Here is a 51,634-nt window from a genome sequence, read left to right on the forward strand (position 1 = left end):
GATCGCCGCCACGGCGTGGCCGCAGCGGCGATGGCCGGCCGTCGACGCTGGCGATCAGCGCCTCGTCCCACCCGGCCAGCGCGCCGGCCCGGCGGACGAGCGACCGGGCGAACCGCAGAGCGCAGGCGGAGGGGTCGGGCGCGGCTCGCACGTCGTCCCAGTCGAGGACGAACTCACCCAGGTCGGGCTCCCAGCGGGCCTGCGGAGGCGACAGGTCGGCCTGCCTCAGGCCCTCGACCGGTGGATGGGCGTAGCCGTAGAAGGCCGCCCTCGGGTAGCGGGGGTCGCCGGGCCACCACCCGACGGCCACCATCTGCGCGTCCGCCGAGTTCCGCGTGATGAAGTCGTCGGCCGGCGGATCGACGGCCCTGCCGGAGAAGAGGCCGACCGCGAGGTCGAACGACCCCCACCACGCCGCGACCGGGGTGGAGCGCCCCCGGAACGGCGCCCGGAACTCGGTCAGCACCTGCGCCGCGCGACCCGCCGCGGCGAAGTAGCCGTGGACCGCCTCCGGCTCGTACCGCGCGTGCTCACGGTCCTCGTCGAGGGGCACCTGCCACGGGACCTCCTGCGGCTCGGGGTTGATCGCCACGGGGCCGCAGATCCGGGCCACCGACGCCAGGACCTCCCGCGTCACGTCCCGCACCGCCCGGTGCGGCGTGAGCGGGACGTGCTCGCTCCACCCGCTGCTGTGCTCCACCGCGACCTCGTGCCGCCGCATGTCCAGGACCAGGGCCAGTGCCCCGGAACCGTCGGGCGCCGGGAGGGGGGCCGTCTCCCAGCCGCGCACGGTGAGCCGCATCGCGGCGTGCTGCAGCTGCGGCTCGGGCGGGGCCAGCGCGGTGGCGATCTTGCCGAGGACCTGGGCGTGCGCGTGGAGCGTGTCGCAGGTGGCCGCCCACCGCTCGTACGGGACGGCCGGCCAGCGCGCGGCGGTGGTCGCGGTCACGTCGGTCCGCCCGCCGCGGGCGGGTCCACCCGCTCGAGCGCCTGCACGTGCTCGTCGCGGATCCTCAGGATCGCGTCGTTCCCGCGGAAGAGAACGGTCCAGCCGTCCTCGCGCTCCACGACGACGTCGTCGAAGGTCTCGCGGACCACCTGCTCGTCGTCGCCGTAGACCATCCGGTAGCGCGCCATCCCGCCTCCTCGTCCCGCCGTGGCCGACCGCCGTCGCGGCCCTCCGGGAACGATCGGGCTCCGCGGCGCACCGTCGCGCCAGGGAGACCCCCCGGCCCGGGGGGCCGGTCGGTCACCCCGGGGACGGCATGGCCCCCTCGGCGAGCTTGATCCGGGTCCAGACGTTCATGTTGACGACGACCGCCGCGATCTCCCGCATCCGCGTCTCGTCGAAGTGGGCGGCCAGCGCGTCGTGGTACTGCTGGAACGCCTGGGCGACCGTGGTGTCGGCGGCCCGGGTGAGGGCCTCGGCGTACCGCAGCGCGGCCCGCTCGGCGTCGCTGAACAGCCGGGTCTCCCACCAGGCGGCGAGGCAGTCGACCTCGACCTGCGGGATCCCGATCTCGCGGGCGACGCGGTGGTGGAGGTGGAGGCAGTACGTGCAGTTGTTGACCTGGGCGACCCGCAGTCGCAGCAGCTCCGCCAGCCGGCGGTCCAGCGCCAGCTCGGCGGTGTGGCCGAAGGCGTCCGCGCCGGCCCGGGCCAGGGCCATCAGCCGATCATCCGCCGCGAGGTCCAGCCGCGTGGTGCGGATCTCCACGTCCCCCATCCGCCCTGCCCCCTCCGCTCAGGCCGGTCCGGTCTCCGGCCACTGCAGCCGCACCTCGAGCGCGGCGGCGAGGGCGATGGACTCGCCGTCGCGGGCCCCCTTGCCCACCTGCAGCGGTGGCGGGGTCGGTGCGATGTCGGCGGTCCGCCAGCGGCCGAACCGCACCGGAGGCACGAGCAGCACGTAGTAGCCGCCGTCGACGCCCACGCCCACCGAGCGGTCCCGCAGCAGGTACCAGCCCCGGACACCGGTGCGGTAGCGACCGCGGCCGGTCCACGGACGGGCGGTCAGCTCCTCCGTCGCCAGACCCGCCGCCGTCGCCTGCGCGACGAACCGGTCGACGAGCACCTGCGCCTTCGCCGACTCCTCCTCGTCCCGGCGCCGCTGCGCCTCGACGTGGTAGTTGGCGCGCTCGGTCAGCTCGTCCCGGCGCCGCGCCGGATCTTCGGCCATGGCCCCTCCCCCTCGTCAGGACGCTCCTACCCGCCCCGCGCCCCGGTTCAGCCGTCCGTGCGGTGCAGCCGGGCGAGCACCTGGCGGGAGATCTCCCCCAGCGCCGTCACCTGCTCGGGCGTCAGGGCGTCCAGGACGACGTCGCGCACGTGGCGGACGTGGCCCGGCGCGCTGGCGACCAGGTGCCGGTACCCGTCGGCGGTCATGATCGCCAGCGTGTAGCGGCCGTCCGCGGGATCGGGCTCGCGCCGCAGGAACCCGCGGGCCTCCAGCCGCTTGACCAGGTGCGACAGCCGGGACAGCGACGCGTTCGTCAGCTGGGCCAGCTCGCTCATCCGCAGCGTGTGGTCCGGTCGCTCGGACAGCATGGCGAGCGCGTGGTACTCGACCACGCTCAGCCGCGCGTCCCGCTGGAGCTGGCACTCCAGCGACCAGGGCAGCTGGGCCATCAGCGCCATGAGCGAGCGCCAGCTGGCGTCCTCCGCCGCCGTCAGCCAGCGGACGTCCTCCTCCGCCGCCTCGGCGGCCGCACCGCGGTCGGTCACGTTACGAGGATAGCGCTCACTTGACGGTTCAAGTCATCGCTCGTACGGTGGATGCGTTCAGTTGACCGTTCAAGTCATCCTCCGCGACGGTCCGCCGTCGACGAGCAGCAGGAGGTCCCCCGTGACCCGGATCGGCATCATCCTCGGCAGCACCCGCCCCAACCGGAACGGCGAGCAGGTGGCCCGGTGGGTCCTCGACGTCGCCTCCCGGCGCGCCGACGCGGAGTTCGAGCTGGTCGACCTCCGCGACTACCCGCTCCCCCACCTCGACGAGCCGATCCCGCCGTCGCAGGGCCGGTACCAGGGCGAGCACACCCGGCAGTGGGCGGAGACCATCGCCTCCTTCGACGGGTTCGTGATCGTCACCCCGGAGTACAACCACAGCACCTCCGGGGTCCTCAAGAACGCCATCGACTACCTGTACGCCGAGTGGAACAACAAGGCGGTCGGCTTCGTCAGCTACGGCGCCGTCGGCGGCGCCCGCGCCGTCGAGCACCTGCGCCTGGTCGCCGGCGAGCTGCAGATGGCCGACGTCCGCCAGCAGGTGGCCCTCTCGCTCGCCACCGAGTTCGAGAACTACTCGACGTTCACCCCGGGCGACTACAACCTGCCCGCGCTGGACACCCTGCTCGACCAGGTCGTCACCTGGAGCGCCGCGCTCGCCCCGCTCCGGTCGGCCCCCCGCGCCGCGGCGGCCTGACCCCCCCGCGGGCCGGGTCGCCCCCCGGCCCGCCTTCCCACCAGAGCCCACCGGAGAGACGGTCCCCCCATGGCCACCCCCGCCCCCGACCGCCCGCTGCAGTTCGGGCTCGACACGTTCGGCGACGTCCCCGAGGACGACGCCGGCGAGCTGCTCTCCCACGGCGCGGCGATCCGCCAGGTCGTCGAGGAGGCGGTGCTGGCCGACCGCCTCGGCGTCGACGTCGTCGCGCTGGGCGAGCACCACCGGCCGGAGTACGCCATCTCCAGCCCCGAGACGGTGCTCGCCGGCATCGCCACCCGCACCGAGCGGATCACGCTCGCGTCCGGCGTCACGGTGCTGTCCTCGGACGACCCGGTCCGCGTGTTCCAGCGCTTCGCCACGCTGGACGCGCTCTCCGGTGGCCGCGCCCAGGTCATCCTGGGCCGGGGGTCGTTCACCGAGTCGTTCCCGCTCTTCGGCTACGACCTGAGCGACTACGACGTCCTCTTCGAGGAGAAGATCGAGCTGTTCGCCCGGTTGCTGGAGGAGAAGCCGGTGACGTGGGAGGGCACCACCCGCGCCCCCCTGCAGCACGCCGACGTCTTCCCGAAGACCGAGTCCGGGCACCTCGACACGTGGGTCGGGGTCGGCGGCTCACCCCAGTCGGTGATCCGCACCGCCCGCTACGGGCTGCCGCTGATGCTCGCGATCATCGGCGGGTCGCCCGCCCGGTTCGCGCCCTACGTCGACCTCTACCGCCGCGCCGCCGCCCAGTTCGGCACGACCGCGCACCCGGTCGGCATGCACTCCCCCGGGTTCGTGGCCGACACCGACGCCGAGGCCGTCGAGACGGTGTGGCCGCGGTACAGGGTCATGCGCGACCGGATCGGCGCCCTGCGCGGCTGGCCGCCGGTGCGGCGCGAGGAGTTCGAGGCCGAGATCGCGCACGGGTCGCTCTACATCGGCTCGCCGGGGACGGTGGCGCGCCGGATCGCCGACGCGGTCCGGGCGCTCGACGTGGGGCGCTTCGACATGATCTACACCGCCGGCAGCGTCCCGGCGCGCGCCCGGCTGCGCTCGGTCGAGCTGTTCGGCGCCGAGGTGGTGCCGCAGGTGCGGCAGCTCCTCGCCGGGGCGGCGTGACGCGGCGGGTCGCCGTCCTCGGGGCCGGCAAGGTCGGCACGGTGCTGGCCCGGCTCGCGGTGGCGGCCGGGTTCGACGTCCGCGTCGCCGGGTCGGGCTCGCCCGACCGGATCGACCTGGTCGTGCAGGTCCTGGCCCCGGGGGCGGTCGCCACCACCGCGGCCGACGCCGTCCGCGACGCCGACGTCGTCGTCCTGGCCCTCCCCCTGGGCCGGCACCGCGGCCTGCCGGTCGACGCGCTGGCCGGGAAGCTGGTGGTCGACGCGATGAACTACTGGTGGGAGGTCGACGGCGTCCGCGACGACCTCACCGACCCCCGCACCTCCACCAGCGAGATCGTGCAGCGGTTCCTGCCGGGCTCGCGCGTCGTCAAGGCCTTCAACCACATGGGCTACCACGACCTGGAGGACGGGGCCCGGCCCGCCGGCGCGCCGGGGCGCCGGGCGATCGCCGTCGCCGGGGACGACCCGGCCGACGTCGGCACCGTCGCGGACCTCGTCGACGCGCTCGGCTTCGACCCCGTCCGCGCGGGGACGCTTGCCGACGGAGTGCGGCTCGAGCCCGGCACCGAGCCCTTCGGCGCGAACGTGGCCGCGGCCGAGCTGCGCGCCGCTGTCGAGCGCTTCCCCGCCTCCGAGCGGGGCCGGGAGGTCGCCGCGGCCCGCCGGGGCGGTGCAGCAGGAACGGGCCACGGGGTCGCTACGTTGGACCGCGGGAGCGCCGTGCCCGCTCCACCCCTGCGTCGAAGAGAGACATGAGTCCCTGTCACAGTCCCCAGGCCACGCCCCCCGCTGCCGGAAGGGGGGTGCGTGGCCGGTGACGGAAGTGCTCTCCCTCCTGCTCGGCGTGGTGGTCGTGCTGGCGATCACGGTGGTCACCGGCTACTTCGTGGCCCAGGAGTTCGCCTACATGGCGGTCGACCGCGCCGGCCTGGCCGCCCGGGCCGAGGCCGGGGACGCCGCTGCCCGGCGCGCGCTCGGCGTGACCCGGCGCACGTCGTTCATGCTGTCCGGCGCCCAGCTGGGCATCACCGTGACCGGGCTGCTGGTCGGCTACGTCGCCGAGCCGCTGATCGGTGAGTCGCTCGGCGCGCTGCTCGGCGGTGTCGGCGTCCCCACCGCGGTGGGGATCGGCCTCGGCGCCGTCCTGGCCCTGCTGTTCTCCACCCTGGTCCAGATGCTCTTCGGGGAGCTGTTCCCGAAGAACGTGGCGATCGCCCGGCCCGAGCCGGTCGCCCGCCGGCTGGCCGCCTCGACCACCGCCTACCTGACGGTGTTCGGCTGGTTGATCAAGGTCTTCGACCAGGCGTCCAACCTGCTGCTGCGCGCGCTGCGGATCGAGCCGGTGCACGACGTCGAGCACGCCGCCACGGCCCGCGACCTCGAGCACATCGTCGAGGAGTCCCGGGAGAGCGGTGACCTGCCGGCGGAGCTGTCGATGCTGGTCGACCGGATCCTCGACTTCCCCGAGCGGGACGTCGAGCACGCGATGATCCCCCGGCCGCGCGTCGGCACGGTGCGGACCACCGACACCCTCGGGCACCTGCGCGCCCTCATGGCGTCGGGGCACTCGCGCTACCCCGTGCTGGACGCCGGCAGCGGCGACGTCGTCGGCGTCGTGCACCTGGCGGACCTGCTGACGACCGCGGAGCCCGACACGGCACGGGTGACCGCGATCGCCCGCGAGTGCCTCGTGGTCTCCACCTTCACCCGGCTGCCCGACGCGCTGCGCGAGCTCGCCGACACCCGCAACCAGCTGGCGTGCGTCATCGACGAGTACGGCGGGTTCGCCGGCGTGGTCACGCTCGAGGACCTCGCCGAGGAGCTGGTCGGGGAGATCACCGACGAGCACGACGCCGACGTCGCCCCCGAGTACGTGCCGGTCGAGGGGGACGGGGTGTGGGAGATGGCCGGGGACGTGCACGTCGACGAGGTCGAGCGCGCGCTCGCCGTCGACCTCCCCCGCGGGCACTACGAGACGATCGCCGGCCTCGTCATCGCCGCCGCCGGCACGCTGCCCAAGCCCGGCGACACGCTCGCCGTCGAGCTGCCGCCCGACCCCGGCGACCTGGTGATCGCCGACGAGCCGGTCACCCGCCACCTGCGCGTGGAGGTGCTCACCGTCGACCGGCACGTGCCCTCGCGGGTCCGGCTGGAGCTGCCCGCCGCCGCGGAGGACGGCCGATGACCGACAACCCCTGGGTGGTCGCCGCGGCCACCGTGCTCATCGTGGCGCTCAGCGCCTTCTTCGTGGCCGTCGAGTTCGCCGCACTGGCGGCCAAGCGGCACCGGCTGGAGGAGGCCGCCCCCGGCAGCCGGTCGGCGCGGGCCGCGCTGCGCAACTCCTCGGAGCTGACGCTGCTGCTGGCCGGGTCGCAGCTGGGCATCACCGCGGCGACCCTCGCCCTGGGCGCCATCAGCAAGCCGGCGGTGCACCACTGGCTCACCCCGCTGTTCGAGAGCTGGGGCCTGCCGCTGGTCGCCGCCGACGTCGTCGGCTTCGTCCTGGCGCTGCTGGTGGTGACGTTCCTCCACCTGGTGGTCGGTGAGATGGCGCCGAAGTCGTGGGCGATCGCCCACCCGGAGCGCTCGGCCACCCTGCTCGCCGGGCCGATGCGGGCGTTCCTGGCCGTGTTCCGGCCGGTGCTGCGGGTGCTCAACGCCGCGGCCAACGCGCTGGTCCGCCGGGTCGGGGTCGAGCCGGCCGACGAGGTCGCGATCGGGCACAGCCCCGACGCGCTGCGACACCTCGTCGAGCACTCGGCGAACGTGGGCGCGCTCGACGCCGGGTTCTCCGCGCAGATCTCCGGCGCGCTGGAGCTCGAGCGCCTGACCGTGCGCGACCTGGTCACCCCGGATGCCCCGCTGGTCGCGGTGGACGCCGCCGCCGACGTCGGCGCGGTGCGCGCCGCCACCCGGCGCACGGGGCACCTGCGCATCCTCCTCGGCGACCGGGCGCGGCTGACCGGCGTGGTGCACGTCCGCGACACCCTCACGGCGGCGGCGGACGAGGCCGCGGCGTCGTTCGCCCGGCCGGTGTTCGCGCTCGCGGCGGCCACCACGGTGCCCGCCGCGCTCAGGGAGATGCGGCAGACCCGCAACCACCTCGCCGTCGTCACCGACGCCGGGACGGTCCTCGGCGTCGTCACGCTCTCCGACGTGCTGCGCCGGCTGTTCCCCCAGCCGGAGTCGCCCGCGTCCTGACGGTCCGCCGGGGATGACGCAGGATGGTCCCGTGCTGTCGATCGCGCTGGCCCGCGCCCTGCGCGACGCCGGGCTGTCCTGGACCCCTGCCCGCGGCGACAGCTTCGTCATGCCCGACCGGGAGATGGACGCCGACGTCTTCGTGCTCTCGGACATGACGATCGAGGTCCACGAGTTCCCCGGCGGCCCGGTGATCGGCTTCAACGGCACGACCGAGTGGGCCCTGGACTCGATCGAGCAGTCCGAGGCGCTGTGGGTGCCGGCCGAGCACCAGTTGCGCGAGCTGCTCGGCGACGCGTTCTTGGGGCTCGCGCCGACCGGCGACGGCTACCGCGTCACGCTCCGGGTCGACGGCACGACGAGCGGGCACGAGGGGGCCGACCCGTCCGAGGCCTACGCCCGGGCGCTGCTCCACCTGCTGGGGTCGCGACACGCCTGACCGGCCGACCTGCTCGACCTGGTGCCGCCTCGTGCCCGCCCGCTGGTGGGCGCCTCGACCCCACCGCCGCCACGGCCGTGACCGGAAGCGCTCTGCCGCTGTCGTTCCGCGGATCGCCCCGACCCCGATCGACGACGCGACGGGGTGCGCGCGGCTCGGACGCACCATGCGCGTGGCCGAGCGGCTGACCCGGGTCCGGGTGCCGCACCGGCTGCTCGCCGCCGCGCAGCGGGCCGCGTGGGCGCGGCAGCGGCGCGGCTGCAGCTTGCGCTCCGACTGCGCGACCGCCCACGAGAAGATCGGCGACATCGACATCCCCGGCTCGCTCCGTGCGGGGCGGGGCATCACGGAGCTCTCGGCCGGCCTGCGCCTGGCCGACCTGCCCCGGCCACCGGCCGTCGTGGTCACCGCCGACCGCGGGCTGACCCGTGGCCGCCCGGCACCCGACAGCGGGCCCTACCCGGAGCAGCCGCGCCGCCGTCGCCTCTCGTCGGGCAGCGTCGCCCCCCACACGCCGAAGCGCTCGTCCGCGGCGATGGCGTACTCGGCGCAGGGACCCCGGAGCGGGCAACGCCGGCAGGCGGCGACGGCGTCACGGGTCGCGGGCGAGTCGAGGTCCCGCTTGTCCGGCCACCACGCCGTGTGGTCCTGCTGCTGGCACTCGACGGTGCCGACCTCCTCGAGCCCGGCGCGGAGCTCTCGCCACGCGCCGAGAGCCGCGGGCGGGATCGCCCCCGGCACGTGGTCGTGAGCCTCGGCGCGGCCCATCGCCTGATTGCGTCACACCCGTCCCCCCGCACCGGGGAGGCGCGCCGACGGTCACCCAGGGAGTGCCGGGCTCCGGGCGCGTCGCCCGTTCAGCCACCTGGTGTACACCTGACCGATGCCTGTTCCCGATCGGCGAGAAGAGCTGAGGTTCGAGGCCGACGACGCCTTCGTGCTGCCTCCCCTCATCGGATCGGTCGCCGGGGGCGACGGTGCCGCGCCCAGCAGCGGCCCGCTCGCCGAGGGCGACGTGGCGCAGCAGCGGCTGGACGCCGTCTACTTCGACACGGCCGATCTGCGGTTGCTCGCCTCGGGGGTGACCCTGCTCCGGCGGACCGGCGGGAGCGGGTCCGGCTGGCACCTCACGCCACCGGCCGGGACGGCGGGCGGGTCGGAGGTGCGGCTGCCCGCCGGGCGGGTCCCGCCGGGGCGGACTCCTCGCACGGTCCCGGGCGGGCTGCAGGCCATGGTGCGGGCGCGGACCCTCGGTGCGCCGCTCGAGCCGGTCGCCCGCATCACGACCGAGCGGGTCGTGCGGCACGTGACCGACGCCAGCGGGCAGGTCCTGGTCGAGGTGACCGACGACCGGGTCACCGGACGCCGGCTGCACCCGCACGACGGCCCGGGTGAGGCCGCCGGCGCCCTCACCAGCTGGCGGGAGGTCGGCCTGTCCCTGGCCGGCGGCGCCGCGGGCCGGAAGAAGGCGCTCTCCGAGGAGCTGCGCGGGCACGGCCTGCGCAAGGCGGGGGCAGGGACGGGGCTGGCGCACGTCCTGACCGTCGACGGCGGGCCGGCCGCCGACCCCGAGCGCCCCACCCGGAAGTCCAGGGCGGGCGACGTGCTGCTGGCGCACGTCCGCCAGCAGGTCGCGCAGGTGCGGGCACAGGACCTGCCCGTGCGCCTGGACGTCCCCGACAGCGTGCACAAGATGCGGGTGGCCACCCGGCGGCTGCGCAGCGCGCTGAGCACCTTCAAGCCGCTGTTCGATCCCGCGGTGGTCGGCCCGCTGCGCGACGAGCTGAAGTGGCTCGCCGGCGAGCTGGGCGCCGCCCGGGACGCCGAGGTCATGCGCGACCGGGTGCGCGAGGCGGTGGACGACCGGGGTGCCGGGACCGGCGCCGCCCTGGCCGAGTTGGACGCCGCCTACCGCGCGGCGCACGACCGGGTGCTCGCGGCGCTCGACAGCGACCGCTACCACCGGATCCTGGTGACGCTGCAGGAGCTGGTGGACCGGCCACCGCTGCGCAAGCCCGCGAGGGCGCGCGCCACTGCGACGCTGCCGGAACTCGTGGCGCACAGCTACGCCCGGGTTCGCAGGTACGTGGACAAGGCGCAGACCGTGCCCGCCGGGCCGGAGCAGGAGGAGCTGTGGCACGACGCCCGCAAGGCGGCCAAGCAGTCCCGCTACGCCGCCGAGTCGGTCGCCCCCGTCTTCGGCTCGGACGCCACCGCCTTCGCCGCCGCGATGGAGGCCGTGCAGGAGGCACTGGGTGAGCACCAGGACTCCGTCCTCACCCGGGACCGCCTGCACGACCTGGCCGTGAACGCCTCGTCGACCGAGGTGGCGTTCCTCTACGGGCGCCTGCACGCCCAGGAGGAGGCCCGCGGCGTGCAGTCGCACGAGCACTTCGCGGCCGCGTGGGGGGCCGCGGGTCGCAAGTCCCTCCACCGCTGGCTGCGGTAGACCAGGGCCAGGGCACACTCCCGGGAGAAGCGCGCAGAGGAGGTCGCCGTGGCCGAGCACGACGGAGCGCCCGATCCGGACAGCCCGGAGGGCCGCGGGGAGCGGGCCATGGTGGTGCCCGCGGCGGGCGGATCGATGCGCGGCAGCCTCGACCGGCGGCGGGTCCTCGGGTCCGCCGTGCAGTTCATCGACGAGCACGGCATCGATGCTCTGACCATGCGCCGCCTCGGCGCGTACCTCGGTGTCGAGGGCATGGCGCTGTACCGCTACGTGACCAGCCGCGAGCAGCTGCTCGACGGCGTGGTGGAGACCGTCGTCGACGAGCTGTACGGCGACCCGGACGTGCACATGGAGGCCGCCCACGGCTGGCAGGACTACCTGCAGCGGCTGGCGCACGGCGTCCGCCGGATCGCGCTGGCCCACCCCGCCGTCTTCCCGCTCGTGGCGACGCGGCCGCCGGCCGCGCCGTGGGTCCGCCCGCCGCTGCGCAGTCTCCGCTGGGTCGAGTCCTTCCTCCAGGCGATGACGAGCCACGGCTTCTCCGACGACCTGGCCGTGGCGGCCTACCGGGCGTACACGAGCTTCCTGCTGGGCCACCTGCTCCTCGAGATCTCGCAGAAGGGTGTGCCGATCAGCTCGCGCGACGAGCCGAACCCGGCGTCGGAAGCGGAGACCGACCTCAGCGCGTATCCCTCGGTCGTGCGTCTCCAGGCGCTGCTCAGCGAGGACGAGTCGGCGGCGGAGTTCGAGGAGTCGCTGGAGAACCTGCTGGACCGCCTGGACCGGCTGCTGCGCTCCTCCCGACGCGGCCGCGGTTCCTGACGTCCATGCCGGCTCTCCCCTGATCGGGGTAGGTTTACCGCGTAAAGCCGCGCACCAGCGCGTCTCCCGGACCGCGAGGACCCGCTCGATGATCGGTAGCGCACCGCCGCACCCGCCCGGCTCCATCAGCATCGGCACCGAGGACGGTGAGGTCGTCCTCTACCTGCGCGGCGACATCGACACGGCGACGGTGAACGCGTTCGACGACGGCGCGGCGACGGCGGCCGGCGACGGCCCGGGCCGCGTGTCCCTGGTCGACGCCTCCGCGGTGACGTTCATCAGCTCGATCGGCGCGAGCTTCCTGCTGCGGCAGACCGAGGCGGCGCGCGCCCTCGGCGTGCGACCCAAGCTGCGCCACCCGTCCCGTTCCACCCAGCAACTGCTGCGGATCACGGGCTTGGCAGACCTGTTCGACCCGGTCGGCTGAGGCCGTACCGGCCCACGGCCTCGGTTTACGCCGTAAACCTCCGGGTAGTCGAGAGGCGGTGCCAGTCGGCACCACCCTCCCCCGCCTCGTGCTCGCGGGGTCTCGCCTACCCATCAGGAGGACCGGATGATCGGCACCGGCGACATCGACCGCGTGATCGGCCAGACCGTCTACGACCAGGCCGGCGGCAAGATCGGCTCCGCCGCCGAGGTGTACCTCGACGACGAGAGCGGCCACCCGGAGTGGGTGACCGTGCGCACCGGCCTGTTCGGCACCAAGGAGTCGTTCGTCCCGCTGCGGGACGCCGACCTGACCGGTGACGGGGTCCGCGTCCCGGTCGCCGAGGAGCAGGTGAAGGCCGCGCCGCGCATCGGCACCGACGGCCACCTGTCCCCGCAGGAGGAGCAGGAGCTCTACCGCTACTACGGGCTCGGGCTCGGCTCCGGCGTCCCCGCGGGCGGACCGACCACCCCCGGCACGGGGACGACAGGTCCGGCCCGCACCGACCGCGACGGCGACGGCGTCTACGACGACGTCCAGGGACGCACCGTCGGCCGCGACACGTCCGGCCCGACGACCGACGACGCGATGACCCGCTCGGAGGAGCGGCTGACCGTGGGCACCCGGTCCGAGGAGGTCGGTCGCGCGCGGCTGCGCAAGTACGTCGTGACCGAGAACCAGACCGTGAACGTGCCCGTCTCCCGCGAGGAGGTCCGCGTCGAGCGCGAGCCCATCACCGACGCCGACCTCGGCAACGCGCTGGACGGGCCGGCCATCAGCGAGGAGGAGCACGAGGTCACGCTGCGCGCCGAGCGCCCGGTGGTGGACAAGGAGGCCGTCCCGGTCGAGCGCGTCCGCCTCGACAAGGAGGTCGTCACCGACCGGGAGACCGTCTCCGGCACCGTCCGCAAGGAGCAGATCGAGCTCGAGGGCGTCCAGGACACCCGCCTCGACCGTCGCTGACGGCTCCCCGCTCGACGGCTCCCCCAGACCTCCCCCCTCGCCGGGCACCTGCCCTCTCGCCCCCGAGCGGACACCTCCCCGAAGGAACGTGCTGACCGAGCACTCCTCCATCCGCGACGACGTGCGCCTGTCCGGATCACCCGGCGCCCACGCCACGCGCGGTGCCGCCCGCGACGCGCTCGACGCCCAGCACGAGCGCTTCGGCGGTATCACGTGGGGGGCGGCCTTCTTCGGCTGGCTGTCCGCCAACGGCCTCGCCGTCGTCCTCGCCGCCCTGCTGTCCGCAGGGGGCGTGGCACTCGGCCTCTCCCAGGGCGTCGACGACGGCGACGCCGCGGCGCGCGAGGTGAGCACGATCGGCATCGCCGGCGGCATCGGCCTGCTGGTGGTGCTCTTCCTCGCCCATCTCGCCGGCGGCTACGTCGCCGGGCGCATGGCCCGGTTCGACGGCGCGCGCCAGGGCGTGGCCGTCTGGCTGATCGGGCTGCTGGTCGTCCTGCTGCTGGCCGGCGCGGGTGTCGTCCTCGGCGCGCAGTACGACGTCCTCCAGCAGCTCAACCTGCCCCACATCCCCATCGGGGAGGGCACGGCGACCACCGCCGGCATCATCGCGCTGGTCGCCGTCCTGCTGGCCACCCTCCTGGGCGCCGTCCTCGGCGGCAGGCTGGGCACCCGCCACCACCGCAAGATCGACCGCGTGGGCATCGAGGCGGCCTGAGCACCATCGGCCCACGCCGCTGGGCTGGTCGCGGGAGCACCGCGGCAGGGGCCGTTCCGGATGCATCCGGAACGGCCCCGTCGCGTCAGCGCCAGAACTCGGCGAGCCGGTCGGCGAGGGCCCTGCCCTGGTCGTGACCGGCTCGAGCGGCGTACGGGCGCAGCGACGGGTCCATCGCGTCGGCACCGAACAGCTGCCGGGAGTCGCCGTCCGGGACGACCGTCTCGACCCTGCTGCCCCGGGCACGCAGTTCGCCGACCTGCGCGGCCAGGTGGGTTCCCCACTCCCGCGGGTGGTGCGATCTGCCGCCGAGCGGTGAGAGCACCAGCACCCGCGCGTATCCCGCCGCCAGGTCGGCGTTCTCGACGGAGCGGTAGCCGCCGTCGATGTACCAGCGGTCACCGATGGCGTAGGCGGGGCCGCCGGCCGTGCTGGCGGCGACGGCGTCCACCAGGTCGACCCCGCTGTGGCGGTCGAGGGCGACCGGTTCACCGGTGTGGGCGTCGACCACCGTGACGAGCACGGCTCGGTCCGGCCAGCGCTGGGCGGGCAGCCGGGCTGCGACGGTGGCGCGCCACCGCTCGGTCCCGGAGCCGCCGGACGCCGCGGCCCTCTCGAGGGCGACGGCACCCATCCTGCGGCGCATGTCGGCCGCGTCGCCGGCGGCGGCGATGACCCGGCCCATCCGCTCGAGGTGGTCGGCCACCGACCCGACGGGACCGCGCCCGCCGCCGGACCCGGTCGGACCGGTCGGTGGCGGGGGCGCGGCGGCGAGGGCGGCGGCGAGCAGGTCGGGCGGGGGCGCGCCGGTGATCTGGGCCGCGGCCGTCGCTCCGGCCGACGTCCCGATGACCAGGTCGGCCCGGGTCACGTCGACACCGGCCTCGAACAGGCCGGCGATGACGCCGATCAGCCACGCGTTGCCGGTCGATCCGCCTCCACCGAGGACCAGCGCGCGCTCACCGCGGCGGGCACCCGCCGGGCCGGAGGTCGTCGACGTGACGGGCCGGGGTGCAGGAGGTGTGGTGTTCACGGGAGTCGCCTCTCGGGGATCGCCTGGGGCGCTCCCGGTGGCGACTACCTCTGCCGCGCGATCGTGGACTGCAGGGGAGCACCCGCTGCGGACACTGCGTGCACGGGTCTCACCTCCTGCCGGACGGTCACGATCGCCGGGACGGTCGCACGCCGGCGACGCGGTGCGCAATCGACTTCTCGTCGGTTGCCGGGCCGCAGTCGAACGCACCGTCAGGCCCGACGCCCGCACCGGCGGTGCCTGAGGTCCGCCGAGCCGCCCGGGGCACGGTGACGAGATCGCGGCTCCTCTCCCCGAACGGCGAGGGGCCGTCCCGGATCGTCTCCGGAACGGCCCCTGAGCCTTCGTGTCGGGCTGACAGGATTTGAACCTGCGACCCCTTGACCCCCAGTCAAGTGCGCTACCAAGCTGCGCTACAGCCCGCGCGCCGTCCGCCTCCCCGGGAGTCCCGGGCCGGTCGACGACCGCCCGAGAAGGTTACCGCACCGCCGAGCGCCCCCTCCGCCCGGTGGGCGCCGCGCCAACAGCCGGCGAACGGCGCGCAAAGGGCGTGACACCCCTTCTCCGGCCTCGCTAGCGTGCGTGCCGCACGGGGGACCGCCGTCGTCGATCAAGGGCTTCGCCATGGGCAGGTCGTTCGCGTCCCGCGTCAGCCACCGCCGGTTCAAGTGGGTCATCCTCGTGTTCTGGCTCGTGCTGGCGGCCCTCGCGGCGCCGCTGGCCGGGAAGCTCACCGCCGAGCAGGACAACGACATCTCGGCGTGGCTGCCCGGGAGCGCCGAGTCCTACCTCGCGCTGCAGCGCCAGGCCGAGCTCGGGTCGGACCCCGACACCTTCCCGGCCGTCGTCGTCTACGAGCGGACCTCAGGCCTCACGGAGGAGGACGCCGAGGCCGTCGCCGAGGACGCGGCCGCCTTCGCGGAGCTCGACATCATCGCGGGCGACGTCGTCGGCCCGATCCCCTCGGAGGACGGCCAGGCGGTGCAGCTCGTCGTCCCGCTGAACGCCGGCCCGGGCGGGTGGGACGCGCTCGCCCCGGCGGTGGACGAGATGCGCGCCGCGACCGCCGACGGCCCCGACGGGCTCTCGGCCTGGGTCGGCGGCCCCGCCGGGAACGCCGCCGACTCCTCGGAGGCCTTCGCCGGCATCGACGGCACCCTGCTGTTCGCCGCGCTCGGGGTCGTCATCCTGATCCTGCTGCTCACCTACCGCAGCCCGGTCCTGTGGATCCTGCCCATCTTCTGCGCGGTCATCGCGCTGTTCTGCGCGCAGGCCATCGTCTACCTGCTCGCCCGCTACGCCGACCTCACCGTGAACGCCCAGAGCGCGAGCATCCTCACCGTCCTGGTCGTGGGCGCCGGCACCGACTACGCCCTGCTGCTCGTCGCCCGCTACCGCGAGGAGCTGCGGCTGCACGGCGACCGGCACGAGGCCATGACCGAGGCGGTGCACCGGGCCGGCCCGGCGGTGCTGGCCAGCGCCGGCACGGTCATCCTCGGCATGCTCTGCCTGCTCGCCGCGGAGATGAACTCGACCGCGAGCCTCGGACCGGTCGCCGCGATCGGCGTCGCCGTCTCCCTCGCGGTGCTGATGACGCTGCTCCCCGCCCTGCTGGTCATCTGCGGCCGCTGGGTGTTCTGGCCGGTCAAGCCCACCCTGGGCAGCGCCGAACCCAGCGCGACCGGCTTCTGGGCGCGGGTCGGCGGGCTGATCAAGCCGCGTCCGCGCGCGGTGTGGCTGGTCACGAGCCTGCTGCTCGCGGCCGCCGCTCTCGGCCTGTTCCGGCTCGACCCCTCCGGCCTGACCCAGGCCGAGGCCTTCCGCGGCACCCCCGAGTCGGTCGTGGGCGAGGAGGTGGCGGCGGAGCACTTCCCGGCCGCCCAGGGCAACCCGGTCTTCGTCGTCTCCACCGCCGACACCGCCGACGAGGTGGCCCGGGCGGTCGCCGGCACCGACGGCGTCAGCGAGGTCGCCGAGCCCGTGGTGGTCGGCGACGAGGCGCTCGTGACGGCGACCCTGACCGACGCCGCCGACAGCCCGGCCGCCTACGCCACCGTCGAGGAGCTGCGCACCACGCTGGACGACGTCGGCGACGGCGAGGCGCTGGTCGGTGGCAACACAGCGCTCAACCTCGACGTGCAGAACGCCGCCCAGCGCGACAACCGGGTGATCATCCCGCTGGTCATGCTCGTGGTGCTGGTCGTGCTGGCCCTGCTGCTGCGCGCGGTGGTCGCCCCGCTGATCCTGGTCGCGACGGTGGTGCTCTCCTTCGCGGCCGCGCTGGGCCTGAGCGCGCTGATCTTCGACTGGGTGCTGGGCGTCACCTCGACCGACAGCTCGTTCCCGCTGTTCGTCTTCGTGTTCCTGGTCGCCCTCGGGATCGACTACAACATCTTCCTGATGACCCGGGTGCGGGAGGAGGCCGCCGACCACGGCACCCGGCGGGCGGCGCTGATCGGGCTCTCCGCCACCGGCGGGGTGATCACCTCCGCCGGGCTGGTGCTCGCCGCGACCTTCGCCGTCCTGGCGACGCTCCCGCTGACCTTCACCACCCAGCTGGGCATCGCGGTCGCGCTCGGCGTGCTGCTCGACACGATGATCGTCCGGTCGGTGCTCGTCACCGCGCTCAACCTCGACGTGGGCCGGCGCATGTGGTGGCCGAGCCGGCTGGCGCAGCGGCGCGACGACCCGGAGGAGCCCGTCGAGGGCGGGACGCCGCCGATCCCGGCGCCCCGCGGGGAGGCCGACGTCGCGCCGCACGTCCGCCCCGGGTCGTGACGACGCCGGGGGTTCAGCTCCGGCCGCGCTCGCGGTCCTTGCCCTCCCGGACCTTGACCGAGATCTCGACCGGCGTGCCGCCGAAGCCCCACTGCTCCCGCAGCTTGCGCTCCAGGAAGCGGCGGTAGCCGGCCTCGAGGAACCCGGTGGAGAAGACGACGAACCGCGGCGGGCGGACGTCGGCCTGCGTCACGTACTTGATCTTGGGCGCCCGGCCGCCGCGGGCCGGCGGCGGCGTCTCCTGCACGATCGCCCGCACGTAGGTGTTCAGCTCCGCGGTCGGGATGCGGGTCTCCCAGGAGACGAGCGCCGCCCGCAGGTGCTGGGCGAGCTTCTCCACCCCGCGGCCGGTCTTGGCCGAGATGTTGACCCGCGACGCCCACCGCACCCGGGCCAGCTCGCGCTCGACCTCCTTCTCCAGCTGGACGTGCCGGTCCTCGTCGAGGGTGTCCCACTTGTTGACGGCCAGCACCAGCGCCCGGCCGGCGTCGACCACCTGGCTGATCACCCGCTGGTCCTGCTCGCTGATCACCTCGTCGGCGGCGAGCAGCACGACCGCGACCTCGGCGGCCTGGATCGCCGCCTCGGTGCGCAGGCTGGCGTAGTACTCCATGCCGCTGGCGGTGTTGACCTTGCGCCGCAGCCCGGCGGTGTCGACGAACCGCCACTCCTCGCCGCCGAGCACGACGATCGAGTCGACCGGGTCCACCGTGGTGCCGGCGACCGAGTCGACGACCGACCGCTCGTCGCGGGCCAGGCGGTTGAGCAGGCTCGACTTGCCCACGTTGGGCCGGCCGACCAGCGCCACGCGGCGCGGCCCGCCCTCCTCGGGCTGCTCGCGGGGTGCCTCGGGCAGGGCGTCCAGGACGAGGTCGAGCAGGTCGCCGCTCGCCCGCCCGTGCAGCGCGCTGACCGGCTGGGGCTCGCCCAGGCCGAGCGACCACAGCTCGGCGGCGTTGGCCTCGCTGCGCTCGTCGTCGACCTTGTTGGCCACGAGGATCACCGGGCGGTCCGACCGGCGCAGGATGCGCGCCGCGGCCAGGTCGGTGTCGGTGGCGCCGACCGAGCTGTCGACGACGAAGACGATGACGTCCGCCGTCTTCATCGCGTACTCGGCCTGCCGGGTGATCGAGGCACCGAGGCCGGCCGCCTTCGGGTCCCAGCCGCCGGTGTCGACGACGGTGAACCGCTTGCCGTTCCACAGCGCCTCGTAGGCGATCCGGTCGCGGGTCACGCCCGGGGTGTCCTGGACGACCGCCGCGCGGCGGCCGAGGAACCGGTTGACCAGCGTGGACTTGCCGACGTTGGGCCGGCCCACGATCGCCACCACGGGCAGCGGGCCGGTGCTCTCCTCGGTCATGTGCGCTCCCCCGCCGCGACGGCCGAGCGGGCCAGCTCGACGATGCGCGCGACGGTCTGCTCCTGCACCAGGTCGGTGCTGTCGACGACCACGGCGTCCGTGGCCGGGCGCAGCGGGCTGTCCTCCCGGCTGCTGTCGTACTCGTCGCGCCGGCGCAGGTCGGCGGCGAGCGCGGTGATCTCCTCCGGCGTCGTCAGCCCGAGCTGCAGCGCGCGCCGCTCGGCCCGGGCCTCGGGCGCGGCGGTCAGGAAGACCTTGAGCGTCGCGTCGGGCAGGACGACGGTGCCGATGTCGCGGCCCTCGACGACGACGGCGTCGGCGCCGGCCACCAGCGCGCGCTGCTGGTCGACCAGCTGCCGGCGCACCGCCGGCACCGCGGACACGGCGGACACCGCGCGGGTCACCTCGGCGCCGCGGATCCGGGTGGCGACGTCGACGCCGTCCACCCGGACCAGCTCGGTGTCGGCCGCCGTCCCCACCTCGATCGTCGTGCGGGCCACGACGCCGGCGACGGCGTCGGCGTCCTCCGGGTCGACCCCGGCGTCGAGGACGGCGACCGTCGCCGCCCGGTACATGGCGCCGGTGTCGAGGTACGCCGCGCCCAGGTGGGCGGCGACCGCGCGGCCGACGCTCGACTTGCCCGTGCCCGACGGCCCGTCCAACGTCACGCAACCGACGAAGTCGCTCACCGGGCCCTGCACGTGCCGCCGCTCCGCGGCCCCGTTCGCTCCGCTCCTCGCTCGTTCCTCGCTGCGATGCTCGCTCACTGGGCGATGTCCCGTCGCAGGGCCACCGCGCCGCGCAGGTACACGTGCTGGATCTCCGATCGGGGCTTGTCGACGTCGACGTGCGCCATCAGGCGCAGCACCCGCGGCAGCGCGTGCGGGACGTCGATCTCGCTGGCGCACATCAGGGGCACGTCGCCGAACCCGAGCTCGCGGGCGGCCAGCGCCGGGAACTCCGACACCAGGTCGGGGGTGGCGGTGAACAGGATGCTGATGACGTCGTCGTGGTGCAGGCCGTTGCGGTCCATCACCGCGGTGACCAGCTCGCGGGTCGCCTCGAGCACCTGCTCCCGGTCGTCGGCGTCCACCTGCGTGGCGCCCCGGATGGCTCGGACGGCCATGCACTCTCCTCGTTCGCTGCCCGGCACCCCGCACTCCGGGAGCCCTGTTGAGCTTAGTGAGCCGCCGCTACAGGCCGACGATGTCCTTGAGGGCGCCCAGCTCCTGGCGGGTCAGCTTGCGGATCGAGCCGCTGCGCATGCGCTGCAGCTGCACCGGGCCGATCGCCGTCCGGGTGAGCCGGTTGACCGGCAGGCCGACGTGGGCCAGCAGCCGCCGGACGACGTGCTTGCGGCCCTCGTGCAGCACCACCTCGACGACCGACTGGCCGGCGTGGGTGTCGACGACGCGGAACGAGTCCACCGTCACCGGGCCGTCCTCCAGCTCGACGCCCTCGCGCAGCCGGCGGCCCAGGTCGCGCTTCACCGACCCGGTGACCTGCGCCAGGTACGTCTTCGGCACCTCGTAGGAGGGGTGCGCCAGGCGGTGGGCCAGCTCGCCGTCGTTGGTGACCAGCAGCAGGCCCTCGGTGTCCTGGTCGAGGCGGCCGACGTGCACGAGCCCGGGCGCGAGGTCGCCGACCATGTCGCCGATGGTGGGGCGGGCCCGGTCGTCGGTCATCGCGGTGATGACGCCGGCGGGCTTGTTGATCGCGTAGGTGACCCGGTCGTCGCGCAGCTCGATGCGGGCCCCGTCGACGGCGATCTTGTCGACGTGCGGGTCGACCCGCATGCCCTGCACCGCGACCGTGCGGCCGTTCACGCTGATCCGGCCCTGGTCGATCATGTCCTCGACCACCCGGCGCGAGCCGACGCCGGCGCGAGCCAGCACCTTCTGCAGCCGCTCGCCCTGCCGCTGCCCGGCGGGCTCGTCGTCGCGGTCGCCGGGGTGCAGCGGCGCGAGCTCCATGTCCTCCGACCAGCCCTCGCCGCCCTCGGTCGTGGGGTCCTCGTCAGGCAGAGCGGTGTTCATCCGGTCCAGTCTCCCACCGCCGGTGCCACCCCTACCCGGCGACCACGGTGCGGCGCTAGCGTCCCTCCATGGGGCCCCGCACGGAGGGCACGCTGCGGCTGTCCACCGGCCTGCGCACGGGGTACACGGAGGACGGCGACCCGGATGGACGTCCCGCGCTGCTCCTCGTGCACGCCTGGGCCGGTTCGCGGCGGGAGTTCTCGCTGCTGCAGCCGCTGCTCCCGGCCTGGGTGCGCTCGGTGGCGATCGACCTGCGGGGACACGGGGACGCCGACAAGCCGCCGTCCGGCTACGACGTCCCCACCGTAGCCCGGGACGTCGTCGCTGCCATGGATGCGCTCGACCTCCCCGACGTCGTCCTGGTCGGCGCCTCCAGCGGCGGCTACGTGGCCCAGCAGGTCGCCGTCGACGCGCCCGCACGGGTGACGGGGTTGGTGCTGGCCGGCTGCCCCCGTGACCTGCAGGGCCGTCGGGCGCCGTTCGCCGACGACGTGGACGCCCTGACGGACCCGGTCGACCCGGCGTGGGTGCGGCGGTTCCTCGCCGGCTTCACCGACGTCTCCCGGCTGCCCGGGTGGTACGTCGACCTGGGCGTCGAGGACGCGCTGCGGATCCCGGCCGATGTCTGGCGGGCCAGCCTCCACGGACTCGGCCAGGCGCCGCCCCCGACGGCGACCGGCACCATCTCGGCACCCACGCTGGTGGTCAGCGGCGACCGCGACGAGCTGCTCGCCGGGCAGGCCGCTGAACTGGCCGCGGCGATCCCGCGGGCGCGCTGGGTGCGGTATCCGGACGCCGGCCACGTCGTCCTCTGGGACCAGCCCGCCCGGCTCGCCGCGGACATCGCCGCCTTCCTGCTCGAGGTGGCGCCGTCCGGCCCGTGAGCGCTGCGGGTAGGAAGGTGGTCGTGGACCGACCGGACCGCGGCGACGACCCCGCGGCAGGGGCCGGCCTGCGACGAGCGGGGGTCGCGGTCTGCCTCGCCGCGGCGCTCCTGCTGCTCGCCGCGGTCACCGCCTTCCTGGCCGGCGGCCGGCCGTACGGGGTGAACATCGGCGGCGGGGCGCTGTACCTGCTCGGGGTCCTCGTCGGCCTGGTGGGCACGGTGCTGCTGTGGACCGCCGCCATCGACCGGCCGGCGGGAGCCCGCCGCGGCTTCGGCCTCACCGTCGTCGCCCTGGTGCTGGTGTGCGCCTGCCCCGTGCTGTCGCTGGGCGACGTGCTCGCCGGTCAGCTCCAGCTGGTGCTGATCACGCTCACCGCCGTCGTCCTCGCCGCCGCCGCGCTGGTCGCCCGCCGCAGCTGAGCCCGTTCCCGCTCAGGCGTCGGGGTGCTCCTCCAGGACGGCGGCGGTCTCCGGCAGCAGCGGTGCCAGCTCGGGCAGCTCGCCCAGGCTGGACAGGCCCAGCCGCTCGAGGAACAGCGGCGTCGTCCGGTACAGCCCTCCCCCGCTGTCGGGGTCGGTGCCGACCTCGTGCACCAGGCCGCGCGCGAGCAGGGTGCGCATGACGCCGTCCACGCCGACGCCGCGGATCGCCGAGACCCGCGCCCGGGTCACCGGCTGCCGGTAGGCGATGACGGCGAGGGTCTCCAGCGCCGCCTGGGTCAGCCGGCTGCGCTGGCCACCCACCAGGTAGCGCTGGACGACGTCGGCGTGCTCCTCGCGGGTGTAGAGCCGCCAGCCCTCCCCCACCCGGCGCAGCGTGATCCCGGCCCGGCGCCCGTCGTACTCGGCCGCCAGCGCCCGCAGGCCCTCGGCCACCTGCGACCGCGGGCAGCGCAGCGCCGTGGCCAGCGTGTCCTCGTCGACCGGGTTGTCGACGACGAACAGCAGCGCCTCGAGCCCGCCGCGCAGCTCCTCGGGGTCGAGGACGGCGATCTCCAGCTGCTCGGGCTCGTCCTCCGGCTCGGGCGCCGGCTCCCCGGCGCGGACGGCGACCGGCGGCGGCAGCGGCGCCGGCTCCTCGACCGGCCGCAGCTGCGGCTCCTCGACGTCCGGGCGCTCGGCCACCCGGGCGGCCAGCGCGGCGGCGACGGCGTCCCAGGTCGCGGGGTCGCCGTCCTCGTCGGCCTCGCGGGTGGCGGCCAGCTCGGCGGCCAGCGCGTCCCACGAGATCGGCGGCTTCTCGCCCGGCCCGCTCATGCGTACTCCCCGTCCGCCGCGCCGCCGAGGTCGGCGAGGGTCGCCGCGTCGACGTCGTCCCCGCCGATCCACCGCACCGACAGGTCGCCCAGCGGCGTCAACTGCTCGAAGACCACCCGCTGCTGCCGGTAGAGCTCCAGCAGGGCCAGGAAGCGGGCCACCACCTCCGGGGTGCGCCCGCAGTCCGCCGTCAGCGCCCGGAAGCTCGCGGTCCCCGACCGCATGAGCTGGTTGCGGACGGCGAGCAGCTGCTCCGCCACGCTCACCGACGGCGCGTGCAGGTGCGCGACGCTCACCGTCTGCGGCGCCTTGGGGGCCAGCGCCTTCGCGGCCAGCGCGGCGAGCTGCTGCGGCGTCACGCCGAGCAGCACCTCGGGCACCAGCTCGGCGAACCGCGGCTCGAGCGAGACGTCGCGCGGGAACCGGCGGACGGCGTCGGCCTCGCGGACCTTGAGGAAGGCCGCGGCCTCCTTGTACGCCTTGTACTGCAGCAGCCGGGCGAAGAGCAGGTCGCGGGCCTCGAGCAGCTCGAGGTCCTCCTCGTCCTCCACCTCGGCGGCCGGCAGCAGCCGGGCGGCCTTGAGGTCGAGCAGCGTGGAGGCGATCACCAGGAACTCGCTGGCCTGGTCGAGGTCGAGCTCGTCGCCGAGCGCGCGCAGGTGCGCGATGAACTCGTCGGTGACCGTCGACAGCGCGATCTCGGTGACGTCGAGCTTGTGCTTGCCGATCAGCTGCAGCAGCAGGTCGAACGGGCCCTCGAAGTTGGTCAGCCGGACGGTGAACCGCGACGGCCGGTCGCCGTCCGGTGCCGCGACGTCCGGGGTGCCCACGCGGGCGAGGGTAGTGCTCAGGCGCCGCGGAGCCGCTTCACCAGCACCGACTCGGCGCCGTGCTCGGCCAGGTCGCCGAGCAGCACGGCGACGGCCTCGCGGACGATCCGTCCGCGGTCGGCGGCGACGCCGTGGTGGGCGCGCAGCGTCAGCCGGGCGCTCTCCAGGGCCAGCAGCTCGTCGGCGGAGAGGTAGACGGTGATCTTCTCGTCGTGCCGGGTCCGCTCGTTGCGCACCGACTTCTGCGGCCGGCCGCGGGTCGGGATCGCCGGGGCCGCCGCCGCGCCCGGCACGGGCGGGGTGCGGTACGCGGCCAGCTCGTCGCCCGCGCCGCCGGGCACGAGGGTCAGCGAGGTGGTCGGCTCCTCCCCGCGCGGGGCGGTGCCGCGCAGCGCCGGCGAGCTCGTCGCCGAGCTGAGGCTCGGCAGCTCGGTGACCTCGGCCTCGGCGGCCGGGGTGTCGGTGCGGCGGAACAGCTCGTTCGCGCCGGGGAGCACGGGCCGACGCGTCACAGCGCCAGCACCTCCTTGGCCAGGTCGCGGTAGGCCGAGGCACCCGACGACGTCGGCGCCCAGGTGGTGATCGGCTGGCCGGCGACGGTCGTCTCGGGGAAGCGCACGGTGCGGGTGATGACGGTCTGGAAGACGGTGTCGCCGAAGGCCTCGACCACCCGGCTGAACACCTCGCGGCAGTGCACGGTCCGCGAGTCGTACATCGTGGCGAGGATGCCGGAGATCTCCAGCTGCGGGTTGAGCCGCTCCTTGACCTTGTCGATGGTGTCGACGAGCAGGGCGACGCCGCGCAGCGAGAAGAACTCGCACTCCAGCGGGATGATCACGCCCTGCGCGGCGGTCAGCGCGTTGACCGTCAGCAGGCCCAGCGACGGCTGGCAGTCGATGAGGACGTAGTCGTACTCGTGCCGGGCGTCGGCCAGCACGCGCAGCAGCGTCTGCTCGCGGGCGACCTCGCTAACCAGCTGCACCTCGGCGGCCGAGAGGTCGATGTTGCTGGGCACCAGGTCCAGGCCCGGGATGTCGGTGGGCACGGTGACGTCGGCCAGCGTGGTCCGCCGCTCCATGAGCGCGTTGTAGATGGTGCGGTCCAGGTTCTGGGCGGGCACGCCCAGGCCGACCGACAGCGCACCCTGCGGGTCGAGGTCGATCAGCAGCACCTTGCGGCCGTACTCGACCAGTGCGGCACCCAGGTTGATCGTCGACGTCGTCTTGCCGACGCCGCCCTTCTGGTTGCACATCGCGATGACCCGGGCCGGGCCGTGCTCGGTGAGCGGCGGCGGCTCGGGCAGCTTCCGCTGACGGGCTCGGGCGGGGTCGCCGGACCGCAGCGCGGCGGCCCCCATCTCCGGGTCGCTGTCGTGCGGGCGCGCGACGGCAGAGCTTGCCGCGTCCGCTCGGGTCGCCATCGGTCCGTTGCCTCCATGCACGTGCCCGATCCCGGGGTCCTCCGGGTGCGGTCAGCCGTCCTGCCCGCTCGGGTGTCCCCGACGGTAGGGAAGCTCGTGCGCTTTCCCGAGGAGGCACGCCGCGCACCTGGTGTGGCGTGTCGAACGATGCCAACGCCGAGTGGCCGTCAAGCCGAAAGTCCTGTCAGAACCTACCGAGAGAACCTGTGGACGGCTGTCACTTGAGGGCCCGCGGGTGGCTGCTGGCGTACACCTCGCGCAGCCTCTCGACGGTGACGAGCGTGTAGACCTGCGTCGTCGTCACCGACGCGTGGCCGAGCAGCTCCTGCACCACGCGCACGTCGGCGCCGCCGTCGAGCAGGTGGGTGGCGAACGAGTGCCGGAGGGTGTGCGGGGAGACCTCCGCGGTCAGCCCCGCCCGCTCGGCCGCGGTGCGCAGGATGACCCAGGCGCTCTGCCTCGACAGCGGGCCGCCGCGGGCGTTGAGGAACAGCGCGCCGCCGCGCACCCCGCCGCGGCCGGCGGCGGCCAGCGCCGGCCGGGCCCGCACCAGGTAGTCCTCCACCGCCTTGAGCGCGTACGACCCGACGGGGACGACGCGCTCCTTGCCGCCCTTGCCCGCCAGCCGGACGGCGGCCTGCCCGCGGTCGAGGTCGTCGACGGCCAGCCCGACCGCCTCGGAGATGCGCGCCCCGGTGCCGTACAGCAGCTCCAGCAGTGCCCGGTCCCGCAGCCCGCGCGGGCCGTCGAGCGCCCCGGCGGCCTCGATCAGCGCGACGACCGACTCGACCGGGATCGCCTTGGGCAGCCGGCGCGCCGGTGTCGGCGGGCGCACCTCGTGCGCGACGTCGTCGGGCACCAGCCCGTCGAGCAGCGCGAAGCGGTGCAGCCCGCGGACGGCGACGACGGCCCGCGCCGCCGACGTCGTCGACAGCGGCTGGTGGTCCTCGTCGCCGGCGCGCAGGGCGGTGAGGAACCCCTCGACGTCTGACTCGGTGACCTCGCCCAGCCCGGTGATCCCGGCGCCGGCGAGGTACTCGGTGTAGCGCCGCAGGTCGCGGCGGTACGAGCTGATGCTGTTGGCCGCCAGCCCGCGCTCCACGGTGAGGTGGTCGAGGTAGCCGGTGACGATCCGCTCGATCGCGGTCGGCGGGGAGACGGTGGCGGTCAGACCAGCACCTCCTCCCACGGGACGGCGGTCATCCCGTGCGCCTCGGCCACCTCGGGCAGCACGACCTGCCCGGCGACGACGTTGAGGCCGTGCGCGAGGTCGGCGTGCGCGCGGACGGCGGCCGCCGTCCCCTCGTTGGCCAGGGCCATGACGTAGGGCAGCGTCACGTTGGTGAGCGCGTGGGTGGAGGTGTTCGGGACGGCGCCGGGCATGTTGGCCACGCAGTAGAAGACCGACTCGTGCACGCGGAAGGTCGGGTCGTCGTGGGTGGTCGGCCGGGTGTCCTCGAAGCAGCCGCCCTGGTCGACGGCGATGTCGACGAGCACCGAGCCGGGCTTCATCCGGCTGACCAGCTCGTTGCTCACCAGCGTCGGGGCCTTGGCACCCGGCACCAGCACCGCGCCGATGACCAGGTCGGCGTCGAGCACCGCGCGCTCCACCTCGTAGGCGTTCGAGGTGACCGTCTGCATGTGGCCCTGGTAGATGCGGTCGGCGGCGCGCAGCTTGTCGACGTCCTTGTCCAGGACGATGACCTCGGCCTGCATGCCGAGGGCGATCGCCGCGGCGTTCATGCCCGAGACCCCGGCGCCGATGACGACGACCTTGGCCGCGTAGACGCCGGAGACGCCGCCGAGCAGCACCCCGCGGCCGCCGTGCGCGCGCTCGAGCGAGTGCGCGCCGACCTGCGGGGCCATGCGCCCGGCGACCTCGCTCATCGGGGCGAGCAACGGCAGCGCCCCGCCGGCCGACTGCACCGTCTCGTAGGCGATCGCGGTCGTGCCGGAGGTGACCAGGGCGTCGGTGCACTCCTTGGACGCGGCCAGGTGCAGGTAGGTGAACAGCGTCTGGTCGGCGCGCAGCCGCCCGTACTCCTCGGCGACCGGCTCCTTGACCTTGAGCAGCAGGTCGGCCGCACCCCACACGTCGTCGGCGGTGGGCACGGTGCGGGCGCCGGCGGCGACGTAGTCGGCGTCCGGGATGGACGACCCCTCCCCCGCGCCCTGCTCGACGAGCACCTCGTGCCCGGCGCGGACCAGCTCGGTCACCCCGGCAGGGGTGAGCGCCACGCGGTACTCGCGGTTCTTGACCTCTCGGGGGACCCCGACGCGCATGAAGACTCCTTCGTCCGGCGCGGGTCGCGCTCCCGAGGGTGACGGGGGCCGCGCACCGCGAGCGGGGCCGGCCCGGTCGGGGCCCGCCCTCGGCCGGAGTCTAGGCAGGACCGGGGCGGTTTCCCGAGCGCCGGTGGCGGCGTGCCGGTGAGGAGTACACGGCCGGGGAGGCGGGAACGGAGCGCGGATGCGCCTCTACGCCGACCGCCCCGACGTCCGCGCCCGGCAGCTCGCCGGGGACGCCGGCGTGCTCGCCTGGATCGCGCTGTGGGTGCTCGTCGCCCGCGCCGTGCACGGCGCCGTGCTCGTGCTGGCCGAACCGGGGCGGGCCGTGGCCGACCTCGGCGGCTCGGTGGCGAGCAGCATGCGGTCGGCCGCCGAGTCCGCCGACCGCGTGCCGGTGGCCGGTGACGCGCTGGCCGAGCCGTTCGAGGCGCTCGGCGACGCCGGCGGCTCGGTCAGCGGCGCGGGCCAGGCGGCGCAGGACGCCGTCGGCACGCTGGCGTTCTGGGTCGCCGTCCTGCTGGTGCTGCTGCCGGTCGGCTGGCTGCTGCTGCGCTGGCTGCCCGCCCGGTGGGCGTACGCCCGCGAGGCCGGCGCGGCCGCGCGCCTGCTGCGCGGCACGCCGGACCTCGAGCTGCTGGCCGCCCGGGCGCTGGCCACCGCCCCCCTGACCCGGCTGGCCGCCCTCCCGCCCGGCGCCGGCGACCGCTGGCGGGACGGCGACCCGGCGACCGTGCGGGCGCTGGCCGGCCTCGAGCTGTCCCGCCTCGGTCTGCGGCTGCCCGACGACCGGCCGGTCACCGCCCCCGTTCGGCGATGACGTCGAGGTAGTGCTGGTTGAACATGACCCCGAGGACGTTGCCGAAGGGGTCGACGACCGAGGCGGTGACGAAGCCCGGCCCCCGCTCGGTCGGCTCGTCGTGCGGCTCGGCACCGAGGGCCAGCAGCCGCTCGTACGCGGCGTGGACGTCGTCGACCGCCCAGTAGGCGACGACGCCGCCGATGCCCGGGTGGCCGTGCGGGGCGAAGCGCCGGTCGAGGATGCCGAGTTCGTGCAGCGAGTCCCCGAGGCGGAACTCGACGTAGGCCGGCGGACCGTCGACGGGGCGGGTGAAGTACGGATCGGTGCCGGTCACCCGGGTGTACCAGCGCACCGCGGCGGGGACGTCGTCGGCGAAGTACGTGATGGTGGTCAGGCCGCGCAGCACGGCTGCTCCTCTGCTCGTCTCGATGTGGACGCCGTCCAGCCTGCTCCGTAAAGTGCGCACCTCCTGAGCACTTTCCGCGGGGAGTTCGCGATGCGCGCCGACCGGCTGGTGGCCGTCCTGCTGCTCATGCAGGCGCGCGGCCGGGTCACCGCCGCGGAGCTGGCCGCCGAGCTCGAGGTCTCCGTCGCCACCGCCCGCCGCGACCTCGAGGCGCTGTCGGCCGCCGGGGTGCCGGTGTACCCGCAGGCCGGCCGCGGTGGCGGGTGGTCGCTGGTGGGCGGGGCCCGCACCGACCTCAGCGGGCTCTCGGCGCGGGAGGCGCAGGCGCTGTTCCTGCTCGTCGGCCCGGCCGCGGCCGTCTCCGACGAGGCCCGGGCGGCGCTGCGCAAGCTCGTGCGGGCACTGCCGACGCCGTTCCGCGCCGAGGCGCAGGCCGCCGCCGCGGCCACCCTCGTCGACCCCACCCGGTGGGGTGAGCGCGACCGGTCGCGGCCGGGGACGGTCGACGTCCTGCAGGCGGCCGTGGTCCGGCGCCGCCGGCTCCGGCTGGTCTACCGCGACGGCGCCCGCCGGGAGAGCGAGCGGGTGGTCGACCCGTGGGGCCTGGTCGACAAGGACGACGTCTGGTACCTCGTGGCCGGCACCGACCGGGGGCAGCGCACCTTCCGGGTCGACCGGATCGCGGCCGCCGAGCCCACCGGCGAGGCGTTCGAGCGGCCCGGGGAGTTCGCGCTCGACGACGCCTGGCGGCAGGTGGTCGGCGAGGTGGAGCAGCGGCGGGCGCGCACCGAGGCGACCCTGCTCATCCCCGCCCGCTTCGTGCCGGTCCTGCAGGACCACTTCGGCCGGCACTGCGCCGTCGACGAGGAGCAGCCCGACGGCCGGGCCCGGGTGCGCGTGGCCGCCCCCACGCCGCTGGACATCGCCCGCACGCTCGCCGGCTGGGGCGCCACGGTGGAGGTGCTGTCCCCGCCCGCGGTGCGGGCGGAGCTGGCGCGCATCGGCACCGAGCTGGCCGCGGCCTACCCGCCGTGATCACGGAGTTCGGGGCGCGACCCGCCGACGCGCAGCGGCGTGTCGCCTCCCGAACTCCGTGATCGTCGGAACCCGGTCAGGCGGGGCGGAGCTCCGCCGACGTCGCCCGGGCCTGCGCGGCGGCCAGGACGCCGATGACCGCCGAGGCGTTGCGGATGCCGCCGTCGAGGACCCGCCGGACGGCGTCGTCGAGCGGCACCCGCTCGACGGTCATGTCCAGCTCCTCGTGCTCGACGGTGAAGCCCTCCGGCCGGTCGGCGTCCGAGAGCCCCTCCGCGAGGTAGACGAGCACCTGCTCGTCGCAGAAGCCCGGCGTGCTGAACGAGTTGACCAGCAGCGCCCAGCGCTCGGCGGCCAGGCCCGCCTCCTCGGCCAGCTCCCGCTTGGCGGTCTCCAGCGGCGGCTCGCCGTCGGCGTCGCGCAGCCCGGCCGGCAGCTCCCACAGGTAGCCGCCGACCGGGTGCCGGTACTGGCGCACCATCACGACCCGGCCCTCGTCGTCGAGGGCGACCACGCAGACGGCGCCGATGTGCCGGACCACCTCGCGGACGCTGTCCCCGCCCCCGGGCATGGTGACGGTGTCGCGGGCCAGGCTGAAGATGCGCCCCTCGAACACCGTCTCGCTCTTGAGGACCTCGTACTCCCCGGGCCGCGCCGGTTCCACCACTCAGGCCTCCTCGCCAGCGCTCGTCGGCCACGTGGGGGCCCACGCTGCGCTCATCAGTGGCCTCGCCGGCTCGGCCACTAGATCCCGACCTTCTCGGCGTCGTCGACGTCGACCGGCAGCCGGGAGGACTCCGCCCGGTCGATGGCCGCGCGCACGAAGGCGCGGAAGAGCGGGTGCGGGCGGGTCGGCCGGCTCTTGAGCTCGGGGTGGGCCTGGGTGCCGACGAAGAAGGGGTGCACCTCGCGCGGCAGCTCGGCGAACTCGACCAGCAGGCCGTCGGGCGACGTCCCCGAGAACACCAGGCCGGCCTCGGCCAGCCGGTCGCGGTAGTCGTTGTTGACCTCGTAGCGGTGCCGGTGCCGCTCGGTCACGTCGGTCGAGCCGTAGGCCTCGGCGGCCACCGACGCGCGCTGCAGCGCGGCCGGGTAGCTGCCCAGCCGCATGGTGCCGCCCATGCCGCGCTCGCCGGCGATCACGTCGACCTGGCTGGCCATCGTGGCGATGACGGGGTCGGGGGTCTCCGGGTCGAACTCGGCGGAGTTGGCCTTCTCCAGGCCGGCGACGTGGCGGGCGTACTCGATGACCATGCACTGCAGGCCCAGGCACAGGCCGAGCGTCGGGATGCCGTTGACCCGGGTGTGGCGGATCGCGCCGAGCTTGCCCTCGATGCCGCGCACGCCGAACCCGCCGGGGATGCACACCCCGTCGACGCCGGCCAGCGCCCGCTCGGCGCCCTCGGGGGTCTCGCAGTCGTCGGAGGGCACCCAGCGGATCTCGACCCGGTTGCGGTGGGCGAACCCGCCGGCGCGCAGCGCCTCGGTGACCGACAGGTACGCGTCGGGCAGGTCGATGTACTTGCCGACCAGCGCGATCGTGATCGTCTGCTTGGGCTTGTGCACCCGGTCGAGCAGGTCGCCCCACACGGTCCAGTCGACGTCCCGGAACGGCAGGCCGAGCCGGCGGACGACGTAGGCGTCGAGGCCCTCCCGGTGCAGCACCTTCGGGATGTCGTAGATCGACGGCGCGTCGGCGCAGGAGATGACGCCCTCGGGGTCGACGTCGCACATCAGGCTGATCTTGCGCTTGAGCCCGGTGCCGATCTCCCGGTCGGAGCGGCAGACCAGGGCGTCGGGCTGGATGCCGATGCTGCGCAGCGCGGCCACGGAGTGCTGGGTCGGCTTGGTCTTCAGCTCGCCCGACGGCGCGATGTAGGGCACCAGCGAGATGTGCAGGAAGAAGCAGTTGTCCCGGCCGATCTCGTGCCGCACCTGGCGGGCGGCCTCGAGGAAGGGCAGCGACTCGATGTCGCCGACCGTGCCGCCGATCTCGGTGATGACGACGTCGACCCGCTCGGCCGACTCGGCGCCGGCCAGGATGCGCGCCTTGATCTCGTTGGTGATGTGCGGGATGACCTGCACGGTGTCGCCGAGGTACTCCCCGCGCCGCTCCTTGGCGATGACGTCGGAGTAGACCTGCCCGGTCGTGACGTTGGCCCGCCCCGACAGGTCGGTGTCGAGGAAGCGCTCGTAGTGGCCGATGTCCAGGTCGGTCTCGGCGCCGTCCTCGGTGACGAAGACCTCGCCGTGCTGGAACGGGTTCATCGTCCCGGGGTCGACGTTGAGGTAGGGGTCCAGCTTCTGCATGGTGACCCGCAGGCCACGGCTGGACAGCAGGGCGCCGAGCGAGCTGGCGGTCAGACCCTTGCCGAGGGAGGAGACAACCCCGCCCGTGACGAAGACGAACTTCGTCGGCTGGGAGTTGTGCAGGAGCCCGAGTTCACGCATTCCATGCGGTCGATCCACGGGAGACCACCGTAACACGGTCGGCCTCCCCGGCTCCCTCGTCCGGGGCGGTGCGCTCCCCCACCCCGCGGGCGGCGGCGAGCCACACCAGCAGCGGCACCAGCAGCGCCGCGGCGGTCGCGGGGACGGCGACGCCGGAGTCGTTGACCGCGGCGCCCAGGGTGAGGCTCAGCGCCACGGCGAGCAGCCCCGCCCTCAGGGCCGACGCGTCGGCGGCGGGCAGCCCGGACCGGCCGCCGCGCAGCAGCCCGCCCGGCCGGACCAGCCACGCGGCGGCCACCAGCGCCACCGGCAGCATCCACGCCAGGGAGCTGCCCAGCAGGATGTCGATGTTCGCCGAGGCCTTGCGGCTGACCACCGTCCACGCCTCGCCGGTGAGCACCTGGTCGACGAACCGGCCCAGGTGGGTGCGCGCGTCGGCCGGCCGCAGCCAGTCGAGGACGGCGACGGTGCCGACGGCGACGACGGCGGCCGCGAGGATCGCCAGCAGCCGGACGACGGTCACGCGGGTGCGGGTGAGCAGCATCGCCAGCAGCAGGAAGCCGGGCACCGAGGCGAGGACGCCGCCGAAGTCGCGGCCGAGCTGCGGCGCCCCGATGACCGCCACGACGACCACCAGGGCCGCGGCCACCGTGCCGGCGGTGACCAGCCGGGCCCGCTCCGGCCGCGCCCGGCGCCCGGCGGTGGCGGCCAGCGCCGCCGTCGCCAGCAGCGCCGTCGTCGAGACGAGCCCGAAGGTGAGGTTGCCGAAGCCGGTGAACCGGCCGGCGACGATGGCGTCGTAGCCGAGCAGGCCGTTCTGCTCCAGGTTCGACCCGGTGAGCACGTCGCCGACCAGCGTCGCCAGCGTGACCAGCACGACCACCAGCGCCGGGCCGAGCGGCCGGCGGCGCCAGGGCCCGGCCGCGGCCAGCGCGACCACCAGCAGGTCGGCGACGAGCACCGCGCCGAGCAGCGCCCAGCGCGGCGCGCCAGCCCGCTCCCAGGGGGCGAGGTCGGCCAGGTAGGTCGCCACCGGCAGCGCGGCGGCGGCGAGCGCCAGCCCGCGCAGCACCGACCGGGCCCGCGGGCCGGGTGCGCCCACCGGCCCGCGCAGCCGGCCGATCCGCCAGCCGCCGAGCAGCAGGAGGCCCAGGGCGACGAGGGCGCCGTTGACCGCGACCAGCGACCAGAAGAAGGAGCTGGTGCTGCGGTAGTGGGCGCTGGCCGCGGTGTTCATGTGGTCGAGCCGGCGCACCGCCTCGGCCAGGTCGGGCCGCTCCCCCGCCGCCTGCACCGGCCGGCCGTTCACCGACGCCGGCACGTCGAGGTCCAGGGCGCGCAGCGCGGTGGGCGCGAGGTCGATGAGCTGCAGGTACGGCATGCGGCCGGTGCTCGCCGACGTCAGCCAGGTCGGCTCGTCGAAGCCCGGTCCCGACACGATCGCGACGTGCAGCTGCGGGCGGCCGTCGTTGACCTCGGAGACGCCGGCGACGACGAACAGGGTCCGCCCCTCCAGCGCGTCGGCGGCCGCGCGCAGCTGCCCCACCGCCGCGTCGACGACGCCCAGGGCGGCGGCCCGCGACACGGGGTCGGTGCCGGTGTCGGTGAGGTCGACGCCGGGCTCGCCGGCGTCGGTCAGCCCGTCGAGGCTGACCAGGGTCAGCGGGCAGCCGTCCAGCAGCCCGCCGAGGGCCGCCGGGTCGGCCGGCAGCTCGTGGGTCGCCGACAGCTGCGTGTCCTCGGTGGCCACGGCCACCGTCGCGGCCCGCCCGACCACCGAGGCGCAGCCGACCTGCTCGCCGAGCAGGCCGGGCTCGGCGCCGAAGCGGGCGGTCGCCTCGTCGTCGGCGATCCGCGCCACGGTCGCGACCGGGTCGGCCAGGCCCAGGCTGGCGATCTGCTCCTGCAGGCCGCAGTGCGACAGCCGGGCGTCCACGGGCGGCTCCGCGGCCGCGCCGGGCTCGGTCGCCGGCGCCCCGGGGTCGGCCGGTGCGGCGTCGGTGCCGTCGGGCAGCGGTGCGCTCGGCAGCGGCACCGGCGGGATCTCCTCGTCGGCGCCGGGGAACCGCGCGCGGTTGCCGGCGCCGAGGGTGGCCCAGCCGTCGAGCAGGCAGCTGGTGGCGCGGGCGGCGCGCACCGACAGCGCGCCGACCGCCGCGCCGTCGGCCAGGTCCCACAGCTGCGGGGTCTCCTCCGGGTCGAGGTCGTCCCACACCAGCCCCGGCACACCGACGACGACCACCCGGTCGGCGGCGTACCGGTCGGCGTCGTCGGCGCCGGTCGCCGGGGCGGCCACCGCCAGCAGCGCCGCGACGACGGCGACCAGGACGGCGAGGCGGCGGACGGCGGCTCTCACGGCGCGGGGTCCCCCAGCAGCTCCCGGTACACCGCCACCACCTGCCGCGCGGTGGCCGCCTCGTCGGGCCAGGTGGCCGCCTGCCGCGGGCCGGCCTCGGCGAGCTCCTTCGCCCGCGCCGGGTCGGTGAGCACCCGGACCACGGCGTCGGCGAGCGCGTCGGCGTCCCCGACCGGGACGAACTCGGCGGCGCCGGCGAACAGCTCGGGCATGCCGCCGGCGCGGGAGGCGACCAGCGGCGTGCCCGCCCGCAGCGCCTCCTGGCCGGTGAACGGGCTGCCCTCCCACCGCGAGGGCAGCACGCACAGGTCGGCGGCGCCCAGCAGCTCGGCGACGTCGTCCCGGCGGCCCAGCAGCCGGACCGGCAGGCCGTCGGCGGCGATCCGGGCGGCGAGCTCGTCGTGCAGCGGCCCGTCGCCGGCCACGGCGACCAGCGGGTCCACCCGGCCCGCCCAGCGGCCGGCGGCGTCGAGCAGCACGTCGTAGCCCTTCTGCGGGTGCAGCCGGCCGATCGCGACGACCAGCGGGCGGTCGTCGTCGGCACCGAGGTCGGCGCGCACCTCGGCGCGCGAGCGCTGCGCCGGCGGCCGCGGCGGGGCGATGGCCGGCGCCAGCCGCACGTCGCGGGCGCCGAGCCGGCGGGCGTTGGCGGCGAGGTCGCCGGAGACGGCGAGCACCAGGTCGGCAGCGCGGATCGTCACGCCCTCCAGCCGGCGCAGCAGCGCCTGCTTCGGGCCGCTCCCCTCCTGCAGGGCGTTGTGCAGCGTGAGCACCAGCGGGCGCCGGTCGCGGGTGCTGCGGCGGGCCAGCGCGGCGACCAGCCCGGCGCGCAGGCCGTGCGCGTGCACCAGGTCGGCGCCGGCCAGGGCGGCGCGCAGCTGCAGCACTGCGCGCGCGTCGGCGACCGGGTCGAGACCGGCGGTGATGCCGACCGGCCGGAAGTCGGCGCCGGCGGCGGTGAAGGCGAACAGCTCCTCGGTGGCCGGGGCGCCGCAGACCCGCACGGTGGCGCCGGCGGCGGTCAGCGGCGGCACGATCGCGCGCACGTGGGCGCCCACGCCGCCGGCGCTGGTGGCCAGCACCTCGACGAGGGAGCGGCCCGCCAGGGGTGGTCGGTCAGCCACCGTGCACCTCCGAACGACCCGGCGCGCGCAGCCCCTGCAGCGCGGCCGCGAGCGGCCGGCGCGCCGTACCCATGATGACCGCCCCCGCGACGAGCGCCACCACCGCGGTCACGACGACGCCCGCACCCACGGCGCCGAGCAGCCCCACGGTGGGCGCCGGGTCGACGTCCAGCAGCCGCGCGACGAGCAGCCCGGCGGCCCCGCCGAGGACGGCGGCCAGCAGCGCCGGCGCCCCGGTCCGCAGCACGCCGGCCAGCGCCGGCGCGCCGGCCCGGCGGGCCACCACGACCAGCAGCGCGAGCCCCGCGACCGTGACCCCGACGCTGTGCCCGGCGCCGAGGGCCAGGCCCCGGTCCTCGGCCGGCAGGACCGCCGACAGGACGACGTCGGCGGCGACCGCCAGCAGCCAGCCGCCGACGACGCAGACCGTCGGCGCCTTCCACAGCCCGCGGGCGTACAGGGCGCGGGTCAGCAGCGCCACCAGGCCGTAGCCGAGCAGCCCGGGCGCGAAGGCGACGATGGTGTCCCGCAGCGCCGCGACGTCGGCCGGCGGGTCGTCGCTGAGGAAGACCCGGGCCATGGGCCCGGACACGGCGACCAGGACGGCGGCGGCGACCGCGGAGGCGACGACGACGAGGACCGCCACCGGCGCCAGCGCGCGGCGGAAGCCCTCCTCGTCGCCGAGCTCGGCGCGCTCGGCCAGGCCGGGGTAGGCGGAGGTGGCCAGCGGCACGGCCAGCGCCGCCCACGGCACCAGGAAGACGGTCAGACCGGCCGCGTACACGACCTGGGTGCCGTCGGGGGCGCCGTCGTTGGCCAGCCGGATCGCCACGGCGGCCACCAGCTGCTGCCCGGCGAGGGTGAGCACGCCGGCGACGGCGAGCCGCCGCACCCGCGGCGCGGCCCCGACCGGGAACGTGAGCGTGGGCCGCAGCCCCAGCCGCAGCCGGCGGACCGGCACCAGCAGGCTCAGGCTGAGCGCGACCACGCCGAGCGTCGTCCCCACCCCGAGCACGAGCTCGGCCGGCGTCGAGAGGTCCTCGACCGACGGGCTGCCGCCCATCCCGGCGAACACCAGGTAGGCGGTGGCGACGACGAGGCTGGACAGCAGGGGCGCCAGCGCCGGACCGGCGAAGCGGCGGTGCGCCTGCAGCACGCCGGTGAGCACGATGCCGATGCCGTAGAGCACCACCTGCGGGGCGAAGACCAGCAGGAACCGGGCGGCCAGGTCCACCTTGGCCGCGTCGCCGTCCCCGCCGAGCAGCAGCCGGGCGATCGGCTCGGCGAGCACCGCGACCAGCACGGCGAGCGGCGTGAGCACCAGCAGCGTCCAGCCGAGCAGCGCCGACGCCGTCCGCCGGACCTGCTCGGCGTTTCCGGAGGCGATGCCGCCGGCCAGCATCGGCACGACCAGGCTGGCCAGCGCACCGCCGGCGACGACCTCGAAGACGATGTTCGGGACGGTGTTGGCGGCGGTGTAGGTGTCACCGGTGCTGTCGGCGCCGACGGCGTTGGTGAAGACCAGCGTGCGGCCGAAGCCGGCCAGCCGGGCGAGCACCGTGAGGACGGCGATCAGCGCCGCCGCGCCCGCGACGCCCTGCGCGACCCGCCGCGCGGTCACGCCGGCTCCTCGCTGGCGCTCGTCGTCGGCGTGCCCGGCGGTGCTGAGCTCGTGGGCGAGCTCGCGAGCTCGCTCACCTCCGTCGGCCGAGCCGGTCCAGCTCCCGCAGCCCGGGGGTCGACTCGATCACCGTCGTGAAGCTGACCTTCTCGCTGGCCAGGGTGAGCGCGGTGACGGCGGCCAGCAGCCCGGCGCGGGCGCCGCGGCCGGGGAGCCGCGCCAGGCGCAGCCCCACCAGCGCGCCGAGGGCGTTGGCGCCGCAGTCGCCGAGCATCACCCGCTCGCCGAGGTCCTCGGGCAGCACCGCCAGGGTCGCGCCCAGCGGCCCGGCGACCAGCCCGCCGGCCGGCCCGCCCAGGGTCGCCGCGGTCGCGAGCACGCCGGCCTTGCCGGCGCGGCCGGGCCGCAGGTCGAGCAGGTTGACCAGGTTCGCCGTCCCGGCGACGAGGCCGGTGGTGAGCACGCCGTCGACCAGCGCACCGGTGCCGCGGCCGCGGGTCGTGAGCAGGGCGGCGGCCGCGGCGGCGGCGCCGATGCCGGCCACCTTGACCGCGCCGGCGGAGACCCGGCCCTCCCGGAGCGCGCGCAGGTGCCCGGCCAGGCCCTTGTCGCGGGCCTGCTCGGGGCGGGCACCGGCGAGGTCGTCGTAGCCGCCGACCAGGCCGGACACGCCGCCGACGACCGCCGCGGCCGCCCGCGTCCCGGCCGGGGCGCCGAGCACCGCGGTCGCCGTCGCGGCGGCGGCCAGCGCCGGCCCGCCCAGCAGGGTCACCGGGCGCCCGCCGTAGTTGGTGCGGCGCCACGGCGCACCGGCCGGCCGGGCGGTCAGCGCCGCGGCACCGGCCAGCGCGGCCCGCGCCGCCGCGGCGCCGGCCAGCGCGAGGGCGGCCCTGCGGCCGCTCACCGCGTGGCGGCCGGGACCGGCGGCACCGGCTGGGTGTCCTCGCCGGTGCCGTACTTGCCCGACGTGCCCTCGCCCTCGCGGCCGAGCGCCAGCACCGTGCTGATCTGCCCCTCGATGGTGTCCACGTTGTCGACGGTGGAGACGGCGGCGGAGGTGACCGGGTCGGCGCGCAGCACGCCCACCAGGCCGGCCTCGACGGCGGCGCTGGCGTCGCCGGACACCACGGCGCCGGAGCCCGCCGCGTCGAGGGCGGCGGCGAGCTGGACGAGGGTGGCGTTGCGCTGCTCGGCGCCGTCGCCCTCGAAGGCGCCGGTGGTCAGCACCACGGCGTAGTTGGCCGGGGCGACCGACGCGCTGTCCTGGCCGAGCACCTCGAGCGCCGACAGGCCGGCGAGCACCGAGGACAGGTCGGCGGTGCTCGGCGCGGCACCGACCGACGGGATCATCAGCACCTGGGCGAGGACGGCGGCGACGAGCTGCCCGGCGTCCCCGTTCTCGGGCAGCTGGACGCCCGCGGGCAGCCCCCCGCCGGTCACGTAGTTCTCCAGGCTCGAGGCGGTCGACGGGTCGCTGTACTCCGGCTGCAGCCGCAGCGTGCCGTTGACGGTGCCGCCCGCCTCGCCGACCAGCGCGGTGACCTCCTCGACGGTGTCGGTGGGCACGTCCTCGTTGGTGACCACGAGGACGACGCTGCGGCCGGCGAGCGCACCGTCGACCAGGGACGGCGCGACGGCGGCGGTGAAGGCGTCGCCGGTCTCCTGCTGGGCCTGCAGCTGCTGGGTGCTGTCCTCGAGGGCGCGCTTGTCCTGCTCGAGGGCGGAGACCTGGCCGCGGAGGTCGTCGAGGATCGGCCCGTTGAGCTGGGTGGTGCCGATGACGATCCCCAGCGCGATCGCGAGGAAGACCGCGATCAGGGAGACCAGGTGGTAGCGGAAGTCGATCACGAGAAGAGGTTCTCCAGCCAGAACACGAAGCTGTTCCATTGGTCGACCAGCAGGTCGATGTAGACGCGGCCGGCCGAGGACACCCAGATCGCCGAGCCGATGGCCAGGAAGGCGGCGAGCACCAGCACGACCAGCGCGGCGGTGGAGATGCGGCTGCGGTAGAGCCGGCTCACGCCCTTCGCGTCGACGAGCTTGCCGCCCAGCCGCAGCCGGGTGAGGAAGGTGGAGGCCATGCCGCCGCGGCCCTTGTCGAGGAACTCGACGAGGGTGGCGTGGGTGCCGACGGCGACGATGAGCTTGGCGCCCTTCTCGTCGGCCAGGAGCATCGCGATGTCCTCGCTGGTGGCGGCCGCCGGGAAGGTGATGGCCTCGACCCCGAGGTCCTGCACGCGCGCCAGCCCGGGTGCGCGGCCGTCGGCGTAGGCGTGGACGACGACCTCGGCGCCGGAGCGCAGCACGTCGTCGCTCACCGAGTCCATGTCGCCGATGATCATGTCCGGCTGGTAGCCGGCCTCCTTGAGCGCGTCGGCGCCGCCGTCGACGCCGATGAGCACCGGCCGGTAGTCGCGGATGTAGGACCGCAGCGCGGCGAGGTCCTCCTTGTAGTCGTAGCCGCGGACGACGACCAGCACGTGCCGGCCCTCGATCTGCGTCTCGACGTCGGGGACGCCGACCCCGTCGAGCAGGAGCGCCCGCTCCCGCTTCATGTACTCCATGGTGTTGGCGGCGAAGGCCTCCAGCTGCGTGGAGAGCCCGGCCTTGGCCTCGGCCATGGCCAGCGCGACGGTGTCGGCGTCCTGGGCGGTGCCCTTGGCCAGGACCGCGCCGTCCTCGCCGTACAGGGTGTCGCCGTCGAGGCGGACCCGCGCGCCCTCCTTGACCTTGGTGAACACCTCCTTGCCGACGTCGTCGACGAGGGGGATGCCGGCGGAGACGAGGATCTCGGGACCGAGGTTCGGGTAGCGGCCGGAGATGCTCGGCGCGGCGTTGACCACCGCGGCGACCTTGCAGGCCACCAGCGAGTCGGCGCTCACCCGGTCGACGTCCTGGTGGTCGATGACCGCGATGTCCCCGGGCCGCAGCCGCTTGGTCAGGTTCTTGGTGCGGCGGTCCAGGCGGACGGTCCCGGACACACCGGGCGCCGTCTCCTGGGCCCGGCCGCGTCGCAGGGTGCCGATGCGCATGACCTCCATGCTGGCACGCGGCGCACAGGGGCCCGCCGTCCGACGCGCGTTGGCGATCTCTCAGTTACGCACCGTGCGCGACACCGGGTGCGCGCGACACGCCGACGACAGCGGCTGAGCGGGACCGTTACCGATCTGTGTCTAGCGTGGCCCGCGTGACTGGTGGGACGTCAGCGGTGAGCAGTGCAGCGACGGTCCCCGGCCCGAGGGCCGATGCGGGGCCGCCCCCTCCGGAGGCGGTGGTCCTCGCGGTCCCTGATGAGCCACGGCGCGCCGATCCGGGCGCTGCCGGTGGTCCCGCGTCGTCGGCCCCTGCCCCCGGCGCCGACGCGGGTCCGCCGGAGCCGGCCGGTGCGCCGGAGGGCGTGTCCGCCCCCCGCGGTAGGCGGAGACTGCGGGGGGCGGGCATCCGGGAGCGGCGGCGGCAGCAGACCCGCGCCCGGATCGTCGACGCGGCGGCCGAGCTGTTCGCCGAGCGGGGGTTCGACGCGGTGAGCGTGGTGGAGATCGCCCAGCGCGCCGGGGTGGTCGAGAAGACGGTGTTCAACCACTTCCCGGTCAAGGAGGGGCTGGTCTTCGAGGCCGATCCGCCGATGCGGGCCGCGCTGCTCGACGCCGTCCGCGCCCGCCCGGCCGGCGAGTCGGTGGCGGCCGCGGCCGGCAGCTTCGTCGTCGCGGCGGTGGGCGTGCTCGGCTCGCCGGAGGCCGCCGCGGGCATGGCCGAGATGGCACGGATCATCCGCGGCAGCCGGACGCTGCAGGTGCGCGAGCGGGAGATCCTCGACTCGCTGACCACCGCGCTGGGCGACCTGATCGCCGAGGAGACGCGGGCCGCGCCCGGCGCGCTGGAGCCGTGGCTGACCGCGCACGCCGTCCTCGGGCTCTACGCCGCGCTGCTGGACCTCGCCCGCGACCGGGTGCTGGCCGGCGCGTCGGGCCCGCAGCTCACCGCGGAGCTGCGGGCGCGCGGCGAGCGCGGCCTCGCGCTGCTGCAGTTCGGCCTGGCGGGCTACGCCAAGCGGCGGTAGCGCTACCCCGGGATCTGCAGGGCCCGCAGCAGCTGGGTCGCCCGGTCGCCGGGGATGTCGGGGTCCTGGGTGAGCAGCGCGACGGCGACCATGTACTCGGACTCGCCGCTCCAGCCGCGGCCGCCGGCGCAGATCCGCCGGATGTGCTCGCGCACCTTGGGCTCGCTGCTGTAGGGGCCGTAGTCCAGGCCCATGGCGAGGAAGTTGACCACCCGGTAGCCGAGGTCGCCGGCGGTGGTGACGGTGCCGACGGGGTCGGAGTAGCTGGGGACGGCGACGACCAGGTTCTCGTAGCCGGCCTTGAGCAGCTGCAGCACGAGGTCGTTGCCGTGGACGCCGCCCCACAGCTCGGGCATGAGGATGTCGCCGTCGGGGGCGGGGATGTAGGGGGGGTTGGCGATGACCGTGCTCACCCGCGGCACGCCGCCGGAGTCGGCGCGCTCGAAGAAGTCCCCGAGCTCGACGGTGTAGCGGTCGGCGACCCCGCGCTCGGCGATGTTGCGCCGCGCCTTCTCCAGCGACTCCGCGCTGACGTCGTAGCTGCGCACCCGCAGCCCGGGCAGCGAGCGGACGACGTCGGCGATGGCCGAGGCGTCACCGGTGCCCAGCTCGACGACGCCCTCCTCCTCCCAGCGCAGCTGCTCGCGGTACTGGTCGAGCAGCATGCAGACGGAGAAGCCGTAGTGCGCGGACTCGTCGGCGGAGGAGAAGCAGCTCACCGGGCGGCGCTCCGCGCCACGGGCGGGGAGACCGACGGGGACCCGACATCGGGCCGGTGGAGAAGGCGCACGGGAGGACCCCTACCCCGGCCGGAGCGGAACTAAGCCGGGCGTCACCCGGTGGTGCGCGGTGTTCTCGTGCGGGTCACCCGCGCGCCTGGCCCGCGACGGCCAGCAGTTCCCGGGCGTGCGCCTGACCGGTGTCGCTGTCGGCCAGGCCGGAGAGCATGCGGGCGAGCTCGCGCACCCGGTCCTCCCCCTCGACGGCGCGGATGTCGGTGGCGGTCACCCCGGCGTCGGTGTCGGGCGACTTGTCCACCACGAGGTGGGTGTCGGCGAAGGCGGCGACCTGCGCGAGGTGGGTGACGACGACGACCTGGTGCCGGCCGGCCAGCCGGGCGAGCCGCCGCCCGATCTCGCCGGCCGCGGAGCCGCCGACGCCGGCGTCGACCTCGTCGAACACCATGACCGGCACCGGGTCGGCGCCGGCGAACACGACCTCGATCGCGAGCATGACGCGGGAGAGCTCGCCGCCGGAGGCGCCCTTGTGCACCGGGCGGGGCGGCGCGCCCGGGTGCGGCGCGAGCAGCAGCGCGACCTCGTCGAGCCCCTCGGGGCCGGGGTCGTCGGCGTCGGTCTCGATGGAGAACGAGACGCGGGCGCTCTTCATCGCCAGGCCCGCCAGCTCCTGCCCGACCTCGGCGGCGAACCCCTCGGCCGCGGCGCGGCGCCCGTCGGAGACCTGCCGGCCGAGCTCGTCGACCTCGGCACGGGCCGCGTCGCGCTCGGCGGCGAGCTTGTCGAGGGCCTCCTCGGAGACGTCCAGCTCCGACAGCCGCTGCCGCGCGTCCTCGGCCCAGGCCAGGACCCCGGCCAGGCCCTGCCCGGGGTCGGCGTACTTGCGGACCAGCGCGGTGATCGCCGCCCGCCGGTCGAGGACCTCGGCCAGCCGGGCCGGGTCGGCGTCGAGGTCGGCGACGTAGCCGGCCAGCTGCACCGACACGTCGGAGACGACCGCGACGGCGTCGGCGAGGTCCTGGGCGAGCAGGACGAGCGTCGGGTCGTCGGAGGCGGCGAGCGCCCGTTCGGCGATGGACAGCGCGGCGGTGGCGTCCTGCGGGGCCTCTCCCCCGCCGAAGTCGCCGGTGACGTCGCCGACGAGGGCCAGGCGGGCCGCGTCGGCCGCGGCGCGCAGGGCGTCGGCGTCCCCCAGCCGCTTGGCCTGGGTGTCGAGCGCCTCGTCCTCGCCCGGCTCGGGGGCGACGGCGGCGATCTCCTCCAGGCCGTGCCGGAGGACGTCGGCGGCCTGGGCGAGCTCGCGGGCCTGGGTGCGGCGGCGGTCGAGGTCGGCGGCGAGCTCGCGCCAGCGGGCGTAGGCCGCGCGGTAGCGGTCGAGCAGCCCGAGGTGCGCCGCCCCGGCGTAGCGGTCGAGCGCCCGGCGCTGCTCGGCGGGGCGGGACAGCCGCAGCTGGTCGGTCTGCCCATGGACGGCGAGCAGGCCCTCGGAGAGCTCGGCGACCAGGCCGACCGGCACGCTGCGGCCGCCCAGGTGGGCGCGGGAGCGGCCCTCGGCGCTGACGGTGCGGGCCAGGATGAGGCTGCCGTCGTCGTCGGGCTCGGCGCCGGCCTCGGCGGCCCGCTGCCACACCGGGGAGTCCGGCGGGAGCACCAGCCGGCCCTCGACCCCGGCCCGGCCACCGGCGCGGACCCGGCCGGGGTCGGCGCGACCGCCGAACAGCAGCGTCAGCCCGGTCACCACCATCGTCTTGCCCGCGCCGGTCTCGCCGGTGACGACCGTCAGGCCCGGCCCGAGCTCGAGGGTGGCCTCGTCGATGGAGCCCAGACCGCGCAGGTGCAGCTCGGTGAGGGCGCCGATCGGCTCGGCTGCCGGCTTCCGGCGGTCAGTCGTCGTCCTGCGTGCCGCCACCGCTCACCTCCCCCGCGGCCCGTGGGCCGCCGTCGGCGCCCGGGGCCACCACGACGTCCCGGCTCAGCACGTTGCGCGAGGCCGGCAGCTCGTGGCCGGGGCCCTCGTGGTGCTGGCGCGGCCGGGCGTCGCGGAAGCCGCGCACCGGCAGGCCGAACTTGGCCACCAGCCGGTCGCCGAAGGAGGTCGCGTGCACCCGGGCGATGCGCACCGGGCGGGCGGCGCGGCGGACGTCGACCCGCCCGCCCTCGGGCAGCTCGATGGCCCGGCGGCCGTCGGCGGAGATGCGGGCGGTGTTGCCGTCGGCCGGGACCGAGACGCCGAGCACCGAGTCGGGCGAGGTGACCAGGGGCCGGGCGAAGAGGGCGTGCGCGTTGCTGGGGACCAGCAGCAGCGCCTCGACGTCGGGCCAGACCACGGGGCCACCGGCCGAGAAGGCGTAGGCGGTGGAGCCGGTCGGGGTGGCGCAGAGGATGCCGTCGCAGCCGAAGCTGGTGAGCGGCCGGCCGTCGATGGAGAGGACGACGTCGAGCACCCGGGAGCGCTGGCTCTTCTCGATCGAGACCTCGTTGAGCGCCCACGTGCCGCCCACGGTGGCGCCGTCCCTGTCGAAGACGTCGACCTCGAGGGCCAGCCGCTTCTCCACGGCGTACTCGCATCGCTCGATGGCCAGCAGCGTCTCCTCGACCGCCTCGGGCTCGGTCTCGGCGAGGAAGCCGACCCGGCCCAGGTTGACGCCCATGAGCGCGGCGTGGGTGTAGCGGGCGAGCTCGGCGGCGCGCAGGAACGTGCCGTCGCCACCGAAGACCATGACGATCTCGGCGCCGCGGGCCGCCTCGGCGTCGGCGGGCACGACCTCGGCGCCCCCGATGGCCAGGTCGGGCGCCTCCTCCTCCAGCACCCGCACGGTGATGCCGGCCTTCTGCAGCCGCGCCGCCGAGCTCTGCGCCAGTTCGAGGATGTCCTGCCGGCCGGTGTGCACGGCCAGCAGCACGTGCCGGCCGCGGGCCGGGGCGCTCCATCCGGGTTCGGTCACTGCGGGCCCTCCTGCACTGCGCGTCGCACGTCGTCCTCGTCCGGCGGGCCGGCGTCCCGGCGCAGCCACAGGAAGAACTCCACGTTCCCGGCCGGTCCGGGCAGCGGGCTGGCCACCACCCCCGCCGTCCCCCAGCCCAGCGCGGCGGCGGCCGCGCCGACCTCCAGCACGGCGGCGATCCGGTGCTCGGGGTCGCGGACCACCCCGCCGGCGCCCAGCCGCTCGCGGCCCACCTCGAACTGGGGCTTGACCATGGGCAGCAGGTCGGCGCCGGGCAGGGCGCAGGCGGTCAGGGCCGGCAGCACGAGCCGCAGGGAGATGAACGACAGGTCGGCGACGACGAGGTCGACCGGGCCGCCGATCGCCTCGGGCGTGAGCGTGCGGACGTTGGTGCGCTCGTGCACGTGCACCCGCTCGTCGGTGCGCAGCGACCACGCCAGCTCGCCGTAGCCGACGTCGACGGCGACGACCTCGGCGGCACCGCGGCGCAGCAGCACCTCGGTGAACCCGCCGGTGGAGGCACCGGCGTCGAGCGCCCGGCGGCCCCCGACCGGGACGGGGAAGGCCTCCAGGGCGCCGAGCAGCTTGTGCGCGCCGCGGGAGACCCACGTGGGGGTGCCGGGATCGGTGCGGACGACGACCGGGGTACCGGCCTCCACGCCGGTGGCGGCCTTCGTGGCGGCCCGGCCGGCGACGGCGACGCGGCCCTCGGCGATGAGCGCGACGGCGTGCTCGCGGGACCGGGCCAGGCCCCTGCGCACGAGCTCGGCGTCGAGTCGGCTGCGGCGGGGCATCAGAGCTGGTCGATCGTGCCGAGCTCGCGCTTGAGCCGGTCGTGCTCGGCCTCGAAGACGTCGACGTGCTCGGCCACCGGGCGCTCCTCCAGCCCGGCGAACCGGTCCCCGCCGCTGCGCTGCTCCGGCGTCGGGCGCTCCGCCCGCTCGTCGGGCGCGGTGGGCTCGGTCATGCCAGCGAGGTTACCGGCCGTGGACGACGGGCACCGGTGCCGAGCAGGGAGATACCGTGCCCGGACCCGGGCCGTCCGGGGACGACGTCGAGGGAGGGGCACCGCCGCGTGGCCACCATGGAGCAGTCGCTGAAGGCGCTGGACTCGATCCTCGGGCCACTCGCGGCGAACCCGGCCGCCGCCGACCTGGACCGCAGCCTGTCCTGCCGGCTCACCGACCTGCAGCAGGTCGTCCTCGGCCGGCTCCGCGACCGGGAGGTGCAGGACGTGCACACCGTCCCGGACGGTCCGTCGGTGCCCAAGGCGGACATCCGGCTGACCATGACCAGCGACGACCTGGTGGCGCTCACCGACGGCCGGCTGTCCTTCGGTCCGGCGTGGGCGTCGGGCCGGGTGAAGCTCGAGGCGGGGTTCCGCGACCTGCTCCGGCTGCGCAAGCTGCTCTGACCCCCGGTCAGGCCGGCGGCAGGCGCCAGCCGGCCAGCGCCCGGCGGGCCGCCTCGTCGGCCGCGGACACCCGCGGTGCCGCGGCGGTGTCCGGCGTGGCGGCCCAGTGGGCCACGCAGAGGGCGCGCAGCCCGTCGTAGCCGTCGTCCCGGCCGTCGTCCTCGCCGACGTCGTGGGCGTCCTCGTGGCCGTCGCCCGGCGCGGTCCGCCGGAGGACGAGGGTGCCACCGTCGTCGTGCGCCGCCGCCCAGGCGCCGCACCGCCACCCCACGCCGTCGGCGGTCACCGGCGGGTGCGCGACGAGCAGGCCCGCCACGTCGAAGGCCAGGAGGTCGGGCCGGTGGTCGGGGCGCGCGGCGAGCAGCGTCGCCGGGTCGGTGACGCCGGTGAAGACCAGCAGGCTGGCCGCGTCGGCCCGGCGCGCGCCCTCGATGTCGGTGTCGAGCCGGTCGCCCACGACGAGCGGGCGCTCGGCCCCCGTGCGGCGCACGCACTCGGCGTGCATGGCCGGATCGGGCTTGCCGGTCACCAGCGGCTCCTGGCCGGTCACGCCGCGGACCACGCCGACCATCGCGCCGTTGCCCGGCAGCGGCCCGCGGGGGGACGGGATGGTGGCGTCGGTGTTGGTGGCCACGTGCCGCGCCCCGTTGCGGATGGCGACGACGGCCTCGGCCAGCTGGCCCCAGCCGACCTCGCGGCCGTAGCCCTGGACGACCGCCTCCGGGTCGTCCTCGGCACGCTCCACGACGGTGAGCCCGGCGGCGCGCAGGGCGATCGCGACGCCCGGTCCGCCGACGGGCAGGACGCGCGCGCCGGCGCCGAACCGCTCGGCGACCACGCTGGCCGCCGCCTGGGAACTGGTGATCACGTCGGCCGCCTCGGCCGGCACCCCCAGCTCGGCGAGGTGGGCGGCCACCTCGGCCGGTGGACGGGCGGCGTTGTTGGTGACGAAGCCCAGCCGCTGGCCCGCCCCGCGGGCTGCCGCGAGCGCGTCGGGGACGCCGGGGACCGCGTCGGGGCCGACGTAGACCACGCCGTCGAGGTCGAGCAGGGCGACGTCGAAGACGGTGGCCGGGGGCCGCTCGCAGCCGCGGGCCAGGGACGGGACCGCGCCGCCGCTCACGCCGACTCCCCGGCGCGGCGGGCGCGGACGCCGCGCAGCGCCCGCGCGTAGTGCCCGAGGTCGGGGCGCATGGCCACGGCCAGGGCGAGGTGCTCGGCGGCGAGCGGGAGCCGGCCGGCCCGGCTGGCGGCCAGGCCCAGCCCGAAGTGCGCGTAGTCGTCGGTCGGGTTGACCGCGATCAGCTCGGTGAACGAGGCGATGGCCTCGTCGTACCGGCCGGCGTCGTACTGCGCCCGGGCGAGCGCCTCCAGCACGCTGCGGGACGCGGGCTCGGCCTCCGCGGCGCGGCCGAGGATGGTGGCCGCGGCCGCCGGGTCACCGTTGTTGAGCAGCTGCAGGCCGCGCTGGTACCACTCGTAGACGCCGCCTTCCGGGGAGCCTTCGTCGGACACCGCTGCCCCTTCCGCGTCGCCCTCCCTCCGCGGCGCGCCGCGGCCGGTGCCCGTGCGGGAACCGGTGGCGGCGGCGAGCCGGAGCGGGACGCTCCTACGATCACCGTCGTGTCCTCGTCGTCGGTGCAGTCCGCGTCGCTGCCGGCGACGGGGCTGGAGGTGCGGCCCTTCCGGGCGCTCACCTACCGGCGTCGAGACCCCGGACACCTGGCCCGGGTGAGCTCGCCAGCCTACGACCTGGTCACCCCCGGCGGCCGGGAGCGCCTGGCCGAGGCCGACCCGTACAACATCGTGCGCCTCATCCTCCCCCGCGTCGAACCCGGCACCCCCGGCGCCGGTGGTCCGCACCCCTCGGCGGAGCTGTCGGCCCGGACGCTGCGGCAGTGGCAGGCCGCCGGCGTGCTCGAGCGCGACGAGCGGCCGGCGCTCTGGCGCTACGAGATGCGGCCGGCGAGCGGCGCACCGGCCACGGTGGGCTGGCTCGGCGCGGTCGCCCTGCCGGCGCCCGGCTCGCGGGCGGTCCTGCCGCACGAGGACACCTACCCGGTGGCCGTCGAGGGCCGGCGTGCCCTGCTGGCCGCGACCCGGACCGACCTCGAGCCGATCGTGCTCGCCCACGACCCCGACGCGGGCATCGCGGCCCTGACGCAGGCGGCGCAGCAGGGTGAGCCGACCCTGCGGCTCGACGACTCCGACGGCGTGGCCCACCGGCTGTGGCGGGTGTCCGACCCGGCGGTGCTGGCCGACCTGACGGCCGCGTTCACCGGGGTGGACGCCGTCATCGCCGACGGGCACCACCGGTTCGCCGCGGCCCAGGCGCACGCCCGGAGTGCCGCCGGTGGCGGGGCCGACGCGATCCTGGCGCTGCTCACGCCGATGGGCCCGGGCGGGCTGCGCGTGGAGGCCATCCACCGCGTCGTCCCCGACCTGCCGCTGGGGCCGGCCGTCGAGCAGGCGGCCGCCGGATTCCGCGTCCGCGAGCTGCCGACCGGCGGCCCGTCCGCCGAGCCCCAGGCGCGCCGGTGGCTCGCCGACCCCGCTGCCGGGGGGTTCCTGCTCAGCGACGGGCAGCGGCTGGTCGAGCTGCGTGACCCGTCGGATCCCGTCCGGCTGGCGGTGCCGCCCGAGGCGCCCGCGGCGTGGCGCGGTCTCGACGTCGTCCTGGCCCACCACGGCCTGTTCGAGCGCCTGTGGGGGCGGCCCGACGACCCCGCGTCGGTCCTGGTGGCCCACGACGTCCCAGAGGCGCTGCGGGCGGCCGGTGAGCGCCACGGCACCGCCGTCCTGCTCCGCGCGCCCTCGCCCGCGGACGTCGCCGCCGTGGCCCGGGCGGGCGCGCGGATGCCGCGCAAGTCGACCCTGTTCGTCCCCAAGCCCCGCACCGGGCTGGTTCTGCGACCGCACGCCGGTTGATCCTCAGGCGGTCCGCACGTCGGCGGCCGCCGTGGCCCGCGGGACCTTGCGCCCCTTGCGGCAGTTGACCTCGCAGACCGAGGTCTTCGTGCCGCCGCCGGTGCGCCAGAAGCGGCGCTGCAGGGCGCCCTCCACCTCGACGACGTCGCCGGGCTGCCACAGCGCCACACGGCGCTGCAGTGCCCGGTCGTAGGTCACGCAGTTCAGGACGTCGACCGATCGCCCGCGGGCCCGGGGGTCGGGCCGGCGGACGATCAGACGGAAGGTCACCAGCGCGTCCCCGCTGGGCAGGGTGCGCACCTCCGCGGGGGCGGACAGCCGGCCCCGTAGCAGCACGTCGTTCCGGTCGATCACAGCCACGCTCATGCCACGAGCCTGACCACCGGTGGGACCGCGGCCCAGGCGCGGCGACGATCTGTGGACGCGGAGTGGCGCTGTGGACGTCCGCCGCCATTCCTGTCGGTGGGTCAGTCCCCGGCGTCGCGGTCCGGCCGTGCGAGCGGGTGGTCCTCGCCGAGCAGCTCGGCCACCTCGGCCTCGATGTCGTCGCTCAGGTCGAGCTCGTCCTCGTCGAGGTCGTCGCCGGCGGCAGCCGCAGGCGGCGTCGGCGGCTCCTCCGCCGCCGGCTCCTCGACGAGCAGCTCCTCGGAGAACACGACCGCGGGGCCCTCGCCCAGGCCGGCGAGGTCGTCGGGGTCGGCCTCGGCCACGGCCTCCCGCCACGCCGTGGCCCGCGCCGCCTCGCCCTGGTCGGCGAGCAGGTCGGCGTACGCGGCGGCCACCCGCAGGCGGCCCGGGTCGTCACCGGTCAGCGACGACGGGTCGGGACGGCCGCCGAGCGCGTCCTCCAGCACCAGCCGGGCGGCGGCCGCCTCACCCAGGTCGCGCCGGGCGCCGGCCTCCACGAGGCGCAGCTCGACCTGTTCCTCGGCGTCCGGTGTGCCGGCCAGGGCCTCGGCCACCAGGCGCAGGGCCACCTCGGGCCGGCCGAGGGCGCGCTCGCAGTCGGCGAGGACGGCGCGGTAGCTCTCGTCCCCGCTCATCCGCCGGTACGCCCGCAGTTCGCGGGCGGCCTCGGCGAAGTCGCCGGCGTGGTAGGCGGCGACCCCCACGGCCTCGCGGACCGCGGCGACCCGGGAGGCGCGGTCGCGCGCCGCACGCGCGTGCTCGAGCGCGAGCTCGGGGTCCTCGTCGACGAGCGTCCCCGCCACGACGAGGTGGCGGGCGACGCGATCGGCGTTGCGCGGGTCGAGCCCCCGCAACGCGGCTCGCACCGAGCCGTCGAGCTCCTTGGGGTCGGCCCACTCCGGCAGTTCGGGACCGGCCGGACGTGGAGGCTGGTCGGTGGGTCGCGGGGGACGGCGGTCGTCGCCGGGACGCCGGTCGCGCCGGTCCTGCCGGTCCCGTCCGCCCGCCGTTCGGTCCGCGCGGGGGGCGGCGGGTCGCCGCCCCTCCCACTGCGGGCGGTCGCCGGTGGCCGGCCGCTCAGCGCGCGGCCCGCCGGTGCGGTGGGGCCGGTCCTCGTGTGCCCGCCGGTCCTGCCAGGCCGCGCCTTCCCGCCCGCCGGCCGAGGGGCGTCGGTCGCGCGCGGGTCGCTCCCCGTCGGGACGTCGGTCGCGCCACGACGAGCCCTCGCCGTCGGGACGGCGGTCCTGCCACGACGAACGGCCGCTGCCGGCACGCCGGTCCTGCCACTGGCTGCGCTGCGGACGCTCGCCTCCGCGGGGCGCGCCGCCCCGCTCCGGTCCGCGGCCTTCACCGGGTGCTCCGGAGTTCCGCCGGTCGCCGCCGACGTCCCCGTCCGGCCTCCCGCGGTAGCCACCGGCGGGCCGCTGCGGCCGCTCGCCGCCGCTCCAATGGGGCCGCTCGGTCCGCCCGCCGCGCCCCTCGGTGCTACCGGTCCCGCGACCTGAGCCGCCGACGCCACCACCGCGCTCGGACCCGCCCCGCTGCTGTCGGCCCGCACCGCCGCGGGGTCCGCCGGCGCCGCCGCCGCTGCGCCGTGGGCCGCCCCGCCGGGACGGGGAGCCGCCGGATCCGCCTCGCGGAGCTGTCATGACGTCTGGGTACCTCACGCTTCGGGGGCCTGTCCGAGCTCGAGCCCGAGGAGCCGGACAACACAAAGAGAACGGGGGCCGGAGCACCTGGCTCCGACCCCCGTTCTGGAAAGTATGTCCGGCGGCGTCCTACTCTCCCACCCCGTCTCCGGGGCAGTACCATCGGCGCTGAGAGGCTTAGCTTCCGGGTTCGGAATGAGACCGGGCGTTTCCCTCTCGCCATGGCCGCCGTAACGCTGTGA

The 51,634-nt window shown here is 75.9% G+C and carries 54 protein-coding genes, 1 tRNA gene and 1 rRNA gene; 19 read left to right on the forward strand and 37 right to left on the reverse strand.

The features are described 5' to 3' along the window. From ACI8AF_RS22205 to ACI8AF_RS22225, 5 genes are all read right to left on the reverse strand, one after another. On the reverse strand, positions 1–949 hold a 949-nt coding region (locus ACI8AF_RS22205; protein WP_456541933.1), incomplete at its 3' end, for a DUF5996 family protein. After that, on the reverse strand, positions 946–1,137 hold the full coding sequence (locus ACI8AF_RS22210) for a hypothetical protein (RefSeq protein WP_456541934.1): 192 nt from the start codon (positions 1,135–1,137) through the stop codon (positions 946–948). The genes ACI8AF_RS22210 and ACI8AF_RS22205, both read right to left, overlap by 4 nt. Before the next feature lie 112 nt (positions 1,138–1,249). Then, positions 1,250–1,717 carry a carboxymuconolactone decarboxylase family protein gene (locus ACI8AF_RS22215; RefSeq protein WP_456541935.1) on the reverse strand — a complete coding sequence of 156 codons (468 nt, stop codon included), beginning with the start codon at positions 1,715–1,717 and terminating at the stop codon, positions 1,250–1,252. Between the two features lie 27 nt (positions 1,718–1,744). Continuing rightward, positions 1,745–2,179 carry a hypothetical protein gene (locus tag ACI8AF_RS22220; protein WP_456541936.1) on the reverse strand — a complete coding sequence of 145 codons (435 nt, stop codon included), beginning with the start codon at positions 2,177–2,179 and terminating at the stop codon, positions 1,745–1,747. A gap of 47 nt (positions 2,180–2,226) precedes the next feature. After that, the gene (locus ACI8AF_RS22225; protein WP_456541937.1) at positions 2,227–2,724 is read right to left on the reverse strand and encodes a MarR family winged helix-turn-helix transcriptional regulator; all 498 of its coding nucleotides are present in this window, start codon (positions 2,722–2,724) and stop codon (positions 2,227–2,229) included. Between the two features lie 121 nt (positions 2,725–2,845). On the opposite strand from ACI8AF_RS22225, the gene ACI8AF_RS22230 reads away from it, so the two are divergent. From ACI8AF_RS22230 to ACI8AF_RS22255, 6 genes are all read left to right on the forward strand, one after another. Continuing rightward, positions 2,846–3,424, forward strand: a complete 579-nt coding sequence (locus ACI8AF_RS22230) for an NADPH-dependent FMN reductase (RefSeq protein WP_456541938.1) — start codon at positions 2,846–2,848, stop codon at positions 3,422–3,424. Between the two features lie 69 nt (positions 3,425–3,493). Further along, a complete protein-coding gene (locus ACI8AF_RS22235) occupies positions 3,494–4,549 on the forward strand; it encodes an LLM class flavin-dependent oxidoreductase (RefSeq protein ID WP_456541939.1) in 1,056 nt (351 codons plus the stop codon). Further along, the gene (locus tag ACI8AF_RS22240; RefSeq protein WP_456541940.1) at positions 4,546–5,307 is read left to right on the forward strand and encodes an NADPH-dependent F420 reductase; all 762 of its coding nucleotides are present in this window, start codon (positions 4,546–4,548) and stop codon (positions 5,305–5,307) included. Before ACI8AF_RS22235 ends, ACI8AF_RS22240 begins: the two co-directional genes overlap by 4 nt. Before the next feature lie 58 nt (positions 5,308–5,365). Beyond that, on the forward strand, positions 5,366–6,736 hold the full coding sequence (locus tag ACI8AF_RS22245; RefSeq protein WP_456541941.1) for a hemolysin family protein: 1,371 nt from the start codon (positions 5,366–5,368) through the stop codon (positions 6,734–6,736). Further along, positions 6,733–7,752 (forward strand): hemolysin family protein, encoded by a 1,020-nt coding sequence (locus ACI8AF_RS22250; protein ID WP_456541942.1) that lies wholly within the window; start codon positions 6,733–6,735, stop codon positions 7,750–7,752. Before ACI8AF_RS22245 ends, ACI8AF_RS22250 begins: the two co-directional genes overlap by 4 nt. A gap of 31 nt (positions 7,753–7,783) precedes the next feature. Next, positions 7,784–8,191, forward strand: coding sequence for a hypothetical protein (locus ACI8AF_RS22255; RefSeq protein ID WP_456541943.1), 408 nt, complete (start codon positions 7,784–7,786; stop codon positions 8,189–8,191). Positions 8,192–8,647: 456 nt separating this feature from the next. Here the strand turns inward: ACI8AF_RS22255 and ACI8AF_RS22260 are convergent, their stop codons facing one another. Beyond that, a complete protein-coding gene (locus ACI8AF_RS22260; protein ID WP_456541944.1) occupies positions 8,648–8,959 on the reverse strand; it encodes a WhiB family transcriptional regulator in 312 nt (103 codons plus the stop codon). Positions 8,960–9,074: 115 nt separating this feature from the next. Between ACI8AF_RS22260 and ACI8AF_RS22265 the strand changes: the two genes are divergently transcribed. The 5 genes from ACI8AF_RS22265 to ACI8AF_RS22285 all read left to right on the forward strand — a co-directional run bounded on the left by ACI8AF_RS22265 (position 9,075) and on the right by ACI8AF_RS22285 (position 13,570). Continuing rightward, a complete protein-coding gene (locus tag ACI8AF_RS22265; RefSeq protein WP_456541945.1) occupies positions 9,075–10,640 on the forward strand; it encodes a CYTH and CHAD domain-containing protein in 1,566 nt (521 codons plus the stop codon). 48 nt (positions 10,641–10,688) lie between these two features. Next, complete coding sequence (locus ACI8AF_RS22270; protein WP_456541946.1) at positions 10,689–11,462, forward strand: TetR/AcrR family transcriptional regulator C-terminal domain-containing protein; 774 nt, start codon at positions 10,689–10,691, stop codon at positions 11,460–11,462. Between the two features lie 88 nt (positions 11,463–11,550). After that, complete coding sequence (locus tag ACI8AF_RS22275; RefSeq protein WP_456541947.1) at positions 11,551–11,889, forward strand: STAS domain-containing protein; 339 nt, start codon at positions 11,551–11,553, stop codon at positions 11,887–11,889. 126 nt (positions 11,890–12,015) lie between these two features. Next, positions 12,016–12,852: a DUF2382 domain-containing protein gene (locus ACI8AF_RS22280; protein WP_456541948.1), complete on the forward strand. Its 837-nt coding sequence runs from the start codon at positions 12,016–12,018 to the stop codon at positions 12,850–12,852. An 88-nt stretch (positions 12,853–12,940) separates the two neighbouring features. Further along, positions 12,941–13,570 (forward strand): hypothetical protein, encoded by a 630-nt coding sequence (locus tag ACI8AF_RS22285; protein ID WP_456541949.1) that lies wholly within the window; start codon positions 12,941–12,943, stop codon positions 13,568–13,570. 85 nt (positions 13,571–13,655) lie between these two features. Here ACI8AF_RS22285 and ACI8AF_RS22290 read toward each other — a convergent pair whose 3' ends face one another. Together ACI8AF_RS22290 and ACI8AF_RS22295 are read right to left on the reverse strand one after the other, a co-directional pair. Continuing rightward, positions 13,656–14,603 (reverse strand): patatin-like phospholipase family protein, encoded by a 948-nt coding sequence (locus ACI8AF_RS22290; RefSeq protein WP_456541950.1) that lies wholly within the window; start codon positions 14,601–14,603, stop codon positions 13,656–13,658. A gap of 349 nt (positions 14,604–14,952) precedes the next feature. After that, positions 14,953–15,026, reverse strand: a tRNA-Pro gene (locus tag ACI8AF_RS22295). 159 nt (positions 15,027–15,185) lie between these two features. Between ACI8AF_RS22295 and ACI8AF_RS22300 the strand changes: the two genes are divergently transcribed. Then, on the forward strand, positions 15,186–17,381 hold the full coding sequence (locus ACI8AF_RS22300) for an MMPL family transporter (protein ID WP_456541951.1): 2,196 nt from the start codon (positions 15,186–15,188) through the stop codon (positions 17,379–17,381). A 13-nt stretch (positions 17,382–17,394) separates the two neighbouring features. Here the strand turns inward: ACI8AF_RS22300 and der are convergent, their stop codons facing one another. The 4 genes from der to ACI8AF_RS22320 all read right to left on the reverse strand — a co-directional run bounded on the left by der (position 17,395) and on the right by ACI8AF_RS22320 (position 20,777). Then, positions 17,395–18,741, reverse strand: coding sequence for a ribosome biogenesis GTPase Der (gene der / locus ACI8AF_RS22305; protein ID WP_456541952.1), 1,347 nt, complete (start codon positions 18,739–18,741; stop codon positions 17,395–17,397). Continuing rightward, positions 18,738–19,430 (reverse strand): (d)CMP kinase, encoded by a 693-nt coding sequence (gene cmk, locus ACI8AF_RS22310; RefSeq protein WP_456541953.1) that lies wholly within the window; start codon positions 19,428–19,430, stop codon positions 18,738–18,740. The genes der and cmk overlap by 4 nt, the downstream gene beginning before the upstream one ends. Positions 19,431–19,504: 74 nt before the next feature. Further along, positions 19,505–19,867: a chorismate mutase gene (gene aroH, locus ACI8AF_RS22315; RefSeq protein WP_456541954.1), complete on the reverse strand. Its 363-nt coding sequence runs from the start codon at positions 19,865–19,867 to the stop codon at positions 19,505–19,507. Positions 19,868–19,934: 67 nt separating this feature from the next. Continuing rightward, positions 19,935–20,777 carry a pseudouridine synthase gene (locus ACI8AF_RS22320; protein WP_456541955.1) on the reverse strand — a complete coding sequence of 281 codons (843 nt, stop codon included), beginning with the start codon at positions 20,775–20,777 and terminating at the stop codon, positions 19,935–19,937. Positions 20,778–20,845: 68 nt separating this feature from the next. Between ACI8AF_RS22320 and ACI8AF_RS22325 the strand changes: the two genes are divergently transcribed. Continuing rightward, positions 20,846–21,661: an alpha/beta fold hydrolase gene (locus tag ACI8AF_RS22325; RefSeq protein WP_456541956.1), complete on the forward strand. Its 816-nt coding sequence runs from the start codon at positions 20,846–20,848 to the stop codon at positions 21,659–21,661. Positions 21,662–21,684: 23 nt separating this feature from the next. After that, entirely contained in the window at positions 21,685–22,083 is a 399-nt protein-coding gene (locus ACI8AF_RS22330) for a hypothetical protein (RefSeq protein ID WP_456541957.1), read from the forward strand. 12 nt (positions 22,084–22,095) lie between these two features. Here the strand turns inward: ACI8AF_RS22330 and scpB are convergent, their stop codons facing one another. The 6 genes from scpB to ald form a co-directional block, all read right to left on the reverse strand. Next, the gene (gene scpB / locus ACI8AF_RS22335; protein WP_456541958.1) at positions 22,096–22,920 is read right to left on the reverse strand and encodes an SMC-Scp complex subunit ScpB; all 825 of its coding nucleotides are present in this window, start codon (positions 22,918–22,920) and stop codon (positions 22,096–22,098) included. Then, positions 22,917–23,750, reverse strand: a complete 834-nt coding sequence (locus ACI8AF_RS22340) for a segregation and condensation protein A (RefSeq protein ID WP_456541959.1) — start codon at positions 23,748–23,750, stop codon at positions 22,917–22,919. Before ACI8AF_RS22340 ends, scpB begins: the two co-directional genes overlap by 4 nt. A 17-nt stretch (positions 23,751–23,767) precedes the next feature. Beyond that, positions 23,768–24,262 carry a hypothetical protein gene (locus ACI8AF_RS22345; RefSeq protein ID WP_456541960.1) on the reverse strand — a complete coding sequence of 165 codons (495 nt, stop codon included), beginning with the start codon at positions 24,260–24,262 and terminating at the stop codon, positions 23,768–23,770. Then, the gene (locus ACI8AF_RS22350) at positions 24,259–25,170 is read right to left on the reverse strand and encodes a ParA family protein (RefSeq protein WP_456541961.1); all 912 of its coding nucleotides are present in this window, start codon (positions 25,168–25,170) and stop codon (positions 24,259–24,261) included. The genes ACI8AF_RS22345 and ACI8AF_RS22350 overlap by 4 nt, the downstream gene beginning before the upstream one ends. A 217-nt stretch (positions 25,171–25,387) precedes the next feature. After that, positions 25,388–26,359, reverse strand: coding sequence for a site-specific tyrosine recombinase XerD (gene xerD / locus ACI8AF_RS22355; protein WP_456541962.1), 972 nt, complete (start codon positions 26,357–26,359; stop codon positions 25,388–25,390). Continuing rightward, positions 26,338–27,453: an alanine dehydrogenase gene (ald, locus tag ACI8AF_RS22360; protein ID WP_456541963.1), complete on the reverse strand. Its 1,116-nt coding sequence runs from the start codon at positions 27,451–27,453 to the stop codon at positions 26,338–26,340. The genes xerD and ald overlap by 22 nt, the downstream gene beginning before the upstream one ends. 187 nt (positions 27,454–27,640) lie before the next feature. Here ald and ACI8AF_RS22365 point away from each other — a divergent pair, with 187 nt between their 5' ends. Then, the gene (locus ACI8AF_RS22365) at positions 27,641–28,276 is read left to right on the forward strand and encodes a hypothetical protein (RefSeq protein ID WP_456541964.1); all 636 of its coding nucleotides are present in this window, start codon (positions 27,641–27,643) and stop codon (positions 28,274–28,276) included. Here the strand turns inward: ACI8AF_RS22365 and ACI8AF_RS22370 are convergent. Further along, on the reverse strand, positions 28,254–28,724 hold the full coding sequence (locus ACI8AF_RS22370) for a VOC family protein (protein WP_456541965.1): 471 nt from the start codon (positions 28,722–28,724) through the stop codon (positions 28,254–28,256). The genes ACI8AF_RS22365 and ACI8AF_RS22370 overlap by 23 nt on opposite strands. Before the next feature lie 30 nt (positions 28,725–28,754). On the opposite strand from ACI8AF_RS22370, the gene ACI8AF_RS22375 reads away from it, so the two are divergent. Then, complete coding sequence (locus ACI8AF_RS22375; protein WP_456541966.1) at positions 28,755–29,699, forward strand: helix-turn-helix transcriptional regulator; 945 nt, start codon at positions 28,755–28,757, stop codon at positions 29,697–29,699. 76 nt (positions 29,700–29,775) lie between these two features. Here ACI8AF_RS22375 and ACI8AF_RS22380 read toward each other — a convergent pair whose 3' ends face one another. From ACI8AF_RS22380 to steA, 8 genes are all read right to left on the reverse strand, one after another. Further along, positions 29,776–30,366, reverse strand: a complete 591-nt coding sequence (locus ACI8AF_RS22380) for an NUDIX domain-containing protein (protein ID WP_456541967.1) — start codon at positions 30,364–30,366, stop codon at positions 29,776–29,778. A 77-nt stretch (positions 30,367–30,443) separates the two neighbouring features. Continuing rightward, on the reverse strand, positions 30,444–32,150 hold the full coding sequence (locus ACI8AF_RS22385; protein ID WP_456541968.1) for a CTP synthase: 1,707 nt from the start codon (positions 32,148–32,150) through the stop codon (positions 30,444–30,446). Next, positions 32,143–34,506 (reverse strand): hypothetical protein, encoded by a 2,364-nt coding sequence (locus ACI8AF_RS22390; protein ID WP_456541969.1) that lies wholly within the window; start codon positions 34,504–34,506, stop codon positions 32,143–32,145. The genes ACI8AF_RS22385 and ACI8AF_RS22390 overlap by 8 nt, the downstream gene beginning before the upstream one ends. Beyond that, positions 34,503–35,630 (reverse strand): glycosyltransferase family 4 protein, encoded by a 1,128-nt coding sequence (locus tag ACI8AF_RS22395; protein WP_456541970.1) that lies wholly within the window; start codon positions 35,628–35,630, stop codon positions 34,503–34,505. Before ACI8AF_RS22395 ends, ACI8AF_RS22390 begins: the two co-directional genes overlap by 4 nt. Beyond that, positions 35,623–37,251, reverse strand: coding sequence for a murein biosynthesis integral membrane protein MurJ (gene murJ / locus ACI8AF_RS22400; protein WP_456541971.1), 1,629 nt, complete (start codon positions 37,249–37,251; stop codon positions 35,623–35,625). The genes ACI8AF_RS22395 and murJ overlap by 8 nt, the downstream gene beginning before the upstream one ends. 73 nt (positions 37,252–37,324) lie before the next feature. After that, positions 37,325–38,155 carry a hypothetical protein gene (locus ACI8AF_RS22405; protein WP_456541972.1) on the reverse strand — a complete coding sequence of 277 codons (831 nt, stop codon included), beginning with the start codon at positions 38,153–38,155 and terminating at the stop codon, positions 37,325–37,327. Then, entirely contained in the window at positions 38,152–39,099 is a 948-nt protein-coding gene (locus ACI8AF_RS22410) for a copper transporter (protein WP_456541973.1), read from the reverse strand. The genes ACI8AF_RS22405 and ACI8AF_RS22410 overlap by 4 nt, the downstream gene beginning before the upstream one ends. Continuing rightward, positions 39,096–40,283 carry a putative cytokinetic ring protein SteA gene (gene steA, locus ACI8AF_RS22415; RefSeq protein ID WP_456541974.1) on the reverse strand — a complete coding sequence of 396 codons (1,188 nt, stop codon included), beginning with the start codon at positions 40,281–40,283 and terminating at the stop codon, positions 39,096–39,098. The genes ACI8AF_RS22410 and steA overlap by 4 nt, the downstream gene beginning before the upstream one ends. Positions 40,284–40,648: 365 nt before the next feature. On the opposite strand from steA, the gene ACI8AF_RS22420 reads away from it, so the two are divergent. Next, positions 40,649–41,311 (forward strand): TetR/AcrR family transcriptional regulator, encoded by a 663-nt coding sequence (locus tag ACI8AF_RS22420; RefSeq protein ID WP_456541975.1) that lies wholly within the window; start codon positions 40,649–40,651, stop codon positions 41,309–41,311. A 2-nt stretch (positions 41,312–41,313) separates the two neighbouring features. On the opposite strand, the gene ACI8AF_RS22425 is transcribed toward ACI8AF_RS22420, so the two are convergent. The 5 genes from ACI8AF_RS22425 to ACI8AF_RS22445 form a co-directional block, all read right to left on the reverse strand. Then, the gene (locus ACI8AF_RS22425; protein WP_456541976.1) at positions 41,314–42,030 is read right to left on the reverse strand and encodes a methylase; all 717 of its coding nucleotides are present in this window, start codon (positions 42,028–42,030) and stop codon (positions 41,314–41,316) included. Positions 42,031–42,175: 145 nt separating this feature from the next. After that, positions 42,176–43,957 carry a DNA repair protein RecN gene (gene recN, locus ACI8AF_RS22430; RefSeq protein WP_456541977.1) on the reverse strand — a complete coding sequence of 594 codons (1,782 nt, stop codon included), beginning with the start codon at positions 43,955–43,957 and terminating at the stop codon, positions 42,176–42,178. Next, positions 43,932–44,993 (reverse strand): NAD kinase, encoded by a 1,062-nt coding sequence (locus ACI8AF_RS22435; protein ID WP_456541978.1) that lies wholly within the window; start codon positions 44,991–44,993, stop codon positions 43,932–43,934. Before ACI8AF_RS22435 ends, recN begins: the two co-directional genes overlap by 26 nt. Beyond that, a complete protein-coding gene (locus ACI8AF_RS22440) occupies positions 44,990–45,787 on the reverse strand; it encodes a TlyA family RNA methyltransferase (RefSeq protein WP_456541979.1) in 798 nt (265 codons plus the stop codon). The genes ACI8AF_RS22435 and ACI8AF_RS22440 overlap by 4 nt, the downstream gene beginning before the upstream one ends. After that, on the reverse strand, positions 45,787–45,960 hold the full coding sequence (locus ACI8AF_RS22445; RefSeq protein WP_456541980.1) for a hypothetical protein: 174 nt from the start codon (positions 45,958–45,960) through the stop codon (positions 45,787–45,789). Before ACI8AF_RS22445 ends, ACI8AF_RS22440 begins: the two co-directional genes overlap by 1 nt. A 117-nt stretch (positions 45,961–46,077) precedes the next feature. Between ACI8AF_RS22445 and ACI8AF_RS22450 the strand changes: the two genes are divergently transcribed. Further along, positions 46,078–46,407 carry a sterol-binding protein gene (locus ACI8AF_RS22450; RefSeq protein WP_456541986.1) on the forward strand — a complete coding sequence of 110 codons (330 nt, stop codon included), beginning with the start codon at positions 46,078–46,080 and terminating at the stop codon, positions 46,405–46,407. 7 nt (positions 46,408–46,414) lie between these two features. Here ACI8AF_RS22450 and ACI8AF_RS22455 read toward each other — a convergent pair whose 3' ends face one another. Beyond that, positions 46,415–47,530, reverse strand: a complete 1,116-nt coding sequence (locus ACI8AF_RS22455) for an HAD-IIA family hydrolase (RefSeq protein ID WP_456541981.1) — start codon at positions 47,528–47,530, stop codon at positions 46,415–46,417. Beyond that, on the reverse strand, positions 47,527–47,922 hold the full coding sequence (locus ACI8AF_RS22460; protein WP_456541982.1) for a tetratricopeptide repeat protein: 396 nt from the start codon (positions 47,920–47,922) through the stop codon (positions 47,527–47,529). Before ACI8AF_RS22460 ends, ACI8AF_RS22455 begins: the two co-directional genes overlap by 4 nt. Positions 47,923–48,030: 108 nt before the next feature. On the opposite strand from ACI8AF_RS22460, the gene ACI8AF_RS22465 reads away from it, so the two are divergent. Further along, positions 48,031–49,335, forward strand: a complete 1,305-nt coding sequence (locus tag ACI8AF_RS22465; protein WP_456541983.1) for a DUF1015 domain-containing protein — start codon at positions 48,031–48,033, stop codon at positions 49,333–49,335. Positions 49,336–49,338: 3 nt separating this feature from the next. On the opposite strand, the gene ACI8AF_RS22470 is transcribed toward ACI8AF_RS22465, so the two are convergent. The 3 genes from ACI8AF_RS22470 to rrf all read right to left on the reverse strand — a co-directional run bounded on the left by ACI8AF_RS22470 (position 49,339) and on the right by rrf (position 51,625). Continuing rightward, entirely contained in the window at positions 49,339–49,701 is a 363-nt protein-coding gene (locus tag ACI8AF_RS22470) for a single-stranded DNA-binding protein (protein WP_456541984.1), read from the reverse strand. Between the two features lie 101 nt (positions 49,702–49,802). Then, positions 49,803–50,609 carry a tetratricopeptide repeat protein gene (locus ACI8AF_RS22475; RefSeq protein ID WP_456541985.1) on the reverse strand — a complete coding sequence of 269 codons (807 nt, stop codon included), beginning with the start codon at positions 50,607–50,609 and terminating at the stop codon, positions 49,803–49,805. 899 nt (positions 50,610–51,508) lie between these two features. Then, a 5S ribosomal RNA gene (gene rrf, locus ACI8AF_RS22480) occupies positions 51,509–51,625 on the reverse strand. Between the last annotated feature and the right edge of the window lie 9 nt (positions 51,626–51,634).

The organism is Blastococcus sp. SYSU D00669, assembly GCF_054050715.1.

What these genes read in the sequence shown, in the direction of transcription:
- ACI8AF_RS22210 (WP_456541934.1), bottom strand. Translation starts at nt 1,137, where the DNA reads ATGGCGCGCTACCGGATGGTCTACGGCGACGACGAGCAGGTGGTCCGC.
- ACI8AF_RS22220 (WP_456541936.1), bottom strand. Translation starts at nt 2,179, where the DNA reads ATGGCCGAAGATCCGGCGCGGCGCCGGGACGAGCTGACCGAGCGCGCC.
- ACI8AF_RS22235 (WP_456541939.1), top strand. Translation starts at nt 3,494, where the DNA reads ATGGCCACCCCCGCCCCCGACCGCCCGCTGCAGTTCGGGCTCGACACG.
- ACI8AF_RS22250 (WP_456541942.1), top strand. Translation starts at nt 6,733, where the DNA reads ATGACCGACAACCCCTGGGTGGTCGCCGCGGCCACCGTGCTCATCGTG.
- ACI8AF_RS22260 (WP_456541944.1), bottom strand. Translation starts at nt 8,959, where the DNA reads ATGGGCCGCGCCGAGGCTCACGACCACGTGCCGGGGGCGATCCCGCCC.
- ACI8AF_RS22265 (WP_456541945.1), top strand. Translation starts at nt 9,075, where the DNA reads ATGCCTGTTCCCGATCGGCGAGAAGAGCTGAGGTTCGAGGCCGACGAC.
- ACI8AF_RS22275 (WP_456541947.1), top strand. Translation starts at nt 11,551, where the DNA reads ATGATCGGTAGCGCACCGCCGCACCCGCCCGGCTCCATCAGCATCGGC.
- ACI8AF_RS22280 (WP_456541948.1), top strand. Translation starts at nt 12,016, where the DNA reads ATGATCGGCACCGGCGACATCGACCGCGTGATCGGCCAGACCGTCTAC.
- der (WP_456541952.1), bottom strand. Translation starts at nt 18,741, where the DNA reads ATGACCGAGGAGAGCACCGGCCCGCTGCCCGTGGTGGCGATCGTGGGC.
- aroH (WP_456541954.1), bottom strand. Translation starts at nt 19,867, where the DNA reads ATGGCCGTCCGAGCCATCCGGGGCGCCACGCAGGTGGACGCCGACGAC.
- ACI8AF_RS22320 (WP_456541955.1), bottom strand. Translation starts at nt 20,777, where the DNA reads ATGAACACCGCTCTGCCTGACGAGGACCCCACGACCGAGGGCGGCGAG.
- ACI8AF_RS22325 (WP_456541956.1), top strand. Translation starts at nt 20,846, where the DNA reads ATGGGGCCCCGCACGGAGGGCACGCTGCGGCTGTCCACCGGCCTGCGC.
- scpB (WP_456541958.1), bottom strand. Translation starts at nt 22,920, where the DNA reads ATGAGCGGGCCGGGCGAGAAGCCGCCGATCTCGTGGGACGCGCTGGCC.
- ACI8AF_RS22350 (WP_456541961.1), bottom strand. Translation starts at nt 25,170, where the DNA reads ATGGCGACCCGAGCGGACGCGGCAAGCTCTGCCGTCGCGCGCCCGCAC.
- ald (WP_456541963.1), bottom strand. Translation starts at nt 27,453, where the DNA reads ATGCGCGTCGGGGTCCCCCGAGAGGTCAAGAACCGCGAGTACCGCGTG.
- ACI8AF_RS22365 (WP_456541964.1), top strand. Translation starts at nt 27,641, where the DNA reads ATGCGCCTCTACGCCGACCGCCCCGACGTCCGCGCCCGGCAGCTCGCC.
- ACI8AF_RS22375 (WP_456541966.1), top strand. Translation starts at nt 28,755, where the DNA reads ATGCGCGCCGACCGGCTGGTGGCCGTCCTGCTGCTCATGCAGGCGCGC.
- ACI8AF_RS22385 (WP_456541968.1), bottom strand. Translation starts at nt 32,150, where the DNA reads ATGCGTGAACTCGGGCTCCTGCACAACTCCCAGCCGACGAAGTTCGTC.
- steA (WP_456541974.1), bottom strand. Translation starts at nt 40,283, where the DNA reads ATGCGCATCGGCACCCTGCGACGCGGCCGGGCCCAGGAGACGGCGCCC.
- ACI8AF_RS22440 (WP_456541979.1), bottom strand. Translation starts at nt 45,787, where the DNA reads ATGCCCCGCCGCAGCCGACTCGACGCCGAGCTCGTGCGCAGGGGCCTG.
- ACI8AF_RS22445 (WP_456541980.1), bottom strand. Translation starts at nt 45,960, where the DNA reads ATGACCGAGCCCACCGCGCCCGACGAGCGGGCGGAGCGCCCGACGCCG.
- ACI8AF_RS22450 (WP_456541986.1), top strand. Translation starts at nt 46,078, where the DNA reads ATGGAGCAGTCGCTGAAGGCGCTGGACTCGATCCTCGGGCCACTCGCG.
- ACI8AF_RS22470 (WP_456541984.1), bottom strand. Translation starts at nt 49,701, where the DNA reads ATGAGCGTGGCTGTGATCGACCGGAACGACGTGCTGCTACGGGGCCGG.